The following is a 57,671-nucleotide window of genomic DNA, read 5'->3' as shown; positions in this document are numbered from 1 at the left end:
AGTCCCTGTACGCGATGAAGGCTCTGGCCGCGCTGGCCCACCTGCTCACCGCCGCCCTGCTCGCCTCCATCGCGCGAGACCGCTGGGGCGACCGGGCCGGCCGGATCGCCGGGGTCCTCCACCCGCTGCTGGCCACCGGCCTCAACCCCGAGGACACCCAGGCCGCCACCTTCGAGGTCTTCATACTGCCCTTCACCGCCGCCGCGATGTGGTGCGCGGGCCGCGGGCGCCCCGGTGCGGCCGGACTCGCGGTCGCCGGGGCACTGCTGACGAAACAGACCGGCGGCGCCGTGCTCGTACCCGTCCTGTGGCTGCTCCGGCACTCCGCGGCCGACGGGGCGGGAGGCAGGGCGGGAAGCGGGGCAAGAGACGGGACCGGAGCCGCCGGACGGGCGGGACTGCCGCGGCTGGCCGCCGGACTTGTGCTGCCGGTCCTCGGCGCGGCCCTGCTCACCGACCCGGCGGGCTTTCTGTTCTGGACGGTGACGGGCTCGGCCGCGTACGCCACCTTCACCGGCTCCGAACTGCACGTCCTCTCCCGGGGCCTGGCCAACACCGCTCTGCTCTGCCTCGCCTGCGCCGGGCTGCCGGCCCCGCTCGTCCGCGCCCGGCGCGCCGCCCGGGGAACCACCACGGATCTGTGGGTGTGGCTCGCCGCCTCGGCCGTCGCCGTCGTGGCCGGCTTCCACTTCTTCGGCCACTACTTCCTGCAACTCGTACCGCCGCTGGTCCTGCTGGCGACCGCCGCACTGCGCCCGCTGCCCCCCGAACGCGTCGCGTCCGCGCTGCTCACCTCGGGCTGCGTCTGCGCGCTGTTCCTCACCTGGGGCCTGCTCGCGCCCCGTCCCGAGCTGGCGCACGCCCAGCGCGTCGCCGACTCCGTACGGGCCCTGACCGCGCCCGCGGACCGGATCCTGGTCTGGGGGATACACCCGGAGACGTACTGGCTCGCCGACCGCACCCCCGCCAGCCGCTATCTGACGGCCGGTCTGCTCACCAACTACAGCGGCGGGCGGGAGGGGCCCGGGGTCGGCGAGAAGTACGGTGTGGCGGGCGCCTGGTCCGTGCTCACCGCCGAACTGCGCGCCCGCCCCCCGGCCCTGATCGTCGACGACTCGCGCGGCAAGCCCTTCGCGCCCGACCGGCTGCCCACCCTCCGCGCACTGCTGGCACGGCACTACGAACCGCTCCCGGCGACGGTCGACGGCGTGGTGTTCTACGTACGCTCACCAGCGAGCGCTCCCCGGGAAGCCGACGCACTCTACGGACGCCCGCCCGGCGGCTGACGTACCGTCCTGGGGCCCACGCACCGCGCCCCATGAGCCGTCACCCGGCGGCGCAGCTCCCGGTCGGCCGTCACCACGACACACCCGGCGCCCTCTTCCGCCGCCTGTGCCGCCAGTTCCACGATCCGGTCGTCGCCGCTGCCGGGCGCGGGCTCGACCCGTACGCCCGGCACCGGCTCCACATCCCGGGCCGCGCCCTCGACGACGAGCACCACCTCGACCGGCCCGGGGAAGCCGTCGATCCCGCTCTCGGCGTACGGCACCAGGGAGTCGCGCAGCCGCTCGGCGGCCCCGCGCCGGTCGCGCCACCATCCGTCGGGGACCGACCCGACCACATTCGCCGCGTCGACGATGAGCTGCATCCGCATCCCGGCAGGGTGTCATACGCATCGGCTACGCATCGGGCCTCCCGGGCCCTGTCTGCCACATCCCGCCTGGCCCGCGACGCCCGGCACGCGCACTCGCCGCGTTGTCGGAGTCGCCCGAGTACGTCCAGTACACGGGCGATCCTCCGCCTTGCGATTGCACGCACCGGACGCCGTGGGCCCCGCCCTGCGGGCGGACGGCGCTATGTGGCAGACAGGACCCGGCCCGTGTCAGTACCCGCGAGTATCATCGGGCTCCGGGTTTCCAGCGCTCGGGAAGGTGGCGGCAGGCCATGACACCGAGGTCCGGACGGACGTCGAAACGGTCGGGAGACGGTACGGGCGGGGCCACCGACGTCGCCCGTGAGCGGCGCCGCACGCCCCCCGCGCTCCCCGCCGACACCTCCCTGCCCGCCACGGCCGACTGGCTGCTGCGCGGCAAGGACGGCAGGCTCACCGCGTACGCGCCGACCGCCGAAGGGGTGCTCCGCAGGACCGAGACCAGGACCGGCGGCCCCGACTGGTCCGGGCCCGAACTGCTCGCCGCCGAGGGCCTGTTGCCGTATCTGTCCATCGCCCAGAGTGCCGAGGGCTTCGTCCATCTGCTGGCGGTGCGGAAACGCCCCCGCGCCGACGGCGCCGGCGAAACGGATCTGGTGCACGCGGTCCAGTTCCAGACGGGCCGTCCGCTGCGCGACTGGCACTCCCTGGGCAACCCGCACGGCAAGGACCGCGAGAAGGCCGCCCGTATCGGCCTGCCCTCGGCGGTCCTGGACACCACCGGCTCGGTGCATCTGTTCGTACGGAACGCCAACGGCGGCCTGTCCGCCAAACACCAGGCGCCCAGCGGCCGTTGGCAGGCCTGGGGCGGCGCGAACGCCGAGGGGACGGAACTGACCGGCGGGCCGGCCGCCGCCGTCACCGACCACGGCGCGATCGAAGTGCTCGTCCCGGCCGGGGACACCGTGGTGCGCTGGCTGCGCGGGAAACCCGAAGCGGCCCTGGAGCGCGCCGAGGACGAGCCCGCGGCCACCGTCGCGCCCGGCACCCTCACCGCCGAGCGCACCGGACCGGGGCGGCTCACCCACTTCTGGCGCGACCCCGGGGACGGTACGGTCCGCGCCTGGCGCCCCGGCACCGAACCCGTCTCACTGGGCGGCCCGGGCACCGGCCCGCCGGCTCTGCTCCGTACCCCTGTCGACGGTCACGACTGCACGATCCTCGCCCAGCGCGGTCCCGACGGTCGCCCGCATGTCGCCGCGTACCCGACCGAGAACGAGGCCGCGGGCCTGCACTGGACCCCCTCCGGCGAACCCTGTGCGGGCGCCCCGGCGCTGGCCCTGGACGGCCGCGGCCGGGTCGTCCTGGCCGCCTTCGCCGAGGACGGCACCCTGCGCCTGGCCCGCCAGAAGGCCGAACCGGGCCTGGCCCTGGAGGCCTGGACCCAGGTCTGACCGGACCGGCGCCCTGTCGCAGAGCGGCGCCGGACGGCCCGAAATGGGACCGCCCGGCGCCGCTCAAGAACACACGGCTACGCGGGCACGCTGGCCACGCCCGGCTCCAGGAACCGCTTGCCGTTCACCCGCTCCGACACGCCCTCCCTGTCCAGGTACGGTGTGAGGCCGCCCAGATGGAACGGCCAGCCCGCGCCCGTGATCAGACAGAGGTCGATGTCCTGGGCCTCCGCGACGACGCCCTCGGCCAGCATCAGACCGATCTCCTGCGCCACCGCGTCCAGCACACGCGCCCGGGTCTGCTCCTCCGTCAGGACCGTACCGCCCTGCTTGAGCAGCGCGGCGACCTCCGGGTCCAGCTCCGGCGCGCCCGAGTCGTAGACGTAGAAGCCGCGCTTGCCCGCCGCCACGACCGCCGCGAGGTTCTCCGAGACCGTGAAGCGGTCCGGGAACGCGCGGTGCAGCGTCTCCGAGACATGCAGCCCGATCGCGGGCCCGACCAGCTCCAGCAGGACCAGCGGCGACATCGGCAGCCCCAGCGGCTCCACCGCGCGCTCCGCCACCTCGACCGGTGTGCCCTCGTCGATGACGTTCTGGATCTCGCCCATGAAACGGGTGAGGATCCGGTTGACGACGAACGCCGGGGCGTCCTTCACCAGTACCGCGGTCTTCTTGAGCTTCTTCGCCACCCCGAACGCCGTCGCCAGCGCCGCGTCGTCGGTCCGCTCACCGCGCACGATCTCCAGCAGCGGCAGGATCGCGACCGGGTTGAAGAAGTGGAAGCCCACGACCCGCTCGGGGTGCTTCAGCTTCGACGCCATCTCGGAGACCGACAGCGACGAGGTGTTGGTGGCGAGGATCGCGTGCGCCGGGGCGACAGCCTCGACCTCCGCGAACACCTGCTGCTTGACGCCCATCTCCTCGAAGACGGCCTCGATCACGAAGTCCGCGTCCGCGAAGCCCTCCGCCTTGTCCAGCACACCCGAGACCAGGCCCTTGAGCCGGTTCGCCTTGTCCTGGTTGATACGGGACTTCAGCAGCAGCTTGTCGATCTCGGCATGCACATAGCCGACGCCCTTGTCGATCCGCTCCTGGTCGATGTCCGTGAGGACGACCGGGACTTCGAGACGGCGCAGGAACAGCAGCGCGAGCTGAGAGGCCATCAGCCCGGCGCCCACGACACCCACCTTGGTGACCGGGCGGGCCAGCGCCTTGTCCGGCGCCCCCACGGGCCGCTTGGCACGCCGCTGCACCAGATTGAAGGCGTAGATCCCCGAGCGCAGCTCACCGCCCATGATCAGGTCGGCGAGGGCCCGGTCCTCGGCGTCGAAGCCCGCCTGGAGATCGCCGTCCGTGACCGCGGCGATGATGTCCAGCGCGCGGTACGCGGCGGGGGCCGCGCCGTGCACCTTGGAGTCGGCGAAGGCCCTGCCCCGCGCCACGGCCTGGTCCCAGGCCTCGCCCCGGTCCACCGCGGGACGTACGACCTCCAGCTCGCCCGTCAGCACCGACGCGGTCCAGCGCAGCGACTGCTCCAGGAAGTCGGCGCCCTCGAAGATCGCGTCCGCGATCCCCAGTTCATGCACCTGGGCGCCCTTGAGCTGCTTGTTCTGGTTGAGCGAGTTCTCGATGACGACCGAGACCGCGCGGTCCGCCCCGATCAGGTTCGGCAGCAGCGTGCAGCCGCCCCAGCCCGGCACCAGACCCAGGAAGACCTCGGGCAGCGAGAACGCGGGCAGCGCCGCCGACACCGTGCGGTACCGGCAGTGCAGACCGATCTCGACACCGCCGCCCATCGCCGCGCCGTTGTAGTACGCGAACGTCGGCACGGCCAGCGTGGCGAGCCGCTTGAAGACCTCGTGGCCGCCCCGGCCGATCGCGAGGGCGTCCTCGTGGCGCTTCAGCAGCTCCACGCCCTTGAGGTCCGCGCCGACGGCGAAGATGAACGGCTTGCCGGTCACCCCCACCCCGACGATCGCGCCCTCGGCCGCCTCGGCCTCGACCTGCGCAAGCGCCGCGTCCAGGTTGGCCAGGGACTGCGGGCCGAAGGTGGTGGGCTTGGTGTGGTCGAGCCCGTTGTCCAGCGTGATCAGCGCGAAGCGCCCGGCGCCCGCCGGGAGGTCGAGATGGCGTACGTGCGCCTGGGTCACGACCTCGTCGGGGAACAGCTCGGCCGCGCCCTTCAGGAGTTCAGCGGTGCTCACTTGGTGCCTCCGTCGAAGTGCGGGTTCTCCCAGATGACCGACGCGCCCATGCCGAAGCCGACGCACATCGTGGTCAGTCCGTACCTGACCTCGGGGTGTGCCTCGAACTGCCGGGAGAGCTGCGTCATCAGCCGTACGCCGGAGGAGGCCAGCGGATGGCCGAACGCGATCGCGCCGCCGTACTGGTTGACGCGCTCGTCGTCGTCCGCGACGCCGTAGTGGTCGAGGAAGGCCAGCACCTGTACGGCGAAGGCCTCGTTGATCTCGAACAGCCCGATGTCGGAGATCGACAGACCCGCCTTGGCGAGCGCCTTCTCCGTCGCCGGGATCGGTCCGTACCCCATCACCTCGGGCTCGACGCCCGCGAAGGCGTACGAGACGAGCCGCATCCTGACCGGCAGCCCCTGCTCGCGCGCGAAGTCCTCGGCGGCGATCAGGGAGGCGGTGGCGCCGTCGTTGAGCCCTGCCGAGTTGCCCGCCGTCACCCGTCCGTGCGGCCGGAACGGGGTCTTCAGCCCGGCCAGCCCCTCCAGCGTCGTACCAGGTCGCATCGGCTCGTCCGCGGTGGCCAGCCCCCAGCCGGTCTCGCCCGCGGCAGCGTCGGTACGGCGGATGGAGATCGGCACCAGGTCCTGCTGGATCAGGCCGTTCGCGTACGCCTTGGCCGCCTTCTCCTGCGACCGCACCGCGTACTCGTCGGCGCGCTGCCTGGTGAGGTGCGGGAAGCGGTCGTGCAGATTCTCGGCCGTCATCCCCATGAAGAGAGCGGAGTCGTCCACGAGCCGTTCGCTCACGAACCGAGGGTTGGGGTCGACGCCCTCGCCCATCGGGTGCCGCCCCATGTGCTCGACACCGCCCGCCACGACGATGTCGTACGCGCCGAAGGCGATGGAGCCCGCGGTGGTGGTCACCGCGGTCAGCGCGCCCGCGCACATACGGTCGACCGAATAGCCCGGCACGGACTGCGGCAGCCCCGCGAGGATGCCTGCGGTACGGCCGAGGGTGAGGCCCTGGTCACCGATCTGCGTGGTCGCGGCGACGGCGACCTCGTCGATCCGGGCCGGGTCGAGATCCGGGTTGCGGCGCAGCAGCTCCCGGATCGCCTTCACGACGAGATCGTCGGCGCGGGTCTCGTGGTACATGCCCTTCGGGCCCGCCTTGCCGAACGGGGTGCGGACGCCGTCGACAAAGACGACGTCCCTGATGGTACGAGGCACGATGGCTCTCCTCCAGGGTGCGGGATGGCACTGCTGCGGGGCACGCCGGAGCGTACGTCCACATCCCATGCTACTTGCCGGTAACCATCCCGCCCACCCCTGCCCGATTTTTCTCCGGAGGCTGGCTACGGGGGCTGTACGGGGCTACGGAGGGTGCCGGGGCGGGGGGCCGGTGGTCATCGCCACCGGCCCGCGGGGCCCCGCGCTCGCCCCTCTACTCCTCCGGTACGGAGGACAGCGCCCGCGCCAGCAGCGGCGCGACCTGTTCGATCTGCCAGGGCCGCGCGCCGTGCTCCGCCAGCGCCGCTTCCACCGACTCCGCCGTCCGCTCCCGCGGCGGCTCCCAGCACACCCGCCGCACCGTGTCCGGCGTGATCAGGTTCTCCTGCGGCATGTTCAGCCGCTCCGCCAGCGCCGAGACCGCCGCCCGCGCCGCCGAGAGACGGGCCGCCGCCTCCGGGTCCTTGTCCGCCCAGGAGCGCGGCGGCGGCGGGCCCGAGACCTGCTGGCCCGGCTGCGGCAGCTCCGTATCGGGCAGCGCGCGCGCCCGGTCCACCGCCGCCTGCCACTGTTCGAGCTGCCGCCGCCCCATCCGGTGCCCGAACCCCGGCAGCGCGGTCAGCGCGTGCACGTTCGCCGGCAGCGCCAGTGACGCCTCCACGATCGCCGTGTCGCTCAGCACCTTGCCCGGGGACACATCGCGCCGCTGCGCCACCCGGTCGCGGGTGTTCCACAGCTCCCGTACGACGGCCATCTGACGGCGCCGGCGCACCTTGTGCATTCCCGACGTGCGGCGCCAGGGATCCTTGCGCGGGGCGGGCGGCGGCGCCGAGGCGATCGCGGCGAACTCCTGGTGCGCCCAGTCGAGCTTGCCCTGCCGGTCCAGTTCCTTCTCCAGCGCGTCGCGCAGATCCACCAGCAGCTCGACGTCGAGCGCCGCGTACCGCAGCCATGGCTCGGGAAGGGGCCGCGTCGACCAGTCGACGGCGGAGTGGCCCTTCTCCAGCGCGTACCCGAGCACGTTCTCGACCATCGCGCCGAGTCCGACCCGGGGGAAGCCCGCCAGCCGGCCTGCCAGTTCCGTGTCGAACAGCCGGGTGGGCGTCATGCCTATTTCACGCAGACACGGAAGATCCTGGGTGGCCGCGTGCAGGATCCACTCGGTCTCCGCGAGGGCTTCGCCGAGACCGGAGAGATCGGGGCAGCCCACCGGATCGATCAGCGCCGTGCCCGCGCCCTCGCGGCGCAACTGGACGAGATAGGCCCGCTGCCCGTACCGGTAACCGGACGCGCGCTCCGCGTCGACGGCCACGGGCCCGGTGCCCGCGGCGAAGGCCGCGATCACCCCGGCCAGGGCTTCTTCGGTGGCCACCACCGGCGGAATGCCCTCGCGGGGCTCCAACAAGGGGATCGGCGCCGATTCGACGTCGGCCGGGGGCTGCGCGATGAGCGGCTGCCGCCGCGGGCCCCCGGTGGTTCGCAGTGCTGGCTCTGCTGCGGTCTCTTGGGCGTCGGTCACCTGTCAAGGGTATCCGTGAACGGACGGCGCCCGCCGACGGAACGTTCCGTCGACGGGCGGTGGGGGCGGGGAGTCGCTCAGTGGATGATGCCGGTACGGAGGGCCACGGCGACCATCCCCGCCCGGTCGCCCGTGCCGAGCTTGCGCGCGATCCGGGCGAGATGACTCTTGACGGTGAGCGCGGACAGCCCCATCGAGACTCCGATGGCCTTGTTGGACTGTCCCTCGGCCACCAGCCTGAGCACCTCGACCTCACGGCCGGAGAGCTCGCGGTAGCCGCCCGGGTGGCTCGGTGCGCCCGGGGGGCGGCGGTGCATCCGCTGGCCGGCGCCGATGGGGGCGGCGCCGGGGCGGGTGGGGTGGCCGATGTTCGTACGCGTACCGGTCACGACATAGCCCTTGACGCCGCCCGCGAGGGCGTTGCGCACCGCGCCGATGTCATCGGCGGCGGAGAGGGCGAGGCCGTTGGGCCAGCCGGCCGCCCGGGTCTCGGACAGCAGGGTCAGCCCGGAACCGTCGGGCAGGTGGACGTCGGCAACGCAGATGTCGCGCGGGTTGCCGACGCGGGGGCGTGCCTCCGCGATGGACGACGCCTCGATGACGTCACGTACTCCAAGGGCCCACAGGTGGCGGGTGACGGTGGAGCGGACGCGTGGGTCGGCCACGACGACCATGGCCGTCGGCTTGTTCGGGCGGTAGGCGACCAGGCTTGCGGGCTGCTCGAGGAGAACGGACACCAGGCCTCCTGGGAAGGTGCGGGACGGAGCCGGCTCTGGGGGATGAAGCCGGGGCGAACCGTGTTTGAAGGGTCATTGACCTCTTCGGCAGCAATACCGCCCGCCTTTAGAGAATGATCACGATTTGGTGAGTAACAATTCGGGCAATTCGGACGGGTGATCGATCATCCTATGACCCGCCCCGCCGCGTCGGCGCGCGCGAAGGGCGTTGGAGGGCATGCGGGACCCGCGGGACGGCGGTGTACGGCGGTGTACGGGGGTGAGGGGCTGTCAGGAGACCTGCGGGCCACGCCGCTGGGGCAGGGAGACCACACCCGCGCCCGAGCCCGTCTCCGCCGCGCCCGGCACCGGCCCGGGGGCGGCCGGCGGCAGACCCGCGATCTGGCCGAGCAGATCGCACCAGGCTGCGAGATGCGCTGCCGCGTCGGGCGCCCCGCCCCGGGCCTCGCGCGGGGTCCAGGACGCCCGGATCTCGATCTGGGTCGCCGGCCTGCGCTCGGCCAGACCGCCGAAGTAGTACGAGCCCGCCCGGGTGACGGTGCCGCTCGCCTCGTCGTACGACAGCCCGCGCGCCTCCAGGGCGCCGGTCAGCCAGGACCAGCACACCTCGGGCAGCAGCGGATCGGTGGCCATCTCCGGTTCGAGTTCCGCCCGTACGAGTGTCACCAGCCGGAACGTACCGTGCCAGGCCTCGTGCCCGGCCGGGTCGTGCAGCAGGATCAGCCGGCCGTCGGCGAGATCGTCGTCGCCGTCGACCACGGTCGCCTCCAGGGCGTGGGCGTACGGTGCGAGCCGCTTGGGCGGCGGGGTCGGCTCGATCTCGATCCCGGGACGCGGCCGGGCCGACCGCAGTGCTTCGACCGCCGCACGGAACGCGGAAGGGACGGAGCCCCCCTCCGTGCCGTCCGTACCCTCGGTGCCGTTGGAATGATCGGAAAACTGTCCCTGAGCCGCGGCCATGCGGGGAAGAGTAGGCGGAACGCGCGCCTCGCGCAGGGAGGGACACCCGGGCCGGGGCGGCGGCTTGCCGGTACATGCGAAGATTCTGGGCGTGAGCGCGATTGACCGCCCCCAGGGCCAGCAGACGAAGACGTACGGATCGGCCTTTCTCAAGGCGTGCAGGCGTGAACCGGTCCCGCACACGCCGGTCTGGTTCATGCGGCAGGCGGGCCGCTCGCTGCCGGAATACCTCAAGGTCCGCGAGGGGATTCCGATGCTGGAGTCCTGCATGCGGCCCGAGCTGGTCACCGAGATCACCCTCCAGCCGGTACGGCGCCACAAGGTCGACGCGGCGATCTACTTCAGCGACATCGTCGTGCCCCTCAAGGCCATCGGGCTCGACCTCGACATCAAGCCGGGCGTCGGCCCGGTCGTCGCCGATCCGATCCGCGGCCGGGCCGATCTCGCGAGGCTGCGCGACCTCACGCCCGACGACGTCTCGTATGTCACCGAGGCGATCGGGATGCTGACCGAGGAACTGGGCGAGACCCCGCTCATCGGGTTCGCCGGGGCGCCCTTCACCCTCGCGAGCTATCTCGTCGAGGGCGGCCCGTCCCGCAACCACGAGCACACCAAGGCCATGATGTACGGCGATCCGGCGCTCTGGGCCGAGCTGCTCGACCGGCTCGCTGACATCACCGCGGCCTTCCTCAAGGTGCAGATCGAGGCCGGCGCGAGCGCGGTGCAGCTCTTCGACTCATGGGTGGGCGCGCTGGCCCCGGCCGACTACCGCCGCTCCGTGCTCCCGGCCTCCGCCAAGGTCTTCGACGCGGTCGCCTCGTACGGTGTGCCGCGCATCCACTTCGGTGTGGGTACGGGCGAGCTGCTCGGGCCGATGGGCGAGGCCGGCGCGGATGTGGTCGGGGTGGACTGGCGCGTACCGCTCGACGAGGCGGCCCGGCGGGTCGGGCCCGGCAAGGCGCTCCAGGGCAATCTCGACCCGGCCGTGCTCTTCGCGCCGACCGGGGTGGTGGAGACGAAGGCCCAGGAGGTGCTGGACGCGGCGGCCGGTCTGGAGGGGCATGTCTTCAATCTGGGCCATGGAGTGCTGCCCAGCATGGACCCGGACGCCCTGACCCGGCTTGTGGAGTACGTCCATACACAGACCGTGCGCTGAGCAGGGTCCGGACCCATGTGCCCGGCACCCATGGTGGCCGGGCGCATGGTGGTGTCCCCTATATGCCTGTGACGTTCCTGCGCATATCCGCCTGTATGCGGCCGCCTTACATGCCTGCCGCCCGTACCGCCGTTGTCGCTTTGCGGGCGGCCACCAGGACCGGGTCCCAGACCGGGGAGAACGGCGGGGCGTAGCCGAGGTCCAGGGTGGTCATCCGCTCCACCGTCATCCCGGCGGTCAGTGCCACCGCCGCGATGTCCACGCGCTTGCCCGAGCCCTCGCGGCCCACGATCTGGACGCCCAGCAGCCGGCCCGTACGCCGCTCCGCGAGCATCTTCACGGTCATCAGGGCCGCGCCCGGGTAGTAACCGGCGCTGTTGGTGGACTCGATGGTCGCGGTGACGAACTGCAGGCCCGCCCGGCGGGCGTCCTTCTCGCGCAGCCCCGTACGCGCGATCTCCAGGTCGCAGACCTTGCTCACGGCCGTACCGACCACGCCCGGGAACGTCGCGTACCCGCCGCCCGCGTTGGCGCCGATGATCTGGCCGTGCTTGTTGGCATGGGTGCCCAGGGCGAGATGGCGGTTGGCGCCGGAGACCAGGTCGAGGACCTCGACGCAGTCGCCGCCCGCCCAGATGTTCTCGTGGCCGCGCACCCGCATGGCCCGGTCGGTGAGCAGCCCGCCGTACGCCCCCAGCGGCAGCCCCGCGGCCCGGGCGAGCGCGGTCTCCGGCCGGACGCCGATACCGAGCACCACGACATCCGCCGGGTACTCGGCGTCCTCGGTGGCCACGGCCCTGACCCGGCCGTCCTGCCCGGTGAGGATCTTGGTGACCGGCGCGCCGCCCACGGTGGTGATCCCCAGCCCGTCCATCGCCTCATGGACCAGCCGTCCCATGTCCGGGTCGAGCGTGGCCATCGGCTGCTCGTCGCTGTGGACGACGGTGACCTCGTAACCGCGCTTCAGCAGCGCCTCCGCCATCTCCACACCGATATAGCCCGCGCCGACGACGACCGCGCGCCGGCCCCGCGTACCGGCCAGGGTGTCGAGCAGCGCCTGGCCGTCGTCGAGGGTCTGTACGCCGTGCACGCCCGGCGCGTCGATGCCGGGCAGCGGGGGACGTACGGGGCGCGCGCCGGTCGCGATCACCAGCTTGTCGAAGCCGGTCCAGCTCTCCGTACCGTCGGTGAGATCCCGGGCGAGCACCCGCTGCCCGGGTACGTCGATCTCCATCACCTCGGTGCGGGTGCGCAGATCGATGGCGCGGGCGCGGTGCTCCTCGGGCGTACGGGCGATCAGCTCGTCGCGTTCCGTCACCTCGCCGCCCACCCAGTACGGGATGCCGCACGCGGAGTACGAGCTGAAGCGGCCGCGTTCGAAGGCGACGATCTCCAGATCGTTCGGGTCCCGCATCCTGCGGGCCTGCGAGGCGGCGGACATGCCCGCCGCATCGCCGCCGATGACCACCATGCGCTCCGCCGCCATTGCGCGTCCCTTTCGCCGTGTGTCCGTGGGGAACGCTACGCGGGCGGCGCGGGCGCGGCGCGGTCAGTCTTCGGGCCTCCGCCGCGGAGGCGGTCCGGCGGGCGGTCCGGCTTGCGGCCTCGCGGGACCGGCCGGCTTGTGCCGTTCAGGAGCCGCCGACGCTGCCGGGGCCGTGGGACCTGCCGGGGCCGCGGAAGCTCCGCCGGCCACCGCACCCGGCCTGCCCGGCGCAGGCAATGCCGGAGCCGCGGCGGACCGGCCCCCGTGCGCCCCCGTCGCCGGCAGCAGCCGGCGCGCCAGCCGCCACAGCCCGTACAGCACGGCCAGCGCCCCCGCGAACGGTGCCACCGCGCCCAGGACCACCGCGATCCACCGCACCGTCGTGGTGAACGCGTCCCAGCCGCCGCCCAGCGCGTCCAGGAAGCCCGGGTCCTCCTCCTTCTCGGCCGGCTTCGCCACCGGGGCCTCGGACAGCTCCAGGGTGATCGTGGCCAGCGCCGTACGGTCCTTGAGCGAGGCCTGCTGGGCGAGCAGCGACTCCAACGCGGCCTGACGGGTGCTCAGTTCCGCCTCCAGCGTCACCACATCGCCGAGCTGGGTGGCCCGGTCCATCAACTCCCGTATCCGCTCGACGCTCACCCGCTGCGAGGCGATCCTGCTGTTCACGTCGACCACCTGGTCGGTGACGTCCTTGGCGTTCGCCTTGCGGGCCAACAGCGTTCCGGTGCCCGCCAGTTCGGCGAGGACCGAGTCGTACGCGTCCTGCGGCACCCGCAGCACGATGCGCGACATCACATACGCGTCCGCGTCCTCGGTGCGCTCGGTGGACTCGTTCTCGACCAGGCCCCCGGCGTCCTCGGCCGCCGCGCGTGCGACGGTGAGCGCCTTCTGGGTGTCCTTGACGCGCACGGTGAGTTCGGCGGTGCGGATCACATGCGTCCCGGCCCGGGAGGGCGCCGTCGTCCGCTGCCCCTCGCTGCCCGGCGCCTCCGCCGCCCGGTCCGCCGCCCCGGCGCCCGCGCCCGCCGCGCCCTCCTGTTGATCCTGCTGCGCCGGAACGGCTTTCGCGCCGTCCGAGGCGGTGCTGTCGCTGTCGTTCGCACCGCATCCGGCGAGTGCGAGCGAGATCGTGAGTAGTGCCGCCGCGAACGCGGGCATCCTGCGCATACCGGCCCCCCTGAGCGAAAAGCGGATGATGATGCCGGTTCGACGTCCGGGGCCCCTGCGCGGGTTGCCCGTTTCCGGTTCCGAAGGGGTCACGGTCGGGACTCGTTACGGGCCTCGTACGGGACCCTCGCGGGACCCGGTCCGGGTTTACGGGCCTCGGTACGGGTTTGAGAGAGTGGGGGCATGGAGCCGAGCGCGCAGCACGCGGAGACACATACGGGTCATGTCGTCGTCATCGGGGGCGGAATCGCCGGTCTCGCGGCCGCTCACCGGCTGCTCGGCGCCGGGATCGAGGTGACGCTCGTGGAGGCCACGAGCAGGCTCGGCGGCAAGCTGTACGCGGGCGAGATCGAGGGCGCGCCCGTCGACCTCGGCGCCGAGTCGATGCTCGCCCGCAGACCCGAGGCCGTCGAACTGGCCGAGGCCGTCGGGCTCGGTGACCGGCTCCAGCCGCCCGCCACCGCCTCCGCCTCCGTCTGGACCCGCGGAGAGCTGCGGCCCATGCCCAAGGGCCATGTGATGGGCGTGCCCGGCGATCCCGCCGCGCTCGCGGGCCTGCTCTCCGAGGAGGGCCTCGCCCGGATCGCCCAGGAGGACCGACTCCCGCCCGCCGAGGTCGGCGACGACGTGTCGGTCGGCGCGTATGTCGCGGAGCGGCTCGGCAGGGAGGTCGTCGACCGGCTGGTGGAGCCGCTGCTCGGCGGGGTGTACGCGGGCGACGCCTACCGCATCTCCATGAAGGCGGCCGTGCCTCAGCTCTTCGAAGCCCTCAAGACCCATGACTCACTGTTGGAGAGCGTCCGCGACCTCCAGGCGAAGGCCGCCGCGGCTCAGCAGCCGGGCGGCGCGGTCTTCGCGGGCATCGAGGGCGGTGTGGGCCGGCTGCCGGGCGCCGTCGCCGACGCCGTACGGGCCGGGGGCGGCCGGATCCTCATGGAGACCCCCGTCCACGGGCTGTCCCGTACCCCCGACGGCTGGCGGATCCGTACCACCGACAGTGTGCTGACCGCCGACGGCGTGATCCTGGCGACCCCCGCCTGGTCCGCCTCCGCGCTGCTCTCCGAGGAGTCCCCGGCCGCCTCCGCCGGGCTCGCCGAGATCGAGTACGCCTCGATGGCGCTGGTGACGATGGCCTTCCGCCGCTCCGACGCCGCCGTGCTGCCGGACGGCAGCGGCTTTCTCGTACCGCCCGTCGACGGCCGGACCATCAAGGCGTCCACCTTCTCCACCCGCAAGTGGGGCTGGGTCGCCGCCGCCGCGCCGGATCTCTTCCTGCTCCGTACCTCGATCGGGCGGTACGGGGAGGAGGAGCAGGTGCACCAGGACGACGCCGATCTGGTCGAGGTGTCCCTGCGCGACCTCGGCGAGGCGACCGGTCTCACCGCGCGCCCCGTGGCCACCGAGGTGACCCGGTGGATCGGCGGCCTGCCCCAGTACCCCGTGGGACACCAGAGGCGCGTGGCCCGCATCCGCGAGGAGGTCGCCAAGCTCCCCGGCCTGCGGCTCTGCGGAGCGGCGTACGACGGCGTCGGCATCCCGGCCTGTGTCGCGAGCGCCCGGCGCGCCGCCGACGAGATCACCGCCACCTCGACCCTGGCGTGGGGCACCGGCCGGGGCGCGGGAGAATAGACGCATGACTGCTGCACCGGAGAAGACCCCCAACGCGGGCAAGAAGGCCAAGGACCTCAACGAGGTCATCCGCTACACGCTGTGGTCCGTCTTCAAGCTGCGCGATGTGCTGCCCGAGGACAGGACCGGCTACGCGGAGGAGGTCCAGGAGCTGTTCGACCAGCTTGGCGCCAAGGACGTCACCGTACGCGGGACGTACGACGTGTCCGGGCTGCGCGCCGACGCCGACCTCATGATCTGGTGGCACGCCGAGACCTCGGACGAACTGCAGGAGGCGTACAACCGCTTCCGCCGCACCCGGCTCGGGCGGGCGCTGGTGCCGGTTTGGTCGAACATGGCGCTGCACCGGCCCGCCGAGTTCAACAAGTCGCACGTACCGGCCTTCCTGGCCGACGAGACGCCCCGCGCCTATGTGAGCGTCTACCCCTTCGTACGCTCCTACGACTGGTATCTGCTGCCCGACGAGGACCGCCGCAGGATGCTCGCGGACCACGGCAAGATGGCGCGCGGCTACCCGGACGTACGGGCCAACACGGTGGCGTCGTTCTCGCTCGGCGACTACGAGTGGGTGCTGGCCTTCGAGGCCGACGAGCTGTACCGGATCGTCGACCTGATGCGTCATCTGCGCGGCTCGGAGGCCCGGATGCATGTCCGCGAGGAGGTCCCGTTCTACACGGGCCGCCGCAAGTCGGTCGCGGACCTGATCGCCGGACTGGCATAAGCCCGGGCCCGGGCGGAACCCGGGGACCCCGGGGAACCCCGGGGCCTCGCGCGCCCGCCGGTCCGGCCGGTCCGTGCCGTCGCGGACCGGCCGTCCCCGCCCGGAAGATCAGACGATCGGCGGCAGCTTGCGGCTGCTCGGCGGTTCGTCCAGCGACACCGGGTTGGGCTCCCGGTGCGGCGCGCACTCCGCGTGCCGTGCCGGTGGTGTCTCGCCTCGGAGCAGATAGTCCTCCATGTGCTTGTTGACGCATGTGTTGCCGCCGCCCGCGATCCCGTGCGTACCGGCGTCCCGCTCGGTGACCAGTGCGGAACCGGCCAGGCGGCGCTGGAGTTCGAGCGCTCCCTCGTACGGTGTGGCCGCGTCGCGCTCGGCCGCGAGGATCAGCGTCGGCGGCAGCTCGCCCGGCAAGGTGCGGACGTCGAGGGGCTGCTGCCGGGGCGCGGGCCAGTACGCGCACGGCAGGTTCATCCAGACGTTGTCCCAGGTCTCGAACGGCGCGCGGCGCGCGAGTTCGGTGTTGTCGCGGTCCCAGATGCGCCAGTCGGTCGGCCAGGGCGCGTCATTGCACTCGACGGCCGTGTAGACGGCGTTGCCGTTCTCGCTGTCGGCGGCGGCCACCGGCCTGGGGGAGGCCTGCGCGGCCAGCGGCGCCGGATTGCCCTTGAGGTACTCGGAGAGCGCCGTGGCGCGCAGCGCCCAGTAGTCGTCGTAGTACCCGGCCCCCAGCATCGCCGCCTGCAACTGTCCCGGGCCCACCTTCCCGCCCGCCGGCTCCAGGGCGACCCCGGCGCGCACCTTCTCGTAACTGTGCTGCACCTCCTCGGGGGTGGTGCCCAGGTGGTACGTCCTGTCGTGCTTGGCGATCCAGGTACGGAAGTCCAGCCAGCGGCGCTCGAACGCGACCGACTGCGTGAGGTTGTTGCCGTACCAGATCTGCCGGGGGTCCGGATCGACCGCCGAGTCGAAGACCATCCGGCGTACGTGCGAGGGGAACAGCGTCGCGTAGAGCGCGCCGAAGTAGGTGCCGTACGAGGCGCCCATGAAGGTCAGCCGCTTCTCGCCGAGGGCCGCGCGCAGTACGTCCAGGTCGCGGGCGTTGTTGAGCGAGGTGAAGTGGGGCAGGGCGGTCCCGGCGTTCTCGGCGCAGCCCCGCGCGTACGCCTTGGCCTCGGCGATCCGCTCCCGCTTGTACGACTCGGAGGGGTGCACCGGGGACTGGGTCGGGGCCTTGCTGAAGTCCGCCGGGTTCTCGCAGGAGAGCGGGGCGGAGCGGCCCACCCCGCGCGGGGCGTAGCCGACGATGTCGTACGCGGCGGCGATCCGCTTCCACTCGGGCAGTTCGGCGGCCATCGGGAAGTACATGCTGGAGGCGCCGGGGCCGCCGGGGTTGAAGACCAGCGCGCCCTGCCGTGTGGCCGCCTTGCCGCCCGCGCGGACACGGCTGACGGTGAGGCGGATCTTCCGGCCGTCCGGCCGGGCGTAGTCGAGCGGGACCTCGACCGTGCCGCAGGTGATGGGGGCGGGCAGCATCTCGGCCTTGGGGCAGGGGCCGAAGCGGATACCGGTGGCGGCGGCGCGATGGGCGGCGCGGGCGGTGCCACGGGCCTCGTCGGTGGAAGTGGCAGCGCCGACGGTGGCGGGGGTGACTGCGGCGGGGGTGTGGCTGTCCGCGGTGGCGGCACTGGCGGCCGTTCCGGGAGCGCCTGGGCCCGGGCCGTCCGCTCCGTCCGCGGGGGCGACGGCAAGGGCCGACAGGACCAGGGAGCCGAGGGTGGTCAGAGCCCCGTACTTCACTACTGCGCGCATCGAGTTCCCTTCATGCGTGCGGTTGGGGGAATCCACCGCATGACAGAGGGTCAGCAGACGGGACGGGCCGCACAAGGACCCGGGAGCGGTGTCGGGGCCAATGACCCCGATGCGCCCCCGGGCCACTCCGGAGGCTCCTCCGGCGTGCGGTATCGGCGGGGGTGTGCGCGTACGGCGTGCGGGGGGCGCGGCTCAGGAACTCCCTCCGCCCCCGCAGCTACTGCCTCCTCCGCCCCCGCAACTGCTGCTGCTTCCGCCTCCGCAGCCACTGCCCCCGCCGGAGTCACCGCCCCCGCCGGAACTTCCGCCGCCTCCGCAGGAGTTCGCGCCGCAGCCGGATCCCGCGCCACCGCACCCCGCACCGGAACCGGGCTGCGCGCCCGAGCACCACGACACCACCGCGAGGGACCCGTGATCCGCGGGCGAGAAGTCACGCCCCGGCCGCAGCCGGGCCGCCGCCCGCAACTGCTGCTGCAGTACGGGATCGGGCAGCGCCGTAATGCCGTGCGCCGCGACGAGATGCGCCGCCGAGGCGGTCCCGCCGTACGGATGCGCGGCGACGAACGCCCGCATCGCCCGCAGCCCCGCTCCGGTGATCCGCCGCCCGGTCACGGACGCGCAGACCATCCCGGTGATCGAGCCCACGAACAGGGTCGGCAGCAGGGAGAAGGCGATCGGACTGCCGAAGCCGGGTCCGGAGCTCTCGACGAACGAGAAGACGGCCAGGACGAAGCACAGGGGCAGGGCGAGCAGGCAGGCCACCCCCTGCGTGGCGCCCCACCGCCGCGGCCCGCGCGCCTCGGCCGGCGCCACCAGCAGCCCCCGGGCCGCGAGCGCGTCGCCCACCTGCTGGACCGCCGGACCGCGCATCACCGAGAGGCGGAGCGCGTGCAGGGCGCCGCTGGGCGCGGTGGCGTGCTCCTGGAGTACGGCCTGCTCCACCGGGTTCCTGGCGACGGGGTGCGGTACGAGGACGATGCCGGGCCCGCCGACAGCCAGCCGCCCGTCCGCCTGCATCCCGGCGATCGTGGCGTCCACGACCCGGCCGGGCCCGCCGCCGAGGAACGCGGCCTCCAGTACGTCATGGACGGGACCGCCCGCGCTCCGGCCGCGCAGCCGGACCACGGCGGTGACGAGCAGGACGGACGAGACGGCGACCGCGAGATGGACCACCACAACGAGGAAGGTTGTCATCGCGGTCACCGCCCGATCAGCGCGGCACGCGCTCTGCGGACGAGCCGGGTCCCCCGGCGCGGCGGACGCGCCCCGGCGCGCTCCTCCCACCAGAGCGTCAGCCGCCGCCGGGCGACGGGGTCCTCGGGACGCCCCTCGAACAGCAGATGCTCGGCGAAGTCGAGCGCGTCCCGCCGGTAGCCGTCCCGCATGGGCCGGTCCGCGGCGTACGCGAGAAACGCGGCCCGGAAGCCGTCGCCCAGGATCTCGGGCAGCTCGGGCGCGACCTTGCCGACCACTCCGGCCCGCTTGGCGGCGAGCGCCCGGCTCTGCACGCGCAACCGCGCCCCATCGAACCCTTCGGGTACGGGCGCCCCGGCGACCAGCGCGGACAGCAGACCGGCCTCCCGCAGCGCGAGCCGCTCCCGGGCGGCGTCGATGTCGCGTGATTCGCTTTCCTTGGTGGGGAGTTGGGGAGGTACGGAGGCGTCGCCACCCGGGCCGCCGGGCGCGGCCGAGCCGACCGGGGCCTTGCCGGGGCCGGCGCTGTCGGCGGACCGCGCGTCGGTACGGCCGGCGCCGTCGGCGGGCCCGCCGCCAGGCGCGGCCTCATCGGCCGGGCCAGGCTCGGCCGGGACTCCGGTAGCAGGCCTGCCCGTACCCCTGCTCGTACCCGCACCCCCGCCGGTTCCCGTACCCGCGCCCGTGAGCCTGACCGTCTCCCGGATCGTGGTCAGTTCCTCCGCCAGTTCCGCCGCCGGCGGGAAGTCGTCGTCCCGTTCCAGCAGGACGCCCGGCGGGGTGATGCGGGAGCGCAGGTCCGCCAGGATGTCGAGGACCGGGCGGGTGACGGGGTGGGCGTGGGTGTCGTGCCAGACGCCGTCGCGTTCGATACCGCCCGCGACATGTACGTACGCGATCGCCTCGACCGGCAGTTCGTCCAGGGCCTTCGCCGGGTCCTCCCCGCGGTTCACCTGGTTCGTGTGCAGATTGGCGACATCGATCAGCAGCCGTACCCCGGTCCGCTCCACCAGCTCCGCCAGGAACTGCCCCTCGCTCATCTCCTCGCCGGGCCACGCGACCAGCGCCGCGATGTTCTCCACGGCCAGCGGCACCGGCAACGCGTCCTGGGCGATACGGATGTTCTCGCAGAGCACGCGCAGCGCGTCCTTCGTCCGCGGGACGGGCAGGAGATGGCCCGCTTCGAGCGCGGGCGATGCGGTGCGCGGCCCCCCTGCCCGTACGAACGCGATGTGCTCGGTGATCAGCGGGGAGCCCAGCGCCCCGGCGCGCTCCGCCAGGTCCGCGAGCCGCCGCGCGTCGGGCCGGTCCGCGCCGCCGAGGCCCAGCGAGACCCCGTGCGGCACGACCGTGACGCCGCGCTCGCGCAGCCGTACGAGCGAGTCGGGAAGATGGTCCGCGCAGAGGTTCTCCGCGACGGCCTCGACCCAGTCGACCCCGGGCAGCGCTTCCACGGCGTCCGCGATCTCCGGGCGCCAGCCGATTCCGATCCCCAGATGTGGTGTGTCCCTCATGGCTCCCCCTCCGTCGGTGCGCGACAGCGCAACGGTGCAGGGGTGATGACCCCGCCGGGCGCCGGCGAATCCGCAGAGGGGGACGTTCAGAGGTCGATTTGAGGTTCCGCCGCGCGAGGCTCAGGCACCGAGAACTCAAGAGCCCGCGCAGGGCATTCGCCGCATCCGCCGGTGGCCGGAACCCCACGCTACGGAACCGGCGCCTCCGCCCCCGGATCTGCCCCGGGCTCCGTTCCCACCGCCGGCCGGTCCGTGTTGATGGCAGTCGGCGCGCCCGGCTGGGTCGAGGGCCGGGAGGTGAAGGACTGGTCGCCGGTCGGCGCGACGGGCGACGGGGCCGGCGGCAGGTTCCCGTCCGGGGGCGGCGGGCCGGTCGGGCTGGCGGTCGCGGTGCCCGCCGCCTCGTTGGCGATGCCGTCGAAGTCGACGAAGCCGGTGGCCTCCAGCATCGTGATGTGGTCGAGCACGGTCTGGTTGGCGTCGGAGGCGAGCTGCCGTATCAGCGTGTTTCTGGTGGTGTGCCGTACCTGCGCGATCAGCGCGAACACCTTGCCGTGCGCGTTCCGCAGCAGATTCGCGAACTTGCGCTCGTACTCCTGGCCGGTGGCGGCCGACAGTTCTCTGAGCCAGCCCTGCTGCTGCTCGGTCGGCTGGTTCGGCAGCTCGACCCCGAGCTTGGCCGCCACATCGCGGGCCCGCGCGTCCAGATCGGTGTGACCGACGACAAGATGGTCACCGCAGTCCTTGATGGCCTGGCTGGGCGCGCGCTCGATCGCCTGCTGGCCGGCCGGCAGCTCCCAGAGCCCCGCCAGCCGCACCTTGACCAGCAGATCGCGGTCGGTCGCGGAGAGCGGGCCCCACTGGGTCGCGACGGACGAGGCGTTGAGATTGGCCTGCCCGGTCCCGGAACGGTCGGCGTACGACCAGACAGGGAAGGCCAGCGCCCCTACCGTGGCGACAAGTGCCGCGATGATGAGCGCCGTACCGTTGATGCGTCGCAACAATGTGCTGCCTCCGAACCGATATATGACACCGCTGGATCCACCGTTGACCGACCGGCTCCTCAACTAAGCCCTGTCCGGCGGTACTGGAAGATACGGGGACGGGTGCCCGAACGTTCAGCTCCGCAGCGCCGGATGATCAGCGACCACGGTGGCGCTGCCCGGAGCGATCTCCGTGAATCCGGCATCGCGGACCACCGGGAGGCCGGCGGCCGTGAGGGTGCGCCAGTGCGCGGGGGTGGGGGTGCGTACGGCGAGCGGGAAGCCGGCCGCGTGCCAGGCCTTGCGGTCCGTCTCCGACAGCTCCCACCAGGCGAGCTGGGCGCCGTGCCCGGCCTGGGCCATGGCCTTGCCGGCCGACATCTCCAGCTCCGGGCTGAGCCAGAGGACGGGGTGCGCGAGGTCGGGGGCGGGCGGCGGTACGGGGTCGGTCAGATCGGTGCCGGAGACCTGGAGCTTGGCCAGCTCCTTGGGCCAGCCGTCGAGCGGTACGGGCGGGAAGACCCGTACCTCGGCGGGAGGCGTCCCACCCGGAGTATCCGGTGTGCCGTCCGCCGAGGGAGCCGTACCCGCACCCGTGCCCATACCCGTACCCGTACCCGTACCCGTCACCGTGAGGCCCGGGAGCGCCGAGGCCCGGCGCCACTCCGCGCCGCGCGCCCGCCGTACCACCTTGCGGATCCTCGCGTCCTGCCAGTCCCGCATCGCCCGCGCCCACTCGCCCTCGCCCAGCGACCGCTCGTCGGAGAGCATCACGAGCACCGCGCGGGCCGCCGTCTCCAGGGCGTCGGTACGGGCCGGGGGCGCGGCCTTCTCGATATGGACCACCAGCGGCAGCACGAACTGCGGGGCCTCGTCGCGGTCCGTCCGCTCGTGCCGGAACGGGCTGTCGGCGCGGACGGCCTCGCCGCCGCTGTCGCCGCCTGTGCTGGTGATGTCGTCGCTGTCGCTGCTCACGCGTCCAGTCTGCCAGCCCCTCCCGCCCCTTCCTCCGGCCGGAATTCTGGCTGAATCTTGGCGGAATGAGTGCCTCCGGGCGAGGATGCACGCCATGAAGAGCGATCTGTTCAACGCGGAACATCTGGCCCAGCCGGCGACCGCCCCCGGGATGAGCCTCCAGAACTCCAAGTCGATCAAGTACGCCGTCAACGGCGAGATGCACGCACGGCAGGGATCCATGATCGCCTACCGGGGCAGCCTCCAGTTCGAGCGGAAGGGCCAGGGCATAGGCGGCATGCTCAAGCGGGCCGTCACCGGCGAGGGCCTGCCGCTGATGGCCGTACGCGGACAGGGCGAGGCCTGGTTCGCGCAGGAGGCCGCCAACTGCTTCATCGTGGACATCGAGCACGGCGACTCGCTCACCATCAGCGGCCGCAATGTCCTCTGTTTCGACGCGACCCTCTCGTACGACATCAAGACCGTGAAGGGCGCGGGCATGACCGGCGGAGGGCTCTTCAACAGCGTCTTCACCGGTTACGGCAAGCTCGGCCTGATCTGCGAGGGCACCCCGATCGTCATCCCCGTCACCGCGCAGGCGCCGGTGTACGTCGACACGGACGCGGTCGTCGGCTGGAGCACCCAGCTCGGCACCTCGCTGCACCGCTCGCAGTCCGTCGGTTCGATGATCCGCGGCGGCTCGGGCGAGGCCGTCCAGCTCATGCTCCAGGGCGAGGGCTTTGTGATCGTACGGCCGAGCGAGACCACCCCGACCAAGCCCACCGCGCACTGACGCGCCGGAGCCGGGCGGTGGGTACGCTCGACGGCATGAGTGCCTTGGAGGAGACGACAGCCGAGACCGTGTACGCGGACTGTGTGGAGTGCGGGGAGCCGACCGAGTACCCGGAGTCGGTCAGGGGCGCGACGCGCTGTCCCGTCTGCGAGTGGCACGAGGCCCAGCGGACGGCCTGCTCGGGCTGAACCCCCGCCCCACCGGCCCGCTCGCGCGCAGCGCCGTACCAGCACCGCAGGCCGTACCGGCACTCCACGACGCCGTACCGGCGCTCCACGCCGTACCCGTGCTCAGCGTCGCATCAGCTCCGAGACCTTGACGAAGCGGTAGCCCCGCTTCCGCAGCTCGGGGACGATCTTTGCGACCGCCTCCTCCGTCACGGGCGCCGCGCTGCGCGTGCAGTGCATCACCACCAGCGAGCCCGGCTTCACATCCTTCAGCACCTGCTCGGCAACCGCGTCCGCGTCCGTGGCAAAGGCGTCGCCGCTGACGACGTCCCACTGGACCGCGGTCACCTTCGTCGGAGCCAGCGCCCGCAGTGCGGAGTCGTCGTAACAGCCGCCCGGGAAGCGGAAGTAGGGCACCACATTCCGCACCCCGGCGGCGTGGAACGCGCTGAACGCCTGCTGCACATCCGCGGCCATCTTCTGCTCGCCGATCGTCGGCAGCCCGTAGCAGTCGCCGGTGAAGGCGTGGTGGCTGTACGAGTGGTTGGCGACCTCGAAGAGCGGGTCGCCGCCGATCGCCTTGGCCTGGCTCGGGTACTGCTCGGCCCACCGGCCCGTCATGAAGACCGTCGACGACACGCTGAGCCGCCGCAGCAGCGCGATCAGGGACGGGTTGTCGAACTCCTCGCCGTCCGCCGCCCGGTCGCCCTGATCGGCCGTCATATCGGCGTCGAAGGTGAGCGCGACGGTCTTTCCCGCGGCCGGGGTGCCGCGCTTGAAGACCGGTGTCAGACCGCCGGGACCCGGTGCCATGGTCGGTGCCTTGCCGCCGTGCCCGGGCGCCCCGGCGGTGTGAGGGCGGGCGGCGGACGAGCCGGAGCCGGTATCGGAACCGCATCCGGCGAGGGCAAGGGCGAGGGTGACTGCGAGACCGAGGCCGACGGCGGGCGTGAGCATGCGTGCATATGTGGTCACTCACGGAAAATATATGACGATCTGCCCGGAAGTGGTGCACGGCACACCCCCCGGCACACCCCGGCACCCCCGCTGTCCGTCAGGGCATCGCCAGCAGCTTCTCCCGCGCCTCCACGACGTCGAACTCACCCTTCGGATACGCCGGGTCGATGGCCTCCAGGTGCTCCAGCAGCAGGGTGCTGATCGCCCAGTTGCGGTACCACTTGCGGTCCGAGGGGACCACGTACCAAGGGGCCGCGTCCGTGGAGCAGCGCTCCAGGGCCAGTTCGTACGCCTCCTGGTACGCGGGCCACAGGGCGCGGTCGTCGATGTCGGCGGGGTCGAACTTCCAGTGCTTGTCCGGATTGTCCAGCCGGGCCAGCAGCCGGGCGCGCTGCTCCTCGTAACCGATGTGCAGGAAGACCTTCACCACGGTCGTGCCCCGGTCGGCGAGGCTCTGTTCGAAACGGTTGATCTGGCCGTAGCGGCGGCTGAGATCCCGGCGGGGGGCCAGCTCGCGGACGCGCGCGACCAGGACGTCCTCGTAGTGCGAGCGGTCGAAGATCCCGATCTCGCCGGGCTCGGGCAGTGCGTGCTTGATCCGCCAGAGGAAGGGGTGGCTCCGCTCCTCCGCGGTCGGCGCCTTGAACCCCCTGACCCGGCAGCCCGCGGGATTGAAGTGCCCGATCACATGCTTGACCGTGCCGCCCTTGCCGCTGGTGTCCATGCCCTGGAGGACCAGCAGCAGCCGGCGCGGGTCACCCGCCGTACTGGCCGCGTACAGCCGGTCCTGAAGGCCCGCGAGGCGTTCCGCCAGGCGGGTGAGGTCGTCGAGGGCCGCCGCCTTGCTCTCCGGTCCGGCCGGGACGGCGCGGGAGTCGTACGAGGAGAGGTCGACGGCCTCGCCCTCGGGGATGCGCAGCAGCTCGCGGAGCGCGGCCTGCGGCTGGTCCGGCCGCTTCTTCTTCTCTTTCTTCGCCGCTGTCCTCGCCACCTTCTTGGCCACCGCGCACCCCTTCCGCTCAGGTCGGTTTCCCTAGAGCGTGCGCCGGATCCGTACGGTCCGCGACCGCTGGTCCGCGGGCCCGGGCCGTGTCCGGCCTACCAGGGGCCCGTCACCGCGAAGGTGGTCCCCGGGGTGTAGCAGTTGACGTACATCGTCGCGCCGTCCGGGGCGAAGGTGACGCCCGCGAACTCGCCCCACTCCGGGTCCTCGGGGGCGCCGACGGCCTGTGCGTTGCGCGCCACCGCGTACACCTCGCCCCCGCGCGTCACGCCGTACACATGCTGCGCGCCTCCGCCGTCCTCGCACACCATCAGCCCGCCGCCGGGCGCGAGGCAGATGTTGTCGGGGGACTCACCCGGCAGTCGGACGTCCGTGCCGGGGCCGAAGACGATCACCAGGGTGAGCCGGCGCCGGTGCGGCTCGTACCTCCACACCTGTCCGAAGTGGTCCGCCGCCGAGCCCTCCGCCCGGCGCGCGAAGCTGGAGACGAAGTACACCGAACGGCCGCCCCAGTAGCAGCCCTCCAGCTTCTGGGCGTGGGTGATGCCCCGGGGCCCGAAGTCCTGGAGCCGGACGGGAGTCCGTACCGCCTGTGGGTCCGGTACGGGGACCCACTCCACGCGGTCGAAGGTGATGCCCGGCTCCTGTACGGCCGACAGATCGGGCACTCCGGGCACCCGCAGGGCCTCCAGGGCGCCGCCCGCGCGCAGCGAGCCGTGCCGCCGAGCGGTTTCTCCGGCAGGAAGCGGTAGAAGAGGCCGAACGGCCTGTCGAAGGCGTCCTCCGTCTCGTACACCACCCCGCTGGTGGGGTCGACCGCGACCGCTTCGTGCGCGAAGCGGCCCATGGCGGTCAGCGGTACGGCTCCGGTACGGCGCGGATCGGCGCCGTCGACCTCGAAGACAAAGCCGTGGTCCTTGGTGTAGCCGCTCGTACCGGCCCGCTCCTCGGTCTCCTCGCAGGTGAGCCAGGTACCCCAGGGGGTGGGCCCGCCCGCGCAGTTGACGGCGGTGCCCGCGATGGCGACGCGCTCGCCGAGGACCGTGCCGCGGCTGTCGAGTTCGAGCGTGGTGCAGCCGCCCTTGCCCGCCGGGTCGTACGTCAGGCCGGGGACGGCCGGTACGGGGACGGCGGCGGTGGCACGGTTCTCGTGGTTGCGTACGAGCCGGACCCGGCCGTGACGGCCCGCGAAGGCGGCCATGCCGTCGTGGTTGCCGGGGACCCGGCCCTCGCCGGAGCGCAGCCGGTCGCCCTCGCGGGAGAGGACCGTATAGCGGAACCCTTTCGGCAGATCGAGCAGACCGTCGGGGTCGGGGACGAGCGGGCCGTAACCGTGGCGGCCCGGCCCCGACGCGGTGGCGCTGCCGGTGAACAGCTCGGACAGAGCGCCGCTGAAGGCGATGGCGGCGGCACCCGTACCGGCGCGGGTGAGGATCTGACGTCGTGTCGCGGACATGAGGCAACTCCCTGCTGGCGGACAGGAGATGTGACCCGCTCGTGTGTAGCACGAGAGGTGCGGCACCCGCGGTGGGGTGCGTGAATCGGGCGGGTCGCGATGGGCCTCGGGTGCCGGGTGCTGCCGGGTGTCGGGCGAGCCTGGGGTGCTGGGTGAGCCTCGGGTGCAGGCAGGGCCTCGGGTGTCGTACGGGACGACTGTGACGCGTGCGCCGGCCGTGCCGCCCGATCCGGTGGAGCGGGGGCACGGCCGGCGCAGGGTGATCCGGGCTGATCCGGAGTGGTCCGGGCCGACCCGGGGTGCTCAGGAAGCGAGCGAGGCGCTCAGCGTGATGGTGGTGCCCGAAAGCGCCTGGCTCACCGGGCAGTTGGCCTTGGCGTCCTCGGCGGCCTTGACGAAGCCCGCCTCGTCCAGGCCCGGGACGACGCCCTCGACACTGAGGTGGATACCGGTGATACCGGTACCGGGCTGGAAGGTGACATCGGCCTGGGTGGTCAGCTTGGTCGGCGGGGTGCCGGCGTTGGCGAGACCGTGCGAGAGCGCCATCGAGAAGCAGCTCGAATGGGCGGCCGCGATCAGCTCCTCCGGGCTGGTCTTGCCGTTCGCCGCCTCCGCGCGGGAGGGCCAGGAGACCGCCTGGTCGGCGATGCCGGAGGAGTCGAAGGAGACGGTGCCGGTGCCCTGGAGGAGGTTGCCCTCCCAGACGGTGTGCGCCTGGCGCGTGGTGGCCATGGTGGAACCCTTCTGCTTGGTACGTGGTGGTACAGGCGGATGACACGAATCACCGCGGCGCGCTGCCGGCCCGCCACGGCTTCCGGACGAGGCGGACCCACCGGAGCCGCGGGGCCCACAGGACCCGCCGGGCCGGTTGGGGTCTGCCACGGCACCGAACCTACTGGGCCACAAGCCCCTTGGCGTCCCGTGCCAGTGCGGTCAACCGGGAGATCGCCCGGAAATATTTCTTCCGGTAGCCGCCGTTCAGCATCTCTTCGCCGAACAGCCGGTCGAAGGGGAGACCGGAGGCGAGCACCGGGATCTCCCGGTCGTACAGCCGGTCGGCGAGGACCACGAGCCGTAGCGCCGTCGACTGGTCCGGCACCGGGCCGACATCGGTCAGACAGACGGCCCGTACCCCGTCCGTGAGGGCTCCGTACCGGCTCGGATGGACCGTGGCGAGATGGCCGAGCAGCCCCGGGAAGTCGTCCAGGCTGGCGCCTTCGGTGGCGTACGCGGCCCTGGTCACCTGCTCGTCGGAGTACGGGGCCGGCGCCTCGGGCAGACCGCGGTGCCGGTAGTCCTCGCCGTCGATGCGCAGCGGGCGGAACCGCGCGGCCAGGCCCTGGATCTCCCGCAGGAAGTCGGCGGCGGCGAACCGGCCCTCGCCGAGCTTGCCGGGCAGGGTGTTGGAGGTCGCGGCCAGTGCCACGCCCGAGTCGACCAGCTTGCGGAGCAGGCTGGAGATCAGGACGGTGTCGCCGGGATCGTCCAGTTCGAATTCGTCGATGCAGAGGAGCCGATGGCCGCCGAGGGTCTGTACGGTCTGCTGGAAGCCCAGCGCGCCGACCAGATTGGTCAGCTCGACAAAGGTGCCGAAAGCTTTCTCTGCGGCCGGGGCCGGGGTCGCGTGCCAGAGGGATGCCAGCAGGTGTGTCTTGCCGACGCCGTAGCCGCCGTCCAGATAGACCCCGCGCGGCCCGGTCGGCTCGGCGGGCTTCCTGGCGAACCAGCGCCGCAGCCTCCCGGACCCGGATCCGGATCCGTTCGGCCCATGGGCTCCGCCGAGGCCCGCGGCGAAGGCGCTCAGGACGGTGACCGCCTGGGACTGGCTGGGTTGGCCGGGGTCCGGGACATATGTGTCGAAACGTACGGAGTCGAAGCGCGGTGGCGGCACCATGTCCGCGACCAGACGGTCGGCGGGAACATGGGGCTCACGGGCACAGAGGGCGACCGGAGCCGCTTCGGTGACCGGCCGGTGGCCGGAGGCGGCGGTGGAGTGCGACACAACTCTTCACTCTATGCGCCGTGCCAGACTGCTTCGCATGCGACGCCTGTTCCCTGTGACCGATCAGACACCATCCGCCGAGGTCCCGGGCCCTGGCCCGGCCGTCGACCGCGAGTGGACGTTCGACGAGCTGGCGGACGCGTACGCCTATCCGGCATCGCTTCAGGGGGCGGCGGCGGGTCCGGGTGCAGCCGTGGATTCGGGTACGGCAGCAGGTCCGGGCTCGGCCGTGGATTCGGGTACGTCAGCGGGTCCGGGTATGGCCGTGGATCCGGGCGCGGTCGTGGAGTCGGCGGTGGGGGGCCGGGCCTGGCTCCGGGCCAATATGGTGTCCACCCTCGACGGCGCCGCCCACTACGACGGCCTCTCCCAGCCCATCTCCTCCGCCGCCGACATGCGGATCTTCGGCACTCTGCGCGGGCTCGCCGACGCGGTGGTGGTGGGCGCGGAAACGGTTCGGCTGGAGGAGTACCGGCCCGCCCGCGCCCGGCAGGCCTTCGCCGCGCGCCGCGCCGCCGCCGGCCAGGCGCCCGCGCCCGCCATCGCCGTGGTCAGTGCCGGTCTGAACCTCGACTTCTCGCTGCCCCTGTTCACCGAACCGCCGGTCCCCACCCTTCTGGTGACCGGGGCCGAGGCACCCGCCGACCGGATCCGCGCCGCCGAGAAGGCGGGCGTGGAGGTGCTGATCGCGGGCGAGGGGCCGGGGGCGGACCCCGCTCGTACCGTACGCGTCCTGGCCGAGCGGGGATTCGCGCGCCTGCTCACCGAGGGCGGGCCCCGGCTGCTCGGGCAGTTCGTGGCGGCGGGCGTCCTGGACGAGCTGTGTCTGACGCTGTCTCCGGCCCTCACCGCCGGGTACGCGCAGCGCATCGCGGCCGGCCCGGGTCCGGCCGTACCCGAGCGGTTCGTGCTCGTATCACTCCTGGAGCAGGACGGGTTCCTCTTCGCCCGGTACCGGCGCGCCCGACCGCCGGCGGACGTGTCCTGATCCCCGGCGGACGCGTCTGCCGACGCGTCTGACAATCAGCGGAATTCCCCGTTCCGGTTAGCTTCCTGTGGGCAGACTTACTCTCGCAGACCCCGTGCGGGCACGGGGAAGGATGGTTTCAGCAGTGGGCCGGACGGCCCATGAACATGAAGACGAAGGGCGCCTGTCGTGTTCAGAAGCGTATTGATGATCGAGAAGCCCCTGACGCCCGGGGACGTGGAATTCGTCACCACCCTCCACGGCGACGAACCGGTGTCCTTCGTTGTGCTGATGCAGCCCCGCGGCGACCAGGCGGACGTCCTGCTGCGCGCCATCGACGATGTCGCGCTCGGCGAGCTGAGGGACGCCGCCAGGGAGGGCGGTACGCCCGAGGGCGCCCTGGCAAGACAGCCCGCGGAACTGGCCCTCCAGGCCTCACTCGAAGCCCTGCGCGCCCAGGGCTCCCAGGCCAGCGGCCAGGTCATCGAGGAACATCCGCTGGACCACCTCAAGAGCGTCGTGGAGGAGTCCGGCGCCGACGAGGTGATCGTGCTGACGGAACCGCACTATGTGGAGGAGTTCTTCCACCGGGACTGGGCGTCCCGGGCCCGTCACAAGGTCGGCGTACCGGTACTCAAACTCTTCGCCCACAGCGAATAGGCTGGGACGACAAGTTTTCTTGTCGCTCGCGCGCACCTGGGAGAAACACGTATGGCACCGGCACCCGCTGTCCCCGCCGTCATGGAACGACCGCACTTCATCGGCATCGGCGGCGCCGGGATGTCGGGAATCGCCAAGATCCTCGCCCAGCGCGGCGCCAAGGTCGCGGGCAGCGACGCCAAGGAGTCGGCGACGGCGGAGGCGCTGCGCGCGCTGGGCGTCACCGTGCACATCGGCCACGCCGCCGCCCACCTCGCGGAGGACGCGTCGTGCGTGGTCGTCTCCAGCGCCATCAGGGCCGACAACCCCGAGCTGGCGCGGGCCGCGGAGCTGTCCGTACCGGTGGTGCACCGCGCTGACGCGCTGGCCTCGCTGATGACGGGCCTGCGCGCGATCGCCGTCGCGGGCACCCACGGCAAGACGACCACCACCTCCATGCTGGCCGTCGCCCTCACCGAGCTGGGCCTCGACCCGTCGTACGCGATCGGCGGCGATCTCGCGGGGCCCGGTACGAACGCGCGGTACGGCGAAGGGGAGATCTTCGTCGCCGAGGCGGACGAGAGCGACCGGAGCTTCCAGAAGTACGACCCCGAGGTCGCGATCGTCCTCAATGTCGAACTGGACCACCATGCCAATTACGCCTCCATGGAGGAGATCTACGAGTCCTTCGAGGCGTTCGCAGGCAAGATCGTCCCGGGCGGCACCCTGGTGATCTGCGCCGACCAGCCGGGCGCCGTCGAGCTGGCCTCGCGGGTCCGCGCCCGGTCGGCGGTCAAGGTCGTCACCTACGGCGAGGACCCGGCCGCGGACGTACGGGTCCACAAGATCGCCGCGCGCGGACTGACCAGCGAGGTCACCGTCCTGCTCGAAGGCCGGCTGCTGACCTTCGCGGTCTCGGTCCCCGGCCGCCACTACGCCCTCAACGCGGTCGCCGCCCTGGCCGCCGGGGTCGCGCTGGGCCTGCCCGCGCACAATCTGGCCTCCGCCCTCGGCGCGTACACCGGAGTCAAGCGCCGCCTCCAGCTCAAGGGTGAGGCCGCGGGCGTCCAGGTGATCGACTCGTATGCGCACCACCCCACCGAGATGACCGCCGACCTGGAGGCGATGCGCGCCGCCGCGCCCCCCGGCTCCCGGCTGCTGGTGGTCTTCCAGCCGCACCTCTTCTCCCGTACGCAGGAGCTGGCCACCGAGATGGGCCAGGCCCTCGCCCTGGCCGACGCCTCGCTGGTCCTGGACATCTACCCGGCCCGCGAGGACCCGATCCCGGGGGTCACCAGCGCCCTGATCACCGACGCGGCCGAGGCGGCGGGTGCCACGGTGACGGCGGTGCACGACAAGGGCGCGGCCGTGGACACGGTGGCGGGAATGGCCGGGCCCGGTGATCTCGTTCTCACCATGGGCGCGGGCGATGTCACGGACCTCGGCCCGGACATCCTGGCCCGCCTGACCGACTGAGGAGAGCGCATGTCGTACGACATCGACAAGCCGGACGAGCAGTGGCGCGCGGAGCTGACGCCCGCGGAGTACCAGGTGCTCCGCAAGGCCGGCACCGAGCCCGCCTTCACCGGCGAGTACACGGACACGAAGACGCCGGGCGTCTACTCCTGCCGGGCGTGCGGCGCCGAGCTGTTCCGCTCCGACACCAAGTTCGAATCGCACTGCGGCTGGCCGTCCTTCTACGACCCGAAGGACTCGGACGCGGTCGAGCTGATCGAGGACCGCTCGCACGGCATGGTCCGCGTCGAGGTCCGCTGCGCCCGCTGCGGCTCGCACCTGGGACATGTCTTCGAGGGCGAGGGCTACCCGACCCCGACGGACCAGCGGTACTGCATCAACAGCATCTCGCTGCGGCTGGCCCCTGACGAGGGCTGAGTACGGCCCATCTTGGGCTGAGCAGGGTCGTTCCCGCAGATGGTCAGTCCCGTCGCCTCCGGTCCGGGGGCCAGGGCCTCGCCCTCTGCGGTGCGATCTCCTCCACCACCTGGGCCAGTGCGTCGCAGGCCTTCTCGATTTTCATCCGGACGCGGTTCTGCTCGGTGATGGTCGCCGCCAGCAGAAGCGACGTCAGTGCCACGGACCCGTTGAGCGCCTGAAGGCTGACCAGCCGCTCCGTGAGGCTGTGACTGGCGAAGACCCCGGTGCTCTTGGTCGCCTCGAAGATCGCCAGTACGGAGACGAACAGCGCGTACGGGGCGCTCCCGGCGAGCTCGAAGCGTAGAGCCGCCCAGATGAGCACCGGAAAGAAGAGGAAGATCAGGGTGAGCGACCTCGTGACGGCGAGCGGGGTGACGACGGCCGCCGAGACGACGATGGCCGTCGTCTCGGCCCACCGGTGGGTCGGCAGGGGCAGCCGGATACGGCAGAGGACGAGCAGGAAGGGCGTGACCAGCAGGACGCCCATGGCGTCGCCCGTCCACCACGCCAGCCAGGTCGCCCCGAAACCGAGCGGCAGCAGTCCGTTGAGCGCCAGCACCCCCGCGGCCGTCGTCGCGCTGATCAGCATTCCGGTCAGGGCACCGAGGAAGACCAGCGCCATCCCGTCCCGCAGCCGGTCCAGCTCGATACGGAAACCCACACGCCGCAGCAGCAGACAGGAACAGACCGGGGCGAGCGTGCTCCCCGCCATGATCCCGAGAGCCGAGGCGTTGAGCGGGCCGAGAGTCGCGAGGCTCAAGAAGGTGCCCAGGGTGATCCCCGGCCAGACCCTGATGCCCAGGAGGAAGAGGGCGGTCAGGGCGATGCCCGTGGAAGGCCAGAGCGGCGAGACGTTCACGCCGTCGAGCCTCGTCACTCCTTTCAGCGTGCCGATGCAGGTGCCCGCGTAGTAGGCGGCGGCGACGCCGAGGACCTGGAGGACAGCTACAGGAAGACGTCGGTTCTTTTCGGTACGCGCCACGGCAGCCATCAGACAACGCGCGCCGCCCGGTCCGGCCGTGACACGCACCGCCGGACCGCACACGTCACCCGGTGGCGCCGGGCCGCCCGGCGTTTCGCCGCGGCGGCTACTGCTTCTTGCCGGTGTCGCCCTTCTTGCCCGTTTCGCCGCGGGGGGTTTCGCGGGTGCGGGCGGGGAAGCGGATGCCGAGGCGGGACAGGGCGCCCGGGCGGTTCCAGGTTTTGAATTCCTCCGCCTTGCGGTCGCCCGTGCGTTCCAGACTCCGTTCGACCGAGGCGATGTCCTTGGCGGAGAGTGCCCGTACGGCCGGGCGCAGCACCTTGTCGAGCAGGGCCGTCCTGGTCTGGTCCCAGGTCGTGTTGGCGCCGGGGAGCGCGGTCCAGGTGGTGAAGCAGTGGGCCACGAACTCCGGTACGGTACGCAGCCGTTCGCGCACCCGGTCGTCCTGCGCGGCCCTGCGGTACGCGGCGGTGAGGTCCGGGTCGCCGCAGTGGACGAGCGCGTACAGCTCGCCCTCCGGCCGCTTCTCGGACAGCAGTTGACGCGAGAGGGCGCCGAACACCTGCTCAAGGACGCCCAGTTCGACCGGTTCCGCGGTCGCGCGCAGTGCCAGCGCCCGGTCGGTCCAGCCCGGCTTGGCCCGGCCCGCCGTGAGGTCCCCCGCGAATTCGAGGAGCTGGAGGGCTCCCCGTACCCGCGGTTCCAGCTCCTCGGGGAAGCAGCGCAGCAGATCGTGGGCGAGGCCGGGGGAGTCGGGGCTGTCGCCGGGATCTTCGAGCGCGGCCCTGACCAGGACCCGCCAGGTCCCGGCGGTCCGGTGCGCGTCCGAGCCGGTCTCCGCCAGGATCAGCCGTGCCTCGCCGGGAGCCGGAGCACCGCCGTCCCAGACCAGCCGTACAGCGGTGCGCAGGACGAACGGGTCGGCGAAGGGCGAGACCCCGCAGGCCCGCAGTACGGAGCGCAGGACGGTGATACGGTCCCGGTCCTCCGGCGCCGCGCCGGCCGGCCCGACCGTACCGCCGGGGCCCTCCGAGCCCGCCACCTCCGCGCACATCCGCAGATGCGGTATCGCCTGGACTTCCGTGAGGGGAAGGGCGATACGGCCGAACAGCCGGGCGGCGGCGGCCGGATCGGCCGCGGCGAGAGCGTCGAGTTCGCTCAGCAGCGTGGTGCGCAGATCGAAGTACTCCTCCAGCGCCGTCCGTACGGCCGGGGTGTAGGCGGCCACCGGATCGGCGATCAGCGCGCGGGAGAGGCGGCGGGCGAGGCCGGGCAGCAGGCCTGCACAGTCCACACCGAGCAGTTCGGCGACGCGCAGCAGCTCCGCCGCCCGTGAGGTGCCCGCCGGGGAGGTCGCGTCCGGGCCCTCGCTGTCGCCTATGCCCGCGCGAAGTTCTGGGCCCAGCTGAGCGGCGAGGCGCGCCTTGAGGTCCTCGGGGAGCGACACGATGTGCAGTGCGGGCAGATCGAGCCCGGCGGCCGGGGTACGGACGGCCTCGGCCAGGACGAGCGCCGCGAGCGGTGCGGTCGTACGGGCCGGAGCCCGGCCGCCGAGCACCGTGAACAGCCGTGCCAGCGCGGTCGTCTCGGCCGCCCCACGGTCCGCGGCGGGCGCGGCCAGGGCCTCGACGAGCCGCTCAAGCCGCTGCCCGTCCAGGGCGTTCGGGTGCTCGTACACCCAAGTGGCCGCCGCCGTACGGCCGTTCGTACCCGGGGATATGCCCGCACACAGCGCGGCGACCGCGAGCGGGCCCGCGTCGAACCGGCCGGCCGGCAGCGCCGCCGCCTCCTCGAACAGCTCGGGCGCCCTGGCCTGCCAGATCTGAGCGGCGGTCTCGTCCCAGGCGTCCACGGCGGGCGCGGCCGTCCCGGCAGGCCGGGGCGCCGTACAGTCGAGCACGAAGTAGCGGTGGCCGATCCCGGCCAGCTCCGCTGTGTCCTCCGGCAGTACGCCGATGATCTGCTGCCCGGCCCGCTGGGGGCGCCGGGTGTACGTGGTGAAGGTCAGCCGGTGCGCGTCGGCGCCCGGCAGCACCGCGCAGGCCAGCGCGATCCACCGGGCCACATCGGCGCTGTGCCGCTCCACGAGCACGAGCTGAGGCGCGGACTGCCCCTCGGCAAGACCGCGTACGGCGGCGAAGAACCCCGCGAGCCACGGCGCACGGGAAGCCGCGAACGACACCAGTTCGCGCCGGTCGAAGCCGCGCGACGAGGGCAGCCGGTCCAGCGGCGTGAGTACCCCGCCCTCCGGCGCTCCGGCCACCCACTGCGGCGAGCCCCAGGTGCTGATGGGCGGCGCGCCGACGGAGAGCGTGGCCTCGCCGGGGAGCTGTACGGCATGGGCGTGGAAGGTGCCCCAGACGCCGGTGTGGTCGGCTCCCGCGTAGACGGTCCTGGCCAGCAGCCGGCTGCCGTCGGAGAGCATGCTGAGGCTCAACGACTGCGGGAACGCGGCGAGTTCGGCGGCGGCCGGACGGAGCGGCGCGCCGGGCGGCGGCTCGTACCCGAGGAGCTGCTCGGCCTCCTTGAGGAACGAATCAGGGACGCCGGGGGTGACCGCCGTGATGCGGAAGCCCGGTCCGCCGAGGGCGGGCGGGCCGTCCGCGCCCGGCACGGCGGACGTGAAGAGAAGCTGCGCCAGGCTCATGCGCCGGCCCCTTTCGGTCCCGGCGTGCCCGGTGCGGCCCGTTCGACCGGTGGGGGCAGCGGCGCCGCCGGGGCGCGGCCGGTACAGCGGGGGCGGACGACGGTCGTCATGTCAGCGAACCACCAGGTGAGCGGGGGAGCGTTCGTCGAGACGCGCGAAGGCGGCCCGGTGGCCGTGGACGGCCACGCGGACGTACGGACCGGGCAGCAGCCCGTCCCGACCTCGCGCCCGACCGTACCGGCGCGACACCGCCCGGCACCACTCGGCCCCGGAACGTATTCGTTCCGGGGCGCGTGTTGTACCGGGTTGCCGTGCCCGCTTGCCGTGTCCGGGGAAGACTACGCGGGCTGGAGCAGGTCCCAGAGGTTGCCGTACAGGTCCTCGAAGACCGCGACCGTGCCGTACGGCTCCTCGCGGGGCTCTCGGACGAAGCGGACCCCCGCCGCCCGCATACGCGCGTGGTCGCGGGCGAAGTCCTCGGTGTACAGGAAGAAACCGACCCGCCCGCCGGTCTGCGCGCCGACACTCGCGCGCTGGGCGTCGTCCTTGGCACGGCCCAGGAGCAGCCCGGTGCCGGTGGAGCCGGGCGGCCGGACCACGACCCAGCGGGAGCCGTCGCCGCGGTCGGTGTCCTCGACGAGTTCGAAGCCGAGGGGGCCGGTGTAGAAGGCGATGGCCTTGTCGTAGTCGTCCACGACGAGGGTGATCAGGGCGATGAAGGACATGGGGGTGAAGTTATACGTATGACTCCCGGCCCGGCAAGATGGAACAATGCGGTTCATGGATGCGCAGCAGATCACCGAGCTGACGGCCCGCGCGCGCCGCCTGGCGGACTCCGGCGACGGGGCGGACTTCGGCGGTCGGCCGGGCTTCGGCGGGGAGCCGGTCCCTGGCGCGGGTTCGGGCTCCGGTGGCCGGCGGGACTCCGGCGGCGGGTCGGACCCGGGTGGTCTGCCGGGTTCCGGCGGTCGGCAGGGTTCCGGCGGTCTGTCGGGTCTCGGCGGCGCGCCGGACTTCGGTGGGCGGCCGGGCTTCGGCCGTCGCCGCATTCTCGGGATCGCCGGGCCGCCCGGCGCGGGCAAGTCCACCCTTGCCGCCCGGCTGGTCGAACGCCTCGGCGGGCTCGCCGTACTCGTCCCCATGGACGGGTTCCATCTCGCCCAGACCGAGCTGCGCCGTCTCGGCCGGGAGAACCGCAAGGGCGCGCCCGACACCTTCGACGCGGCCGGCTACACCGCGCTGCTCGCCCGGCTGCGCGCCCCCGAACCCGGCACGGTGGTGTACGCGCCCGCCTTCGACCGCTCGCTGGAGGAGCCGGTGGCGGGGAGCATCGCCGTACCGCCCGAAGTCCCGCTCGTGATCACGGAGGGCAACTACCTGCTGCACGACGAAGGCCCCTGGGCTCCGGTCCGTACCCTCCTGGACGAGGTCTGGTACCTGGACCTCGACCCGGTGGTACGGGTGGCCCGGCTGGTGGACCGGCACGTACACCACGGCAAGGACCGCCCTTACGCCGAGCGCTGGGTCACCGACTCCGACGAGCCCAACGCCCGCCTGGTGGCCCGCGGCCGGCCCCGCGCGGATTTTGTGGTGGCGCTGTCCGGTTAGTGCGCCGGACGCGCGGACCTGGCCCGTCCGGCGCTTGAGGACACAGCACGGCCCGGCCCGTCAGCCGGAGGCACTCGGCGTACCAGCACCGTCACCGCACTAGCATCGAAGGTACGGATCACCGGTGCGGCCCGGTGCGGCGGTGATCGATGGACAGCGTATGCATGGCGGCCGAGACGGAATCGACGGCGGCGGCGCGGCGAACAGCCGGCCTGGGATGAGCGGAGGCGATGGCGTGGGGCTGTTCCGACGAGGGCCGAAGCGTGACGGTCGCGATACGACGCCTCGGGACCCCGCCTTCTCCTTCTTCTCGGTCGACGAGGCCGCGCGGTTCCGCAGCCAGGTCCGGGAGGCCTTCGCGGAACGCGGTCTGGAGGTCACGCTCTACCCGGACATGGTGACCGACAGCGCCGGCCGGCAGTTCGGGCTCGGCAATCTCGCGGCCGTCTGCCACAACGACGACCGCGGCCCGCGCATCTGGGGCGAGCTGGTGCGCCGTCATGTCGGCATGGTGCTGCGCACCATGGAATCCCCTTCCGCCCTGGACACCCTGGCGCCGGAGCAGATCCGCTCGCAGCTCTACCCCCGGGTGATCAGCGAGGACGGCCTCGACCCGCAGACCTTCGGCTATGCCCGCTCGGTCGCCCCCGGGCTGTACGAGGTGCTCGCACTCGATCTGCCCGAGAGCGTCATGATGCTCACCGACGAGGCGCTGGAGCCGCTGGGCGAGACCCGGCACCTGCGCGAGCGGGCCCTGCGCAATCTGCGCGAACTGCCGGTCGAGGGGCGCGAGACCATCAAGGACTCGGACGGCACCCGCTTCGAGGTGGTCCTCGGCGACTCCTTCTACACCGCGAGCAGGGTGCTGGCCCTGGAGACGGTCGTCCAGCAGGTCACGGGCCGGCTGATCCCGCCGGAGGGCGCGCTGGTCGCGATGCCCTTCCGGCACCAGCTCGCCTTCCATGTCATCCGCGACCGCACCATGATCCCGTCCCTGAACGCCATGGCCGCCTTCGCCGCCTCGGGGTACGAGGACACCCCGGGCGCCATCAGCCCGTACGTCTACTGGTGGCGCGGCGGCACGCTCACCCAGCTCAGCGACGAGGACGAGGACGGCGAGGGGCTGCGGATCGTGGTGGGCGAGGACTTCCAGGCGCTGCTGGAACGCCTGCTGGAACGGGACCCTCCGGATACGGCCTGAGGTCCCCGGGGCCCCGAGGGGCGGTCCATGAGCGCGGGCCCCGGACTCCCGAGCGCGGGCTCGGCGGCCGGTTCATCGGCCGGCTCATCGGCCGGCTCGGGGCGGCTCCGAGGGCACCCGCCCCGCCCGCGCTCAGTCGTCGGCCAGCACCACACCCGACTCCGGCGGCAGACGCAGCACCCCGTCCGCGTCCGGCGGCCCGACCGGCTCCCAGGCGGCCAGCACCCGGCCGCCGCCCCGGTTCCTGCCGCCGCCCAGCGGGATCAGCGCGGGCTCGCCGGAGAAGTTGACCGCGATCCGCAGATCGCCCCTGCGGTACGCCAGCCAGCGCGCCTCCTCGTCGTACGCCACCTTCGTCGCCGCCAGATCCGGGTCGGAGAGGTCCGGCTGGTTCCGGCGCAGGGCGATCAGCTCGCGGTGCCAGGCCAGCAGCCGCGCGTGCGGCTCCTTCCCGGTCTCCGAGCGGTCCAGACAGGACCGCTCCCGGGTCGCCGGGTCCTGCGGGTCCGGGATCTCCTCCGCCGCCCAGCCGTGCGCCGCGAACTCCCGGCGGCGGCCCGTCCGTACCGCCTCGGCGAGCACCGGATCCGAGTGGTCCGTGAAGAACTGCCAGGGCGTGGCCGCGCCCCACTCCTCGCCCATGAAGAGCATCGGGGTGCAGGGCGAGGTCAGCACGAGCAGCGCGGCACAGGCCAGCAGTCCGGGGGAGAGCGTCGCGGAGAGCCGGTCGCCGAGGGCGCGGTTGCCGATCTGGTCATGGGTCTGGGCGTAACAGAGGAAGCGGTGCGCGGGTGTTCTCGTACGGTCGAGGGGGCGGCCGTGCGTACGGCCCCGGAAGCTCGAATACGTGCCGTCGTGGAAGAAGACCCGGGTGAGGGTCTTGGCGAGCGCGGCGAGCGGCTCGCGGGCGAAGTCGGCGTAGTAGCCCTGGGATTCACCGGTGAGCGCGGTGTGCAGGGCATGGTGGAAGTCGTCGTTCCACTGGGCGTGCAGCCCGAGGCCGCCCTCGGCGCGGGGCGTGGTGGTACGCGGATCGCCGAGATCGGACTCGGCGATCAGGAACAGCGGTCTGCCCAGCTCGGCGGAGAGCGCGTCGACCGCCGCCGACAGCTCTTCGAGGAAGGTCAGGGCGCGCCGGTCGGCGAGGGCGTGCACGGCGTCGAGCCGCAGCCCGTCCAGTTGGAAGTCCCGCAGCCAGGCCAGGGCGCTGCCCAGGAGATACGCCCGTACCTCGTCGGAACCGGGGGCGTCGAGATTGACGGCGGCGCCCCAGGGTGTGCGGTGGGTGTCGGTGAAGTACGGGCCGAAGCGCGGGAGATGGTTGCCGGACGGGCCGAGGTGGTTGTGCACCACATCGAGGACGACACCGAGGCCCAGGCCGTGAGCGGTGTCGACAAAGCGCTTGAACGCCTCGGGTCCGCCGTACGGTTCGTGCACCGCCCAGGGCGAGACCCCTTCGTACCCCCACCCATGGGTCCCCGGGAACGGGCACACCGGCATCACCTCGACATGGGTGATCCCCAGCTCGGCCAGCGGCGCCAGCAGCTCCGCCGCCGCGTCGAAGGTGCCCTCGCGGGTGAACGTGCCGATGTGCAGCTCGTACAGGACCGCGCCGGGCAGATCGCGGCCCTGCCAGGCGGTGCGCCAGCGGTATGCCGTCTGGTCGACGACGGCGCTGGGGCCGTCCGGTCCGTCCGGCTGGCGGCGGGAGCGGGGATCGGGGAGTACGGGACCGCCGTCGAGGGCGAAGCTGTAGCGGGTGCCGTCGGCGGCGGGCGCCTCGGCGGTCCACCAGCCGTCCCGGTCGGGGGCACGGTCCATGGGCAGACGCATGTGCTCCGGCCACATGTGCCCAGGCGACATGTGCTCTCGCCCCATGTCCGCTGGCCCCATGTCCGCTGGCCCCATGTCCGCGGGCCCCACGTTCGCGGGCGCCATGTCTCCCCGCCCCGCGTGCTCCGGACCCATGTGCCTCCGCCCCATGTCCTCCAGATGGAGGGTGACCCGGTCCCTGGCCTCCGGTGCCCACACTTCGAAGCGCATGAGCGGTTCCCCCTTGTCGGCGGCGGTCGTTCGGCGGTCGCCGGCCGTATACTGCCCGGCCGTCACCCCATGGTCGCAAGGGACCCGGCCCGCCGCACGGGGTGGGGTGAGAGCGGCGAGCCGGGCCGGAGCGTGGGCCGTGCGGGTGTACGGACGGGATCAGCGCGTACGAATCAGCCGCGCGTCCCGCGCGTCTCGTACCTGTCGTACCTGTCGTGCGCCTTGCGGGGACCGGGCAGCGGCCGGGTCAGTGGACCGAGCACGGTGGGGTGGTGGCCGTGTCCGGCGCTCCTCCCGAGGCGACATAGCCGAAGGTCGTGGAGGCACCGGCCGCGAGTGAGCCGTTCCAGTCGGTGTTGTGGACCATGACCTCCTGTCCCCCGTACGTGGCACTGCCGTTCCAGAGGTTGTCGACCTTCTGCCCGGATGGCAGGGCGAACTCGACCATCCACCCCAGGATCGGGTGGGTGCTGGTGTTCTTCACCGTGACCTCCGCCTGGTAGCCGCCGGCCCAGGAGCCGGTGGTGGTCCGGGTCGCGGTGCAGGTGGCGGTGGGGTCGGTCGGCGGGTCGGTGGGCGGGTCCGTCGGGTCGGTCGGGTCCGTGGTGCCGGGGTCGCCGACACCGGTGACCTCGCCGTTGCCGCCGTCGAAGACCACGTCCGAGCAGCTGTAGAAGGTCTCCTGGCTGTCGCTGCGCTGCCACACCATGTAGATGATGTGGCGGCCGGATTTGCCGCTGGGCAGGGTGCCCCGCCACTTGTACGCGCCCTCGACCGTGCCGACGGAACCGGTCACCTGCGGGTGGTCGACGGTCAGGAAGGGCGTCGCCTCCAGGTCGTCCCAGGTGAAGGTCTTGGTGGGGTCGAAGCCGTTCTTGGTTACGTACACATAGAACCAACCGGGGTGCGCCGCCCAGGCGTTGTACGAGAAGTCGAGCGAGGCGCCGGAGGTCAGGTGCGTGAGCGGCCAGTCGTTCCGCGGCTTGTTGAAGCCGGAGAAGTTGGTGTTGCCGCCGCTGCAGAGCTGTCCGTCCGGGATGAAGCCCTTGGTGCGCCCGGCGCCGTCGGAGCGCAGCACCGAGAACCAGTTGTAGAGCGGTGTCGTACCGCTCTCCGCCACGGCCGCCTTGCAGGCCGGGTTGACGGGCTTGATCTCACCGGTGCCGGTCAGGCCGTCCCGCCAGCACATGAACGTACGGCTGGCCGGCTGCATGGGCGTGCCATGGGCGGTGGAGGTCCCGCCGCTGCCGACGACCAGCAGAAGGGCGGGAAGAACGGCGAGCAGGGCGAGGAGTACGGCTCTGCGGGGATGTAACAACCACGTGGGTGGGCGAGTCATCGCGCGAGTCCCTTCGGCGTGATCATGACAAGCGGGCGGGTGGTTGGGAGCGCTCCCAATTCGGAACCTAGCGCCGGTGGGCCGCGCTGTAAACGGCTTGCGCCCGGAAATTCCGGGAGCAGCCCCGAACGGCGGACGCGAAGGCGGACAAGGCAGGGCGCCAACGGCCTTCTGTCCGCCGCCCGTAACGGTCGTAACGGCCGGCCGCGGTGCGTCCGTAGCGTCTGGACACCTCAGGGCCGTCCGACGGACAATCACCTGCGTGACGTCCTCCTTCGAGTTCCACACGTATCCCGCGCGGCTCTCCGACGCCGAGCGTGACCGTGTCCTCGCGGTGCTGCGGGAGGGCGTGGCGCAAGGGATGCTGTCGCACGACACGTTCCTGCGCCGGATGGATCTCGCGCTGGCGGCCCGCAGGGCCGATGAACTGCGGCCGCTCACCGCGGACTTGGAGCCGGTGGCCGAAGGGCCTTGGGCGCGGCGGCTGTTCGGGACGGTGAGCCGGGTGTCCGCGTTCTCCGTACGGCTGCGCAGGGCCTGGCAGGCGGAGCGGCTGCCGAAACTGCTGCTGCCCCAGCCGGGCCCGTACCCGCTCCGTATCGGCCGCGATCCGATGAACGGGCTGCGGCTCAGCCATGACACGGTCTCGCGACTGCACGCCGAACTGAGCATGCAGGGCGGGGTGTGGGTACTGCGCGACCTGGGCTCGACCAATGGCACAACCGTCAACGGGCGGCGGGTGACCGCGACGGCGGTGGTGCACGACGGGGACCTGGTGAGCTTCGGCCAGATGGGCTTCCGCCTCGCGGCAAGCTGACGGCGCGGGCGCGACAGGCGCCGTACAACCCTGCCGAGCCGCCCTGCTCCCGCTTACTCCTCGCCGAACCGACTGGCTGACCGTACGTCACGCGGAACGCCCTCGCCGCCTTGGGCCGCCGCCCCTGGAAACACAGTTCCCATGCGTCGCTCCGTGCCCGTGGGCGACCGTGCGGGAAACGCTCGGCATCCTGGGGACAATCGAGAGTTGACGCTTCCTTCCCTCTCTATCCAAGATCCGTTTCCGCCGTCACGCTGGAACAGGTGTGCCATGTGGCGAATGTGTGATGGTTGAGCGGGGGGATTGTGGTGGGGGTACTGGCACGGGCGCGACTGGTCCTTGTTCTCATGTCGGCGCTGCTGTTGCTGACCGGCCTGCTGTCCGACGCGACCTTCGCCGTCGACCGGCAGGAGACCGTCCGCACGGAGGCGGAGCCGCTGCCTCCGGGCCGGGTGAAGGGGCCGGGCCGGCCCGACGTCGATCACGCGACCCAGCGTGCGGCGGCGCCGGGGACGCCGCGTGACAGGGCGGCCGACAAGCTGCGTACCGCGGACAGGGACCGCCGCGTGACCTCGTCCCCGGCCCCGTCCGTGATGCCCGGCGTGCTGCGCGAGGCCGGTGCCAAGGAGAACAGTCTCAAGGAATCGGGCCTCGGGCCCAACGCGGTGCTGCCCGGCGAACCCGAGCACGACCGTGAGCTCGAGCGGCTCGGCCGGAAGCCCGGCAAGGAACCGTCGCTGGCCGACCTGGCCGACCCGCCGGGCGGCCGGGCGAGGGCGGGAAGCGCCGCCGCGGCCACATACGGGGCCACGTACCCCACGATCTCGGGGTGGGACATCCTCCCGTCCTACTCCCAGTTCGGCCGGCTCAGGGTGACGGTGTGCAACCAGTCCAGTTTCACCTGGACGACGTCGAACCATCAACTCGGCTATCACCTGTATTACTCGAACGATGATGTCTACAACTTCACCGGCGGCTGGACGTCGCTCTCCGCCAACGTCGGGGTCGGTGCCTGCGCCGCCGTGTGGGTGTGGACGGAGGAACTCCCGGCCGGTTCTTTCAAGATCGCTTTCGATATGTACGAGATTTCTACGCACTCATGGTTCGTCGAGCAGGGCGTATCCGTGTCACGGTCGGTGGCGTTCACGGTGCCGCACTACGCGCCGAGCGCGTCTCTGGAGTATCCGGCGAACCTCTCCACCATCGGGACCCTCAGCCATCAGTTCGTCGCGCTGGTGGAGCACGACGCGAGTCGCGCCGTCGACGTCTACTACGAGATGTGCGGCACCATCGACCGCGTCCGGCAGTGCTGGAATTCCAACTGGCTTCCGGTCGAGGTCTTTCCGAACGTCTATGACTCGCCCACCATCTGGAAACCGCCGGCCTCGGCCATGCGCTGGAACATCACCTATGAGTGGCGGGTCAGGGTACGCGACAATTCCGCCACCACCCCGTTCAGCTCCTGGGCGTACTTCACACCCGTCGTCGCGCCCCCGACGGCCGGCCAGTTCGGCGCGGACCCCTCGTCGGTCGACGCGGCGGGCGTCAATATCTGGCTCGGCAGTTTCACCCGGGTCGAGCAGGACCTCGCCCTGCCCGGTATCGGGCTGCCCCTGGAGATCACCCGTACCTACAACAGCGCGAACACCGCCGTCGGGCTGTTCGGCACCGGGTGGAGTTCCTTCCTCGACATGCGCTCGGTGCAGGAGACCGGCGGCTTCATCAGGATCGTCTATCCGGACGGCAAACAGATCCGTTACGGGCGCAATCCCGACGGCAAGTACGTTCCGCATTACGGGCAGGGCGCCGGAGCCACTGTGCTCGACGCGCAGAATGTGACGCTGCCCGGCGGCACACGGTATGTCTTCAACACCAACGGCACCATCGCCCGGATCTCCGAGCCGAACGGCGACGCGCTGGAGATCAGTTATTCCGGCGCCGTGCCGACGAAGGTGACCAGCACACGCTCCGGGCGGGCGATCCATCTCACTGTGGTGGACGGCCACATCACACGGGTGTCCACCCATCCCGCGGGCACCACCGGTCCGGACGTGATGACCTGGACGTACACATACGTTCTTGACGGCCTGATGCGTGTCTGCGACCCGCGGATCGAGACGCGGTGCTGGACCCAGTACAGCTACAGCGGGGCGCAGGGGCAGCTGTCGGACATCGCCCTGGCCTCCAACCGGCATCCGGTGCGGATCACCTACGAGGGTTCCCGCGTCTCGCACGTCAACCTCCTCGACAACCCTGACACGGGAGTGGACGAAGGCTGGACCTATGTGCGCGAGGACCCGGACTCCGACGCCGGCACACAGGTCGTCCGGGTCATCGATCCGCGCGGCAACACCATGTCGTACGAGTTCAGTCTCGACGGCGAACTCTGGCAGCGCTGGTACAACAGCCTGCTGCCGGTGGAGGGCAACACCAGGCTCTGGCTCTACCACGGTGACGGCCGACTGTGGGGAATGGTCGACGAGAACGGTAACTCCACCGAGTATTTCTGGGATTCGCTGACCGGCCAGCTCGCGGATGTGAACCGCTGGCGCGACGACGCCACGATGACCAACACCCACACGGAACACGCCTGGTTCGCGCCGGGCGATCCGCGCAACGGGCTGCCGGGGCGGGTGAAGGACGCCAACGGCAAGGAGTCCCTCTTCACCTACGACACCAACGGCCGCTTGCTGACGCGTTCCGAGCCCGCGACACCCCCGGGCGTCGGAGCACTCACCCGCTACGCCTACACCTGCCAGGGCGGGGCGGCCGCGCCTCCGGTGGTCAACGCGCCCGACGCCCCTCCGGGAGCGCTCCAGCCCTGCGGACTGCTCGCGAGTGTCACCGACCCGGAGAACAGGGTCACCCGGTACTCGTACAACTCTCATGGCGACCGTACGCGCATCGTCACCCCCACGGGGCTGACCACGGACACCACGTACCACGGTGTGCTGGGCCGTGTGACGTCCGTGAAGACGGACGACCTCGACGGCTCCGCGATGATCACGTCCCATACGTACGACGAACTCGGCCGCCCCTACCAGACGACGGAATCCCCGGTGGTCAACCCCGTCAGCGGGGTCGTGCACCGCAAACAGACCACCACCAGGTACGACCTGTACGGCAACCTCAGCGGCGTCACCACCGCCGACCTGACTCCGGCGGCGGAAGGCGGCGACGAGGCGCGCACGGTCGCCTACGCGTACGACACCCGCAACCGGCTGACTCAGGTGACCGAGAACGGTACGGTCACCAAACGGATCCGCTACGACGGACTCGGCAACGTCATCGAGAGCTGGAGTCCCGAAGGCGCGCGCTACACGTTCTCGTACGACACGACCAATCTGCTCTCCAGCGTGTGGCTGAACGACTTCGTCGACGACCCGGCCGGGGGCAGCACCCCGCGTGACATTCCCCTGGCCTGGTACGGCTACGACTTCGCGGGACGCGTGTCGTCGGTGACCGACGAAATGGGCGCGACCGTCCTCTACGACTACACGGCCGACGACTTGACGAGGCGTCAGCGCGTGCTGGGTGAAGGCCCCGGTGGTACGGACCTCGTGCTGCACGCCTACGCGTACGACCTCGCCGGGAACGTGGTGCAGGACACCACCGGAGCCGGTGAGGAGGCCCGTACGGCCAGGATGGCGTACACGGCGGCCGGCCGGCTGCTGAGTACGACGGTCGCGCCCGGCGTCGACCAGCGGGTGACCACGTACTCCACCACGCCGACCGGCGATATCGACTCCATCCTCCTGGAAGGCGAGGACTCGCCGGAAGAAGTGACCGTCAACAGGTTCGGCCCGGCCGGTGTGCTCCAGTCCTCGGTGTTCACCGACGCCGTCGATCCGTCCGCCGCCCTGTCGACGCGGTTCACGCGCGACGCGGCGGGCCGGGTGACCTCTTCCACCGATCCGCGTGGAGTCACCTTCCCTGCCGGTTCCGGTCCGACGTCCGCCCTGGGCACCGCCGACCCGGCGTACACCACCCGGTACGCCTACGACCTGGCGGGCAGGCTCAGCAGCACGGTCCTCCCGCCCGTCCGGGCGGAGAACGGCGCCGACGAGCCCGCGACCGTTTCCCCGACGACCGTCAACGGCTACAACACCTTCGGTGAAGTCACCCATGTCCGTGATGCGGAGGGGAAGGTGACGGTCCATCGCTTCGACAACCGCGGACGACGTGTCGGAACCACGTACCCCGCGTACACGCCGCCCGGCGCGAGCGAACCGGTCGTACCGACGGAGGAGTGGCGCTACGACACCTCCGGCAATACCACCGCGTACACCGACCGGCTCCGCCGGACCACCGACTACACCTACGACGCGCGGAACCGTCTCATCAGGATCACCCGGCCCGCCGCCGAGGCAGGCGCCGAACGCGGTGTGATCCGGATGGTCTACGACGACGGCGGCCGTCTGCTGTCCACCGTCGACGCCACCGGCGCGCAGGAACTGCGCGGCTACGACGCGCTCGGCCAGGTGACCAGTGTCACCCAGGTCGTACGCGACGGAGCGGCCGCTCCCAAGAGGTACACGACCACCTACGCGTACAACCAGTTCGGTCAGGTCACCCAGGTCAGCCCCGCGCCCGGGGACTTCACCACATACTCCTACGACCACCACGGTGAGCTGAGGCGGATCCTCGACAACGGCTACACCTACCTGTACCGCGACAACGCGGGACGGCTCACCAAGGCCGTCCAGGGGGACCAGGTCAGACAGTGGGACCGGGACAGCGCGGGCCGTGTCACCGCGGTACGGGACGACAACGGAGACGGCAGACCGCCGTCGAGAACCGAGTACCGCCGCGACGGCGCCGGCAACGTCACCGAGGTGACCGACCCCAACGGCGGTGTGTGGAAGGCGGCGTACGACGCTCTCGACCGGCTGACCAGCCTGACGGACCCGCCCACCACGGCGGCGGACGGTACCGCCGCGGCGGGCGCCCGGACCCAGCTCGGCTATGACGCCATGGGCAACAACACCCGGGTGACGGACGCCGGGAACCGCGTCAGCACCACGACGTTCAACACACTCGGTCTGCCCGAGCGGGTGACGCAGCCCAGCACCGAGGCCCATCCCGATCCGGCCCAGCGCACCTGGACCACCGCCTATGACGCGGCCGGCAACACGACCAGAACCGTGGCGCCGGGCAACGTCGTGCGCACGACGCGGTACGACGGCCTCTCGCGCCCGGTCGCCACGACCGCGACCGGCGGGGACCAGAGCGGAGAACGCGTCTTCGGCTACGACCTGGCCGATCGCCTGACGTCGGCGGCACTGACCGGGCAGCAGGCGCAGACCTTCACCTACGAGGACCGGGGACTGCTGACGAGCAGCGCCGGCCCCGCCGGCACGTCGTCGTACACCTACGACGCCCTGGGGCGCGTCACGCGGCAGACCGACGCGGCGGGCACCGTGGGCTACACCTACGCGCAGGGAGTGGCACACCTCGGCCCCAGCACCCGGACCGACTCGGTGACGGGCACGACCACCACGTACGCCTACGACTATTCCTACGGGCTGCTGACGGGCGAGGAGACCAGGTCCGCGGCCGGCGCGCTGGTCCAGAAGCGGGCCTATACCTACGACAGACAGCACCGGCCGCTCACGGACACGGCGACCGGACAGGAGAACATCACCCAGAAATACGGCTGGGACGACGCCGGCAATCTCGTCTCCGCCAGCAGCGAAGGAGCCGTCGCCTCCCCGCGGACCGAGACATACGACTACGACGAGGCGAACCGGCTGATCCGGGCGACCGACACCACCCACGGCACGGGAAGCGACTACTACTGGGACGCGGTGGGCAACCGTACCCGTACCGTCGACTGGACGAAGGATGCCGCGGGGACCCGCACCGACACCGGCACCACCACGGCCACGTACGACGCCCGCGACCGGATCACGGCCGTCACCGGATCCGCCGACGGGACGACCACCGGCTACGAGTACACCGAGCGAGGCACGCTCGCCCGTACCACCGTGACGACCGAGGACGGTTCCACCACGACGGGTACCTCGTTCGACGCCTTCGACCAGCTCATCGCCGACGGCTCGGCCCGGTACGGCTACGACGCGCTGGGACGGCTGGGCAGTGCCGCAAAGGACGGCACCACAGCCGCACGATTCACCTACGCGGGGATGTCACGGGAGGCTTCCACCGACGGCGCGTTCGCCTACGCCCGGGGACCGGCCGACGAACCGGTCGCGGCAAAGCCGCTGGCAGGGGGTGGCGCGCCCTCGATGCTGGTGTCCAATGTGCACGGGGACGTGATCGCCCAGCGCGATCCGGCCAGCGGGAAGGTCGTCGCCTCGCGCGAGTACGACCCCTTCGGGGCAGTGGACGCCACCGTGGGGGAGCCCGCGAACGCCGGGTTCCAGGGGTCATGGACCGATCCGGGCACCGGCCGTGTCAACGCCCAGGCCCGCTGGTACTCCCCGGACACCGGCACCTTCGCCTCGGCCGACGCCGCGAGCGTTCCTCTCACCGGGGCGACGTCGGCGAACGCGTACGCCTACGGCAACGCCAACCCGACCACCTTCAGCGATCCCTCGGGGTACCTCAGCATCGGCGGGTACGGGATCGATCTCGACATCGGGAAGTACGGCAGCCAGCTCCTGGGCACGGTCGAGGGCGCGGCGGGCCGGCTCGGCTGGCGTGGCGCGCTGCGGGTCGGGGCCCGAGTGGGCGCACGGTTCGTACCCGTCGTGGGATGGGCCGTGCTCGCGGTGGACGTGGCGGGTGCCGTCTCGTACCTCATCAACGCGGACGGCTCGATGACGCGCACCAAGGACGCGTACGACCCGGAGATGGACCCCTGCTACATGACGCCCGCCGAGTGCCGGCGTCCCACGGCGGAGGCGCCCCCGAAGATCCTCGTCCCCAAGGTGATACCGAAGAAGCCCACGCCTCCCCCGGTCTATGTCACCGGGACGCGCACCACCAGCAGCACCAAGGCGTGGGACACCTCGAAGACCTGGTGGGACAACACCTATCTGTACAAGCGGACCGACAACTACACCTACACCACGCACTACTTGTGGACGTACTTCTCCAACGGCGACTGGAACAAGAAGGTCTCCGGCACCTCCTGGACGCACTTCTGGGAGATCACCAGACGCCTGCTCATCGACCTGTCGGACCCCATCGTCCTGGAGACTCCGACCGTGGGCGCGCCGGTGGCGCCGGAAGCCCCCGACAGCGCGACGCCCACCGGCTCCTGCACGGGCGGCGGCAGCATGCTCGACTGTGCGGGGCTGCAACGGGCGGGAAATCTGCCGGCGGGCGCGCTGACGGGTGGCGGCGGCTGCTCGGGCGGAATGGTGGGGTACCAGTGCACGGGGAGCGGCAACCTGCTCGACCCGGAGACCGGCACCACGTACTGCAACCCGGGCGGCGCCGCGACCGGTTCGGTCTGTACGCCCTCAGCACCTGACGCGGCCACCGCTCCGTCGGCCCAGGGCAGTTGTGAGCGCAACAGCTTCACCCCGGACACTCCCGTGCTGATGGCCGACGGTACGACCAAGCCGATCGAGGATGTCGAGGTCGGCGACCGGGTCCTGGCGACCGACGCGGAAACCGGGATCTCCGAGACGAAGACGGTCACGGCGACGATCACCGGCGAAGGCACCAAACGCCTCGTCGAGGTCACGATCGACACCGACGGTGACTCCGGCACCGCCACGGCCACGGTGACGGCCACGGCCGGTCATCCCTTCTGGGTACCACAACTGAACGAATGGATCACCGCGGACCGTCTCGAACCGGGCGCCTGGCTCCGCACGACCACCGGCACCTGGGTCCAGATCACCGCGGTCGACCACCGCACCGCGGCCCGGTCGACGGTCCACAACCTGACGGTCGAGGACCTGCATACGTACTATGTCCTCGCAGGCGCCACGCCGGTCCTCGTTCACAACTGTGGTCCGACCTATGTCGGCACACCCAGTGACCCCGGCGTTCCCGAACTCGTTGCCGCAATTGAGCAGCGATATCCTGGGCATGTGAAGGCGGTCGAGATGAAGATCGTCGCCGATGGGAAGACCATCACCGATTTTGACATCGTGACCCGTAATGCGGTTATCCAGGTGAAGACTGGCGCCGCGAAGGGTTCCCTGAAGGATCACCTTAGGTACGAATCGGCAACGGACTATCCGGTCATCAGTTTTATCCAGCCTGGCAAGCGATATCCGAAGCATGCGATCCAGGAGTTGGAGCGTGCGGGGAAGATGGTCACAACCGATCTTGACGAGCTGTTGGCAGTGATTGCGCCATGAAACGGAGGAGGTGAGCCATGTCCTGGCCTTCCCTGATCATCCTCGCTACGGCCCAGGAGTCTGACTCCATCGCAGCCCGGATCAGGTCGTTCGGGGTCCGCTGGGATTCTGTCACCAACAGTGATGTCCTGCACTGGGGTGGATATTCGTACAGTCTCGATTTCTCGGGTCGAGTGCTGGCAGACTTTGAGCCCGAGGAGGTCGATGACATTTCCGCAAAGCTTGGAGCCCCGTTTGCGATCTACGTGTCCTGCGAGTCAATGGATGCGGCGCGGGTTCTCCTGCCCAAGGTGCTTGAGGGCTTTTCTGGCCTGATTGATACCAATCATGGCGATGTCGTTGATTTCGGTGATTTCACTCGCCTGATCAAAAGTCATCCTCAGTGGGACTGGCGCCGAACGGGTGTTTCGGAACTTTTCGATGAGGTGGACGGCGCGTAGGTGTCCGCGATCGTGGTTTTCTCCGAAGGGGATCCTTGGTTCACCAATTCCCATAACTGGAGCGTCATTCTTCGGCGGGCCATGGATGCCGTGCGGCCTGCGGACCGTCAGTCGTTCGACTGGTTTCTCAATGAAACCGGGCTGGATTTCCCATCCGTGGAGCCCGCCGATCGAAGCTCCGTGGCCCGGTTGATGCTCGCTGTGGTCGAGGAGCTGGAGTCGGAGCACGCCGCTCAAGCCGGACGGGGGGCCGGGGTGAGCGGTCCGCTTTACGGTGACCTGGGGCAAAAGCTGCTCAATGAGGTCGGAGTGGGCATGAACGAATGAAAGTCCCACAGGGCGTCATGGGAGAGCCGGAGGCCGGGGAACAGGCCGAGTCCGGCTCAGCAGGGCCACCGGGCGGTCTGTGAAGAGCACCGTCAGGTCGACCGGGCCGCCGCCCTCGAACTCCCGGGCGGGGGAGGCCAGTAGATCCGTCCAGCGGCCCTCCGGCAGCGTCAGTTCCGTACCGGACCAGCCGCCCGACTCGGCCAGCCGGAGCGGCAGGCGGGTGACGGCCGTGACCACCTCGGCCGAGCGGCAGAAGGCCAGGCAGTGGTCGGCGGCCGGACCGGTCGCGCGCAGTGGCGTGTACGTCCCCGACTCGCCGAACACCGACGGCCGTTCGCGCCGCAGCCGCAGCGCCGCCGCCGTCACCGCGGTCTTCTCGTCGGGCGGCCCGGCGCTGAAGGGCCGCCGGTTGTCCGGGTCCACCAGCGCGAAGTACGAGCGCTCCGTGCCCTGGTAGAGGTCCGGCACCCCCGGCATGGTCAGATGCACCAGCGCCGCTCCCAGCGCCCCCGCCCGTACGTACGGGTCGAGCGCGCCCCGGAACTCCGCGACTGCCTTGCGCGCCGGACCGGCCGGACCCGCCTCGGCGAAGGCCGCCACCGCCTGTTCGTACAGCGGATCGGGGTCGGTCCAGCTGGTGTGCAGGCCCGCTTCCCGTACGGACTTGAGCAGCGCCGGCACCATTCGCGCCCCCTCCGGCAGGCCGGCGTCCTCCGGAGGCGTGAAGCCCACCGCCGTCTGCCACGCCTGCCACGCGAGCTGCGGATCCGGCGCCGCCACGCCGGCCGCGCCCGCGACCCGCTCCAGCAGCGCGGCCCAGCGCCGCGGGCACTGGGACAGCACCGCGATCCCGGCCCGTACATCCGCGCTGCGCTTGGTGTCGTGCGTGGTCAGGACCGTACCGGTGGCAGGCCAGTCGCGCGCCAGCCGCTCGCAGTACGTGTGGAAGCGCTCCGGACCCACCGCCGGCCTGCCGGGATCGCCGCCCACCTCGTTCGCCGAGATCAGCGGCACATAGCGGTAGAACGCCGTGTCCTCCACGGACTTGGCGCGCAGCGCGGACGCCGTCTGGGCGAAGCGCGCGCAGAACGCGGTGTGGTCCGGGCCGCCGCCGAGCCTGCCGAGCGCCAGATCCCGCACCGTGTCCACGGCGGCCGCCTCCCGCTCCACCGTGAACGCGGCCTTCGCCTGCCGGACCGCCTCCGCGGGGAGGGCGGCCTCGGCTGCCTCCGGGCACGGCCCGCCCGCCGTCGTATAGGGCCGGTAGACGGGCACCCGTACGAGCAGTTCCTGGATCGCCGTACGCAGCGCCCAGGGCGCGTGGTCGCGCAGCGCCGGATCGGCGGCGCAGATCCGGCGCGCCGTGCGGAGCAGGAAGGAGACCTCGGCCGCCAGTTCATGGAGGACGACCTTGTAGGCGGCCCTGCGGACCGTTCCCTCCCAGTAGCCGCCCCGGTCGCCGATGGGGCCCGCCACCTGGCGGTAGTGCCGCTCCAGCGCCGCCGCGCCCGCCGGGTCCGTGAAGACCCCGTCGACATGGCGCAGCGCGTCGTAGCCGGTGGTGCCGGCGACCGGCCAGCCGGCGGGCAGCCGCTCGTCGTCGGCGAGGATCTTCTCCACCACCGTCCAGCAGCTCCGGCCCGTCGCGGCCGTCGCCTCGGTCGTCGCCTCGTTCAGCCGGCGCAGATACTCCTCCGGGTCGGCGAGCCCGTCCGGGTGGTCGATCCGCAGACCCTCGACGACGCCGTCCCGTACCAGCTCAAGGATCTTGGCGTGGGTGGCGGCGAAGACCTCGGGGTCCTCGACCCGTACGCCGATCAGCTCGGAGATGCTGAAGAAACGGCGGTAGTTGAGTTCGGTGCGGGCCAGCCGCCACCAGGCGAGCCGGTAGTGCTGCGCGTCCAGCAGCTCCGGCAGCGGCAGGTGCTCGGTGCCGGGCGCGAGCGGATAGCGGGCGTCGCCGTGCCGGAGCACCCCGCCCTCGGCACGCAGCGCGCCCAGCTCGTCCCCGACCGGGGCCGGCAGCACCGGCAGCAGCAGCTTGCCGCCGCCCGCGTCCCAGTCGATGTCGAACCAGCGGGCGTACGGCGAGTCCCGCCCCTCCCGCAGCACCTCCCACAGGGCCCGGTTGTGGACGGGCGCGGCGGCCATGTGGTTGGGCACGATGTCCAGGACGATCCCGAGGCCGTGCTCCCCGGCGGTGGCGGCCAGCCGCCGCAGCCCCTCCTCGCCGCCCAGCTCGGCCCGTACGGCGGAGTGGTCGACGACGTCATAACCATGGGCCGACCCCGGCACGGCCTCCAGGACCGGCGAGAGATGCAGATGCGAGACCCCGAGCGCGGCGAGATACGGCACCGCGCTCTCTGCCGCCGAGAAGGGGAAGTCCGGCTGGAGCTGGAGCCGGTAGGTAGCGGTGGGCGTCATACGATCGTACGTACCCAGCCGGACGGCTTCTGTGTCATCCACCACCCGGCGTACGGTCCCGCCCGGCCCCCGTGCCGGCGGGCGGGCGCTACGCCGGACGCATCAGTACCGTCATGCTCCGGCCCGGCATGGTGATCCGGTCGCCGCCGTCGACCTTCTCGCCCTGGCCCGGAGCCACCCCCTCGGGACGGGCCGTGTCGACCATGATCTGCCAGTGCCTGCCATGGTTGAGCGGCACCACGAACTCCAGCTTCTCGGCGCTCGCGTTGAACATCAGCAGGAACGAGTCGTCCGAGATCCGTTCGCCGCGCGGCCCCGGCTCCGAGATGGCGTTGCCGTTCAGGAAGACCGTCATGGCCTGCGCGTGCGCCGCCTGCCAGTCCTGCTGCTTCATCTCCTCGCCCTCCGGCGTGAACCACGAGATGTCCGACAGATCGTCGTGCGTGCCCTCCACCGGCCGGCCGTGGAAGAAGCGCCGCCGCCGGAACACCGGGTGGTCGCGCCGCAGCCACACCATCGCCCGGGTGAACTCCAGCATCCCGGTGCCGTCCTCCTCGCCCGGCTCGGGCCAGCGGACCCAGGAGACCTCGTTGTCCTGGCAGTACGCGTTGTTGTTGCCGCCCTGCGTACGGGCGAACTCGTCGCCGTGACTGAGCATCGGCACGCCCTGCGAGAGCATCAGCGTCGCGATGAAGTTGCGCATCTGACGGTCGCGCAGCTCGTTGACCGCGGGATCGTCGGTCTCGCCCTCCACCCCGCAGTTCCAGGACCGGTTGTGGCTCTCGCCGTCCCGGTTCGACTCGCCGTTGGCCTCGTTGTGCTTCTCGTTGTACGAGACGAGATCGCGCAGCGTGAAGCCGTCGTGGCAGGTGGTGAAGTTGATGGAGGCCAGCGGTCGGCGCCCGTCGTCCTGGTACAGGTCCGACGAGCCGGTCAGCCGGGACGCGAACTCAGCCAGGGTCCTGGGCTCGCCCCGCCACAGGTCCCGTACGGTGTCGCGGTACTTGCCGTTCCACTCGGTCCACAGCGGCGGGAAGTTCCCCACCTGATAGCCGCCCTCGCCCACGTCCCACGGCTCGGCGATCAGCTTCACCTGGCTGACCACCGGATCCTGCTGCACCAGGTCGAAGAACGACGACAGCCGGTCCACCTCGTGGAACTGGCGGGCCAGCGTCGCCGCGAGATCGAAGCGGAAGCCGTCCACATGCATCTCGGTCACCCAGTAGCGCAGCGAGTCCATGATGAGCTGGAGGACATGCGGGCTGCGCATCAGCAGGGAGTTCCCGGTGCCCGTGGTGTCCGTGTAGTAGCGCGCGTTCTCGCCGAGCCGGTAGTACTGCGCGTTGTCCAGGCCCCGGAAGGAGAGCGTCGGACCGAGATGGCTGCCCTCCGCCGTGTGGTTGTAGACCACATCGAGGATGACCTCGATCCCGGCCCGGTGCAGTGCCCGTACGGCCTGCTTGAACTCCAGGACCTGTTCGCCCCGGTCGCCCCATGAGGCGTACGCGTTGTGCGGCGCGAAGTATCCGATCGTGTTGTAACCCCAGTAGTTGCTGAGGCCCGAGTCGACCAGCCGGTGGTCGTTGACGAACTGGTGCACCGGCATCAGCTCCAGCGCGGTGACCCCCAGCTCGGTGAGATGTTCGATCACCGCCGGATGGGCCAGCCCCGCGTAGGTGCCGCGCAGCTCGTCCGGCAGCTCCGGGTGGAGCATGGTCAGGCCCTTCACATGGGCCTCGTACAGCACCGTACGGTGATAGTCCGTACGCGGCAGCCGGTCGTCCCCCCAGTCGAAGTACGGATTGACCACCACCGAGGTCATCGTGTGCGGTGCCGAGTCCATGTCATTGCGGGAGTCCGGCTTGCCGAAGTGGTAGCCGTACACCGACTCGCCCCACTCGATACTGCCGCTGATCGCACGCGCGTACGGATCGAGCAGCAGCTTGGCGGCGTTGCAGCGGTGCCCGCGCTCCGGTTCGTACGGTCCATGGACCCGGAAGCCATAGCGCTGACCTGGCATGATGCCCGGCAGATAGGCATGCCGTACGAAAGCGTCCGTCTCGCGCAGCTCCACCGCCGTCTCTGAACCGTCGTCGTGCAGCAGGCACAACTCGATCCGGTGCGCGACCTCTGAGTAGACCGCGAAGTTGGTGCCGGCGCCGTCGTACGTGGCGCCGAGGGGATACGTCTGTCCCGGCCAGACCTGCATAGATACGACTCTTCCACTTCTGATCCGGGTGCTGCGGGGCCCAGGGCCTGTCGCCCTAGAGCCAGATCTTCCCCGAAAGAGGCCTTTCGACCTAGGAACCCGGTGCCTTCTTGGCGCGGGGTCAGGGTGCCGGGCCCCGCGCCGGGGCGGGCGCCGGGCCGGGCGATGGGCTGGGCGACGGGTCGGGCGACGGCTCGGGTTGGGCCGGGCGCCGGGCGGGCCGGGTCAACTTCGCGTGTTCCGCCGTCGCCCCGTCCGCGGCCCCGCCCCAGCGGTCCCTCGGGCGCCGTCGCGCCCCAGCGGACTCGGGCGCGGAACGGGCGCAACCATGGTGAATCAGCTCACTCCGGCACAAGCCGGCGCTGAGAACGAGCCGCACGAATAAGGGAGTTGAGAAAGGAGCCTGTGCATCGGGCTGCACCGCCTCCGGTCCTCGGAGTACCCTTCCTTGATCGTTGAAGGGGAAGAAAAGGCGGTGCGCGGGTGAGCTCGGGAGGGCTGGAGCTGCCCCCTGGTGACGCAGGTCACGCGGGGGACTCCGGCGACATCCCGCCTGGAGCGGTCTCCCTGGCGCGACCGATGGAGATCGGGGCGGAACTGGACTGGGGCGCGGACGCCTGGAGTGAAGTCCGTACGCGTGCGCAACGGGCCGGACGTGCCTATATCTGGCTGAATCTGGTGGAGCAGCGGCTGCGCGCGGTCGTCGCCGCGGTGCTGCGGCCCATCTACGAACCCGTCCACGGCGAGGAGTGGGTGGTCGCCGCCGCCGGGCCAGCCGGGCAGGAGTGGGTGCAGCGCGCCGTGGCGGTACGGGAGGTGTCCCGGCGCAAGGGCTATCTGCTCGATCCGGCCGACGACAATGTCCTGAGCTTCCTCACGCTGCCTCAGCTCCGGGAGCTGATGGTCCAGCACTGGCCCGGCTTCGAGCCGTACTTCGACGACCGGCGCGATGTGGAGCTGGCGCTGGACGAGCTGGAGGTCGCGCGGAACGTCGTGTCGCGCAACCGCGCGCTCTCCGAGACCGTCCTCGCCCAGGCGGAGCGCGCCTCGGCCCGGCTGCTGGAGATCCTGGGCG

General features: G+C 71.6%; 42 protein-coding genes and 1 pseudogene (2 of these 43 only partly in view). 18 read left to right on the top strand and 25 right to left on the bottom strand.

Translation table 11 applies throughout. From position 1 onward, the window contains the following. Positions 1–1,286 carry the 3' portion of a glycosyltransferase family 39 protein gene (locus ACFU9P_RS20050; RefSeq protein ID WP_384082526.1) on the top strand. Its footprint begins 301 nt before the window's first position, so only the last 1,286 of its 1,587 coding nucleotides appear in the window; its start codon lies beyond the left edge, outside the window; its stop codon occupies positions 1,284–1,286. Here the strand turns inward: ACFU9P_RS20050 and ACFU9P_RS20045 are convergent. Next, positions 1,262–1,654 carry an NTP pyrophosphohydrolase gene (locus ACFU9P_RS20045; protein ID WP_384082523.1) on the bottom strand — a complete coding sequence of 131 codons (393 nt, stop codon included), beginning with the start codon at positions 1,652–1,654 and terminating at the stop codon, positions 1,262–1,264. The genes ACFU9P_RS20050 and ACFU9P_RS20045 overlap by 25 nt on opposite strands. 290 nt (positions 1,655–1,944) lie before the next feature. Here ACFU9P_RS20045 and ACFU9P_RS20040 point away from each other — a divergent pair, with 290 nt between their 5' ends. Further along, positions 1,945–3,105, top strand: a complete 1,161-nt coding sequence (locus tag ACFU9P_RS20040; RefSeq protein ID WP_384082520.1) for a hypothetical protein — start codon at positions 1,945–1,947, stop codon at positions 3,103–3,105. A 77-nt stretch (positions 3,106–3,182) separates the two neighbouring features. On the opposite strand, the gene ACFU9P_RS20035 is transcribed toward ACFU9P_RS20040, so the two are convergent. The 5 genes from ACFU9P_RS20035 to ACFU9P_RS20015 all read right to left on the bottom strand — a co-directional run bounded on the left by ACFU9P_RS20035 (position 3,183) and on the right by ACFU9P_RS20015 (position 9,742). Further along, on the bottom strand, positions 3,183–5,309 hold the full coding sequence (locus ACFU9P_RS20035) for a 3-hydroxyacyl-CoA dehydrogenase NAD-binding domain-containing protein (protein ID WP_384082517.1): 2,127 nt from the start codon (positions 5,307–5,309) through the stop codon (positions 3,183–3,185). Then, positions 5,306–6,526 (bottom strand): thiolase family protein, encoded by a 1,221-nt coding sequence (locus ACFU9P_RS20030; RefSeq protein WP_384082514.1) that lies wholly within the window; start codon positions 6,524–6,526, stop codon positions 5,306–5,308. The genes ACFU9P_RS20035 and ACFU9P_RS20030 overlap by 4 nt, the downstream gene beginning before the upstream one ends. A 214-nt stretch (positions 6,527–6,740) precedes the next feature. Beyond that, complete coding sequence (locus ACFU9P_RS20025) at positions 6,741–8,045, bottom strand: HRDC domain-containing protein (RefSeq protein WP_376382321.1); 1,305 nt, start codon at positions 8,043–8,045, stop codon at positions 6,741–6,743. 77 nt (positions 8,046–8,122) lie between these two features. Continuing rightward, positions 8,123–8,782, bottom strand: coding sequence for a response regulator transcription factor (locus tag ACFU9P_RS20020; protein WP_093605154.1), 660 nt, complete (start codon positions 8,780–8,782; stop codon positions 8,123–8,125). 270 nt (positions 8,783–9,052) lie between these two features. After that, a complete protein-coding gene (locus ACFU9P_RS20015; protein WP_376382324.1) occupies positions 9,053–9,742 on the bottom strand; it encodes a DUF3000 domain-containing protein in 690 nt (229 codons plus the stop codon). Positions 9,743–9,833: 91 nt separating this feature from the next. On the opposite strand from ACFU9P_RS20015, the gene hemE reads away from it, so the two are divergent. After that, positions 9,834–10,898 carry a uroporphyrinogen decarboxylase gene (hemE, locus tag ACFU9P_RS20010; RefSeq protein ID WP_384082509.1) on the top strand — a complete coding sequence of 355 codons (1,065 nt, stop codon included), beginning with the start codon at positions 9,834–9,836 and terminating at the stop codon, positions 10,896–10,898. A 106-nt stretch (positions 10,899–11,004) separates the two neighbouring features. On the opposite strand, the gene ACFU9P_RS20005 is transcribed toward hemE, so the two are convergent. Both ACFU9P_RS20005 and ACFU9P_RS20000 read right to left on the bottom strand, forming a co-directional pair. Further along, positions 11,005–12,384 carry an FAD-dependent oxidoreductase gene (locus ACFU9P_RS20005; RefSeq protein WP_384082506.1) on the bottom strand — a complete coding sequence of 460 codons (1,380 nt, stop codon included), beginning with the start codon at positions 12,382–12,384 and terminating at the stop codon, positions 11,005–11,007. 63 nt (positions 12,385–12,447) lie between these two features. Next, on the bottom strand, positions 12,448–13,551 hold the full coding sequence (locus tag ACFU9P_RS20000) for a DUF4349 domain-containing protein (protein ID WP_384082504.1): 1,104 nt from the start codon (positions 13,549–13,551) through the stop codon (positions 12,448–12,450). A gap of 183 nt (positions 13,552–13,734) precedes the next feature. Between ACFU9P_RS20000 and hemG the strand changes: the two genes are divergently transcribed. Both hemG and hemQ read left to right on the top strand, forming a co-directional pair. Further along, the gene (gene hemG / locus ACFU9P_RS19995) at positions 13,735–15,180 is read left to right on the top strand and encodes a protoporphyrinogen oxidase (RefSeq protein ID WP_384082501.1); all 1,446 of its coding nucleotides are present in this window, start codon (positions 13,735–13,737) and stop codon (positions 15,178–15,180) included. Positions 15,181–15,184: 4 nt separating this feature from the next. Further along, on the top strand, positions 15,185–15,901 hold the full coding sequence (gene hemQ, locus ACFU9P_RS19990) for a hydrogen peroxide-dependent heme synthase (RefSeq protein ID WP_046504833.1): 717 nt from the start codon (positions 15,185–15,187) through the stop codon (positions 15,899–15,901). A 108-nt stretch (positions 15,902–16,009) separates the two neighbouring features. Here the strand turns inward: hemQ and ACFU9P_RS19985 are convergent, their stop codons facing one another. From ACFU9P_RS19985 to ACFU9P_RS19965, 5 genes are all read right to left on the bottom strand, one after another. Next, on the bottom strand, positions 16,010–17,710 hold the full coding sequence (locus ACFU9P_RS19985) for an alpha/beta hydrolase (RefSeq protein ID WP_384082497.1): 1,701 nt from the start codon (positions 17,708–17,710) through the stop codon (positions 16,010–16,012). A gap of 192 nt (positions 17,711–17,902) precedes the next feature. Continuing rightward, a complete protein-coding gene (locus ACFU9P_RS19980) occupies positions 17,903–18,904 on the bottom strand; it encodes a TIGR04222 domain-containing membrane protein (protein WP_384082727.1) in 1,002 nt (333 codons plus the stop codon). Between the two features lie 5 nt (positions 18,905–18,909). Continuing rightward, complete coding sequence (locus tag ACFU9P_RS19975; RefSeq protein ID WP_384082494.1) at positions 18,910–20,418, bottom strand: DUF692 domain-containing protein; 1,509 nt, start codon at positions 20,416–20,418, stop codon at positions 18,910–18,912. Positions 20,419–20,606: 188 nt separating this feature from the next. Continuing rightward, positions 20,607–21,419 (bottom strand): DUF4142 domain-containing protein, encoded by an 813-nt coding sequence (locus ACFU9P_RS19970; protein WP_376383510.1) that lies wholly within the window; start codon positions 21,417–21,419, stop codon positions 20,607–20,609. A 117-nt stretch (positions 21,420–21,536) separates the two neighbouring features. Then, the gene (locus ACFU9P_RS19965; protein ID WP_384082725.1) at positions 21,537–22,355 is read right to left on the bottom strand and encodes an aminoacyl-tRNA hydrolase; all 819 of its coding nucleotides are present in this window, start codon (positions 22,353–22,355) and stop codon (positions 21,537–21,539) included. Positions 22,356–22,470: 115 nt separating this feature from the next. On the opposite strand from ACFU9P_RS19965, the gene ACFU9P_RS19960 reads away from it, so the two are divergent. Beyond that, entirely contained in the window at positions 22,471–23,148 is a 678-nt protein-coding gene (locus tag ACFU9P_RS19960) for an AIM24 family protein (RefSeq protein ID WP_217306166.1), read from the top strand. A gap of 35 nt (positions 23,149–23,183) precedes the next feature. Beyond that, complete coding sequence (locus ACFU9P_RS19955; RefSeq protein WP_376383506.1) at positions 23,184–23,336, top strand: hypothetical protein; 153 nt, start codon at positions 23,184–23,186, stop codon at positions 23,334–23,336. Positions 23,337–23,438: 102 nt separating this feature from the next. Here ACFU9P_RS19955 and ACFU9P_RS19950 read toward each other — a convergent pair whose 3' ends face one another. The 5 genes and pseudogenes from ACFU9P_RS19950 to zapE form a co-directional block, all read right to left on the bottom strand. Further along, positions 23,439–24,272, bottom strand: coding sequence for a polysaccharide deacetylase family protein (locus ACFU9P_RS19950; protein WP_384082722.1), 834 nt, complete (start codon positions 24,270–24,272; stop codon positions 23,439–23,441). 97 nt (positions 24,273–24,369) lie between these two features. Then, the gene (locus ACFU9P_RS19945; protein WP_384082719.1) at positions 24,370–25,263 is read right to left on the bottom strand and encodes a PPK2 family polyphosphate kinase; all 894 of its coding nucleotides are present in this window, start codon (positions 25,261–25,263) and stop codon (positions 24,370–24,372) included. Between the two features lie 107 nt (positions 25,264–25,370). Then, positions 25,371–26,731 (bottom strand): annotated as a pseudogene (locus ACFU9P_RS19940) (alkaline phosphatase PhoX). A 303-nt stretch (positions 26,732–27,034) separates the two neighbouring features. Beyond that, the gene (locus ACFU9P_RS19935; protein ID WP_376383502.1) at positions 27,035–27,463 is read right to left on the bottom strand and encodes an OsmC family protein; all 429 of its coding nucleotides are present in this window, start codon (positions 27,461–27,463) and stop codon (positions 27,035–27,037) included. A 160-nt stretch (positions 27,464–27,623) separates the two neighbouring features. Then, positions 27,624–28,733 (bottom strand): cell division protein ZapE, encoded by a 1,110-nt coding sequence (gene zapE / locus ACFU9P_RS19930; protein WP_384082489.1) that lies wholly within the window; start codon positions 28,731–28,733, stop codon positions 27,624–27,626. 37 nt (positions 28,734–28,770) lie between these two features. Here zapE and ACFU9P_RS19925 point away from each other — a divergent pair, with 37 nt between their 5' ends. The 4 genes from ACFU9P_RS19925 (at position 28,771) to msrB (ending at position 32,232) form a co-directional block, all read left to right on the top strand. Continuing rightward, positions 28,771–29,721, top strand: a complete 951-nt coding sequence (locus ACFU9P_RS19925) for a pyrimidine reductase family protein (RefSeq protein ID WP_384082487.1) — start codon at positions 28,771–28,773, stop codon at positions 29,719–29,721. Between the two features lie 186 nt (positions 29,722–29,907). After that, entirely contained in the window at positions 29,908–30,360 is a 453-nt protein-coding gene (locus tag ACFU9P_RS19920) for an indole-3-glycerol phosphate synthase (RefSeq protein ID WP_384082484.1), read from the top strand. Between the two features lie 51 nt (positions 30,361–30,411). Then, positions 30,412–31,815, top strand: a complete 1,404-nt coding sequence (gene murC, locus ACFU9P_RS19915; protein WP_384082481.1) for a UDP-N-acetylmuramate--L-alanine ligase — start codon at positions 30,412–30,414, stop codon at positions 31,813–31,815. Between the two features lie 9 nt (positions 31,816–31,824). Continuing rightward, positions 31,825–32,232, top strand: coding sequence for a peptide-methionine (R)-S-oxide reductase MsrB (gene msrB / locus ACFU9P_RS19910; protein ID WP_376383492.1), 408 nt, complete (start codon positions 31,825–31,827; stop codon positions 32,230–32,232). Positions 32,233–32,275: 43 nt separating this feature from the next. Here msrB and ACFU9P_RS19905 read toward each other — a convergent pair whose 3' ends face one another. The 3 genes from ACFU9P_RS19905 to ACFU9P_RS19895 form a co-directional block, all read right to left on the bottom strand. After that, positions 32,276–33,265 carry an MASE1 domain-containing protein gene (locus ACFU9P_RS19905; RefSeq protein ID WP_376383490.1) on the bottom strand — a complete coding sequence of 330 codons (990 nt, stop codon included), beginning with the start codon at positions 33,263–33,265 and terminating at the stop codon, positions 32,276–32,278. A gap of 97 nt (positions 33,266–33,362) precedes the next feature. Then, positions 33,363–35,903 (bottom strand): GTPase-associated protein 1-related protein, encoded by a 2,541-nt coding sequence (locus tag ACFU9P_RS19900; RefSeq protein ID WP_384082476.1) that lies wholly within the window; start codon positions 35,901–35,903, stop codon positions 33,363–33,365. A 338-nt stretch (positions 35,904–36,241) separates the two neighbouring features. After that, positions 36,242–36,628, bottom strand: a complete 387-nt coding sequence (locus ACFU9P_RS19895; protein ID WP_376383486.1) for a VOC family protein — start codon at positions 36,626–36,628, stop codon at positions 36,242–36,244. Between the two features lie 262 nt (positions 36,629–36,890). On the opposite strand from ACFU9P_RS19895, the gene ACFU9P_RS19890 reads away from it, so the two are divergent. Further along, on the top strand, positions 36,891–37,511 hold the full coding sequence (locus tag ACFU9P_RS19890; RefSeq protein ID WP_384082716.1) for a nucleoside/nucleotide kinase family protein: 621 nt from the start codon (positions 36,891–36,893) through the stop codon (positions 37,509–37,511). 217 nt (positions 37,512–37,728) lie between these two features. Then, on the top strand, positions 37,729–38,712 hold the full coding sequence (locus tag ACFU9P_RS19885) for a hypothetical protein (RefSeq protein ID WP_376383484.1): 984 nt from the start codon (positions 37,729–37,731) through the stop codon (positions 38,710–38,712). A gap of 132 nt (positions 38,713–38,844) precedes the next feature. Here ACFU9P_RS19885 and treZ read toward each other — a convergent pair whose 3' ends face one another. After that, entirely contained in the window at positions 38,845–40,755 is a 1,911-nt protein-coding gene (gene treZ, locus ACFU9P_RS19880; RefSeq protein ID WP_384082472.1) for a malto-oligosyltrehalose trehalohydrolase, read from the bottom strand. A 247-nt stretch (positions 40,756–41,002) separates the two neighbouring features. After that, positions 41,003–42,094 (bottom strand): lytic polysaccharide monooxygenase, encoded by a 1,092-nt coding sequence (locus ACFU9P_RS19875; protein WP_376383482.1) that lies wholly within the window; start codon positions 42,092–42,094, stop codon positions 41,003–41,005. A 262-nt stretch (positions 42,095–42,356) separates the two neighbouring features. Between ACFU9P_RS19875 and ACFU9P_RS19870 the strand changes: the two genes are divergently transcribed. From ACFU9P_RS19870 to ACFU9P_RS19855, 4 genes are all read left to right on the top strand, one after another. Continuing rightward, positions 42,357–42,911, top strand: a complete 555-nt coding sequence (locus ACFU9P_RS19870; protein ID WP_376383480.1) for a DUF1707 and FHA domain-containing protein — start codon at positions 42,357–42,359, stop codon at positions 42,909–42,911. Positions 42,912–43,201: 290 nt separating this feature from the next. Further along, the gene (locus tag ACFU9P_RS19865) at positions 43,202–51,193 is read left to right on the top strand and encodes a polymorphic toxin-type HINT domain-containing protein (protein WP_384082467.1); all 7,992 of its coding nucleotides are present in this window, start codon (positions 43,202–43,204) and stop codon (positions 51,191–51,193) included. A 17-nt stretch (positions 51,194–51,210) separates the two neighbouring features. After that, complete coding sequence (locus ACFU9P_RS19860; protein WP_384082464.1) at positions 51,211–51,633, top strand: hypothetical protein; 423 nt, start codon at positions 51,211–51,213, stop codon at positions 51,631–51,633. Further along, a complete protein-coding gene (locus ACFU9P_RS19855; RefSeq protein WP_384082461.1) occupies positions 51,634–51,960 on the top strand; it encodes a hypothetical protein in 327 nt (108 codons plus the stop codon). 15 nt (positions 51,961–51,975) lie between these two features. Here ACFU9P_RS19855 and treY read toward each other — a convergent pair whose 3' ends face one another. Continuing rightward, positions 51,976–54,387, bottom strand: coding sequence for a malto-oligosyltrehalose synthase (treY, locus tag ACFU9P_RS19850; protein WP_384082458.1), 2,412 nt, complete (start codon positions 54,385–54,387; stop codon positions 51,976–51,978). 88 nt (positions 54,388–54,475) lie between these two features. Continuing rightward, a complete protein-coding gene (gene glgX, locus ACFU9P_RS19845) occupies positions 54,476–56,596 on the bottom strand; it encodes a glycogen debranching protein GlgX (RefSeq protein WP_376383472.1) in 2,121 nt (706 codons plus the stop codon). A 483-nt stretch (positions 56,597–57,079) separates the two neighbouring features. Here glgX and ACFU9P_RS19840 point away from each other — a divergent pair, with 483 nt between their 5' ends. Further along, positions 57,080–57,671, top strand: partial view of an SAV2148 family HEPN domain-containing protein gene (locus ACFU9P_RS19840; RefSeq protein WP_384082454.1) — the 5' portion only. 641 nt of this gene lie beyond the right edge of the window; only the first 592 of its 1,233 coding nucleotides appear in the window; its start codon is at positions 57,080–57,082; the stop codon falls past the right edge of the window.

The organism is Streptomyces sp. NPDC057617 (assembly GCF_042800555.1).
Lineage (GTDB): Bacteria > Actinomycetota > Actinomycetes > Streptomycetales > Streptomycetaceae > Streptomyces.
This window is presented reverse-complemented; position numbering and strand designations above follow the sequence as displayed.

Coding starts and splice junctions, on each gene's coding strand:
- ACFU9P_RS20045 (WP_384082523.1), bottom strand. CDS start 1,654: ATGCGGATGCAGCTCATCGTCGACGCGGCGAATGTGGTCGGGTCGGTC.
- ACFU9P_RS20040 (WP_384082520.1), top strand. CDS start 1,945: ATGACACCGAGGTCCGGACGGACGTCGAAACGGTCGGGAGACGGTACG.
- ACFU9P_RS20015 (WP_376382324.1), bottom strand. CDS start 9,742: ATGGCCGCGGCTCAGGGACAGTTTTCCGATCATTCCAACGGCACCGAG.
- ACFU9P_RS20005 (WP_384082506.1), bottom strand. CDS start 12,384: ATGGCGGCGGAGCGCATGGTGGTCATCGGCGGCGATGCGGCGGGCATG.
- ACFU9P_RS20000 (WP_384082504.1), bottom strand. CDS start 13,551: ATGCGCAGGATGCCCGCGTTCGCGGCGGCACTACTCACGATCTCGCTC.
- hemG (WP_384082501.1), top strand. CDS start 13,735: ATGGAGCCGAGCGCGCAGCACGCGGAGACACATACGGGTCATGTCGTC.
- hemQ (WP_046504833.1), top strand. CDS start 15,185: ATGACTGCTGCACCGGAGAAGACCCCCAACGCGGGCAAGAAGGCCAAG.
- ACFU9P_RS19985 (WP_384082497.1), bottom strand. CDS start 17,710: ATGCGCGCAGTAGTGAAGTACGGGGCTCTGACCACCCTCGGCTCCCTG.
- ACFU9P_RS19980 (WP_384082727.1), bottom strand. CDS start 18,904: ATGACAACCTTCCTCGTTGTGGTGGTCCATCTCGCGGTCGCCGTCTCG.
- ACFU9P_RS19975 (WP_384082494.1), bottom strand. CDS start 20,418: ATGAGGGACACACCACATCTGGGGATCGGAATCGGCTGGCGCCCGGAG.
- ACFU9P_RS19960 (WP_217306166.1), top strand. CDS start 22,471: ATGAAGAGCGATCTGTTCAACGCGGAACATCTGGCCCAGCCGGCGACC.
- ACFU9P_RS19955 (WP_376383506.1), top strand. CDS start 23,184: ATGAGTGCCTTGGAGGAGACGACAGCCGAGACCGTGTACGCGGACTGT.
- ACFU9P_RS19950 (WP_384082722.1), bottom strand. CDS start 24,272: ATGCTCACGCCCGCCGTCGGCCTCGGTCTCGCAGTCACCCTCGCCCTT.
- ACFU9P_RS19935 (WP_376383502.1), bottom strand. CDS start 27,463: ATGGCCACCACGCGCCAGGCGCACACCGTCTGGGAGGGCAACCTCCTC.
- ACFU9P_RS19925 (WP_384082487.1), top strand. CDS start 28,771: ATGCGACGCCTGTTCCCTGTGACCGATCAGACACCATCCGCCGAGGTC.
- ACFU9P_RS19920 (WP_384082484.1), top strand. CDS start 29,908: ATGATCGAGAAGCCCCTGACGCCCGGGGACGTGGAATTCGTCACCACC.
- murC (WP_384082481.1), top strand. CDS start 30,412: ATGGCACCGGCACCCGCTGTCCCCGCCGTCATGGAACGACCGCACTTC.
- msrB (WP_376383492.1), top strand. CDS start 31,825: ATGTCGTACGACATCGACAAGCCGGACGAGCAGTGGCGCGCGGAGCTG.
- ACFU9P_RS19905 (WP_376383490.1), bottom strand. CDS start 33,265: ATGGCTGCCGTGGCGCGTACCGAAAAGAACCGACGTCTTCCTGTAGCT.
- ACFU9P_RS19900 (WP_384082476.1), bottom strand. CDS start 35,903: ATGAGCCTGGCGCAGCTTCTCTTCACGTCCGCCGTGCCGGGCGCGGAC.
- ACFU9P_RS19895 (WP_376383486.1), bottom strand. CDS start 36,628: ATGTCCTTCATCGCCCTGATCACCCTCGTCGTGGACGACTACGACAAG.
- ACFU9P_RS19885 (WP_376383484.1), top strand. CDS start 37,729: ATGAGCGGAGGCGATGGCGTGGGGCTGTTCCGACGAGGGCCGAAGCGT.
- treZ (WP_384082472.1), bottom strand. CDS start 40,755: ATGCGCTTCGAAGTGTGGGCACCGGAGGCCAGGGACCGGGTCACCCTC.
- ACFU9P_RS19875 (WP_376383482.1), bottom strand. CDS start 42,094: ATGACTCGCCCACCCACGTGGTTGTTACATCCCCGCAGAGCCGTACTC.
- ACFU9P_RS19860 (WP_384082464.1), top strand. CDS start 51,211: ATGTCCTGGCCTTCCCTGATCATCCTCGCTACGGCCCAGGAGTCTGAC.
- treY (WP_384082458.1), bottom strand. CDS start 54,387: ATGACGCCCACCGCTACCTACCGGCTCCAGCTCCAGCCGGACTTCCCC.
- glgX (WP_376383472.1), bottom strand. CDS start 56,596: ATGCAGGTCTGGCCGGGACAGACGTATCCCCTCGGCGCCACGTACGAC.